56 protein-coding genes and 1 tRNA gene (1 of these 57 only partly in view) are annotated in these 57123 nt (G+C 61.9%); 30 read left to right on the forward strand and 27 right to left on the reverse strand.

Annotated features, from left to right (window positions below; translation table 11 throughout):
• On the reverse strand, positions 1-491 hold a 491-nt coding region (pth, locus tag GOEFS_RS19610; RefSeq protein WP_007319696.1), incomplete at its 3' end, for an aminoacyl-tRNA hydrolase.
• Between the two features lie 14 nt (positions 492-505).
• The gene (locus GOEFS_RS19615) at positions 506-1117 is read right to left on the reverse strand and encodes a 50S ribosomal protein L25/general stress protein Ctc (protein WP_007319697.1); all 612 of its coding nucleotides are present in this window, start codon (positions 1115-1117) and stop codon (positions 506-508) included.
• Between the two features lie 214 nt (positions 1118-1331).
• Between GOEFS_RS19615 and GOEFS_RS19620 the strand changes: the two genes are divergently transcribed.
• Complete coding sequence (locus GOEFS_RS19620) at positions 1332-1760, forward strand: limonene-1,2-epoxide hydrolase family protein (protein ID WP_040525686.1); 429 nt, start codon at positions 1332-1334, stop codon at positions 1758-1760.
• A 13-nt stretch (positions 1761-1773) separates the two neighbouring features.
• On the opposite strand, the gene arsC is transcribed toward GOEFS_RS19620, so the two are convergent.
• Positions 1774-2115 carry an arsenate reductase (glutaredoxin) gene (gene arsC, locus GOEFS_RS19625; RefSeq protein WP_007319699.1) on the reverse strand — a complete coding sequence of 114 codons (342 nt, stop codon included), beginning with the start codon at positions 2113-2115 and terminating at the stop codon, positions 1774-1776.
• Positions 2116-2155: 40 nt separating this feature from the next.
• Between arsC and GOEFS_RS19630 the strand changes: the two genes are divergently transcribed.
• Complete coding sequence (locus tag GOEFS_RS19630; protein WP_040525688.1) at positions 2156-2725, forward strand: hypothetical protein; 570 nt, start codon at positions 2156-2158, stop codon at positions 2723-2725.
• A gap of 49 nt (positions 2726-2774) precedes the next feature.
• Here the strand turns inward: GOEFS_RS19630 and GOEFS_RS19635 are convergent, their stop codons facing one another.
• Complete coding sequence (locus GOEFS_RS19635) at positions 2775-3752, reverse strand: ribose-phosphate diphosphokinase (RefSeq protein WP_007319701.1); 978 nt, start codon at positions 3750-3752, stop codon at positions 2775-2777.
• Positions 3753-3795: 43 nt separating this feature from the next.
• Positions 3796-5280 carry a bifunctional UDP-N-acetylglucosamine diphosphorylase/glucosamine-1-phosphate N-acetyltransferase GlmU gene (gene glmU, locus GOEFS_RS19640; RefSeq protein WP_007319702.1) on the reverse strand — a complete coding sequence of 495 codons (1485 nt, stop codon included), beginning with the start codon at positions 5278-5280 and terminating at the stop codon, positions 3796-3798.
• A gap of 210 nt (positions 5281-5490) precedes the next feature.
• Between glmU and GOEFS_RS19645 the strand changes: the two genes are divergently transcribed.
• Positions 5491-6246 carry an SDR family oxidoreductase gene (locus tag GOEFS_RS19645; RefSeq protein WP_007319703.1) on the forward strand — a complete coding sequence of 252 codons (756 nt, stop codon included), beginning with the start codon at positions 5491-5493 and terminating at the stop codon, positions 6244-6246.
• A 66-nt stretch (positions 6247-6312) separates the two neighbouring features.
• On the opposite strand, the gene GOEFS_RS19650 is transcribed toward GOEFS_RS19645, so the two are convergent.
• The gene (locus GOEFS_RS19650) at positions 6313-7857 is read right to left on the reverse strand and encodes an HNH endonuclease signature motif containing protein (protein ID WP_007319704.1); all 1545 of its coding nucleotides are present in this window, start codon (positions 7855-7857) and stop codon (positions 6313-6315) included.
• Positions 7858-8007: 150 nt separating this feature from the next.
• Between GOEFS_RS19650 and GOEFS_RS19655 the strand changes: the two genes are divergently transcribed.
• Positions 8008-8079, forward strand: a tRNA-Gln gene (locus tag GOEFS_RS19655).
• Between the two features lie 403 nt (positions 8080-8482).
• A complete protein-coding gene (murJ, locus tag GOEFS_RS19660; protein ID WP_040525690.1) occupies positions 8483-10084 on the forward strand; it encodes a murein biosynthesis integral membrane protein MurJ in 1602 nt (533 codons plus the stop codon).
• 39 nt (positions 10085-10123) lie between these two features.
• On the opposite strand, the gene GOEFS_RS19665 is transcribed toward murJ, so the two are convergent.
• On the reverse strand, positions 10124-10762 hold the full coding sequence (locus tag GOEFS_RS19665; RefSeq protein ID WP_007319706.1) for a TetR/AcrR family transcriptional regulator: 639 nt from the start codon (positions 10760-10762) through the stop codon (positions 10124-10126).
• A 338-nt stretch (positions 10763-11100) separates the two neighbouring features.
• On the opposite strand from GOEFS_RS19665, the gene GOEFS_RS19670 reads away from it, so the two are divergent.
• The 10 genes from GOEFS_RS19670 (at position 11101) to GOEFS_RS23695 (ending at position 20347) form a co-directional block, all read left to right on the forward strand.
• A complete protein-coding gene (locus GOEFS_RS19670; RefSeq protein ID WP_007319707.1) occupies positions 11101-11958 on the forward strand; it encodes an MlaE family ABC transporter permease in 858 nt (285 codons plus the stop codon).
• Positions 11959-11962: 4 nt separating this feature from the next.
• Positions 11963-13000 (forward strand): MlaD family protein, encoded by a 1038-nt coding sequence (locus GOEFS_RS19675; RefSeq protein ID WP_007319708.1) that lies wholly within the window; start codon positions 11963-11965, stop codon positions 12998-13000.
• Positions 13000-14022 carry an MlaD family protein gene (locus GOEFS_RS19680; protein WP_007319709.1) on the forward strand — a complete coding sequence of 341 codons (1023 nt, stop codon included), beginning with the start codon at positions 13000-13002 and terminating at the stop codon, positions 14020-14022. Before GOEFS_RS19675 ends, GOEFS_RS19680 begins: the two co-directional genes overlap by 1 nt.
• Positions 14010-15062 (forward strand): MCE family protein, encoded by a 1053-nt coding sequence (locus GOEFS_RS19685; RefSeq protein ID WP_007319710.1) that lies wholly within the window; start codon positions 14010-14012, stop codon positions 15060-15062. The genes GOEFS_RS19680 and GOEFS_RS19685 overlap by 13 nt, the downstream gene beginning before the upstream one ends.
• Position 15063: 1 nt before the next feature.
• Positions 15064-16179 (forward strand): MlaD family protein, encoded by a 1116-nt coding sequence (locus GOEFS_RS19690; RefSeq protein ID WP_007319711.1) that lies wholly within the window; start codon positions 15064-15066, stop codon positions 16177-16179.
• A complete protein-coding gene (locus GOEFS_RS19695; protein WP_007319712.1) occupies positions 16176-17231 on the forward strand; it encodes an MlaD family protein in 1056 nt (351 codons plus the stop codon). Before GOEFS_RS19690 ends, GOEFS_RS19695 begins: the two co-directional genes overlap by 4 nt.
• Positions 17231-18199, forward strand: a complete 969-nt coding sequence (locus GOEFS_RS19700; RefSeq protein WP_007319713.1) for an MlaD family protein — start codon at positions 17231-17233, stop codon at positions 18197-18199. The genes GOEFS_RS19695 and GOEFS_RS19700 overlap by 1 nt, the downstream gene beginning before the upstream one ends.
• 71 nt (positions 18200-18270) lie before the next feature.
• The gene (locus GOEFS_RS23690) at positions 18271-19113 is read left to right on the forward strand and encodes a hypothetical protein (protein WP_007319714.1); all 843 of its coding nucleotides are present in this window, start codon (positions 18271-18273) and stop codon (positions 19111-19113) included.
• 3 nt (positions 19114-19116) lie between these two features.
• Positions 19117-19959: an MlaE family ABC transporter permease gene (locus GOEFS_RS19710; RefSeq protein WP_007319715.1), complete on the forward strand. Its 843-nt coding sequence runs from the start codon at positions 19117-19119 to the stop codon at positions 19957-19959.
• 40 nt (positions 19960-19999) lie between these two features.
• Positions 20000-20347, forward strand: coding sequence for a DoxX-related protein (locus tag GOEFS_RS23695; protein WP_007319716.1), 348 nt, complete (start codon positions 20000-20002; stop codon positions 20345-20347).
• A 20-nt stretch (positions 20348-20367) separates the two neighbouring features.
• Here GOEFS_RS23695 and GOEFS_RS19720 read toward each other — a convergent pair whose 3' ends face one another.
• The 6 genes from GOEFS_RS19720 to GOEFS_RS19745 form a co-directional block, all read right to left on the reverse strand.
• Positions 20368-21792 (reverse strand): ABC1 kinase family protein, encoded by a 1425-nt coding sequence (locus tag GOEFS_RS19720; RefSeq protein WP_007319717.1) that lies wholly within the window; start codon positions 21790-21792, stop codon positions 20368-20370.
• A 29-nt stretch (positions 21793-21821) separates the two neighbouring features.
• On the reverse strand, positions 21822-23384 hold the full coding sequence (locus GOEFS_RS19725) for a flavin-containing monooxygenase (protein ID WP_007319718.1): 1563 nt from the start codon (positions 23382-23384) through the stop codon (positions 21822-21824).
• A complete protein-coding gene (locus tag GOEFS_RS19730; protein ID WP_007319719.1) occupies positions 23381-24262 on the reverse strand; it encodes an SDR family NAD(P)-dependent oxidoreductase in 882 nt (293 codons plus the stop codon). The genes GOEFS_RS19725 and GOEFS_RS19730 overlap by 4 nt, the downstream gene beginning before the upstream one ends.
• A complete protein-coding gene (locus GOEFS_RS19735; RefSeq protein ID WP_007319720.1) occupies positions 24259-25125 on the reverse strand; it encodes an SDR family NAD(P)-dependent oxidoreductase in 867 nt (288 codons plus the stop codon). The genes GOEFS_RS19730 and GOEFS_RS19735 overlap by 4 nt, the downstream gene beginning before the upstream one ends.
• A 269-nt stretch (positions 25126-25394) precedes the next feature.
• Positions 25395-26729 (reverse strand): NtaA/DmoA family FMN-dependent monooxygenase, encoded by a 1335-nt coding sequence (locus GOEFS_RS19740; protein ID WP_007319721.1) that lies wholly within the window; start codon positions 26727-26729, stop codon positions 25395-25397.
• On the reverse strand, positions 26726-27913 hold the full coding sequence (locus GOEFS_RS19745; protein ID WP_007319722.1) for an LLM class flavin-dependent oxidoreductase: 1188 nt from the start codon (positions 27911-27913) through the stop codon (positions 26726-26728). The genes GOEFS_RS19740 and GOEFS_RS19745 overlap by 4 nt, the downstream gene beginning before the upstream one ends.
• Positions 27914-28094: 181 nt before the next feature.
• Here GOEFS_RS19745 and GOEFS_RS19750 point away from each other — a divergent pair, with 181 nt between their 5' ends.
• Positions 28095-28277 (forward strand): hypothetical protein, encoded by a 183-nt coding sequence (locus tag GOEFS_RS19750; protein ID WP_007319723.1) that lies wholly within the window; start codon positions 28095-28097, stop codon positions 28275-28277.
• Positions 28278-28290: 13 nt separating this feature from the next.
• Here the strand turns inward: GOEFS_RS19750 and GOEFS_RS19755 are convergent, their stop codons facing one another.
• Entirely contained in the window at positions 28291-28770 is a 480-nt protein-coding gene (locus GOEFS_RS19755; protein ID WP_245549915.1) for a hypothetical protein, read from the reverse strand.
• Between the two features lie 89 nt (positions 28771-28859).
• Positions 28860-29276, reverse strand: a complete 417-nt coding sequence (locus tag GOEFS_RS19760; protein ID WP_007319725.1) for a nuclear transport factor 2 family protein — start codon at positions 29274-29276, stop codon at positions 28860-28862.
• 148 nt (positions 29277-29424) lie between these two features.
• On the opposite strand from GOEFS_RS19760, the gene GOEFS_RS22655 reads away from it, so the two are divergent.
• Entirely contained in the window at positions 29425-29961 is a 537-nt protein-coding gene (locus GOEFS_RS22655; protein ID WP_007319726.1) for a hypothetical protein, read from the forward strand.
• 42 nt (positions 29962-30003) lie between these two features.
• Complete coding sequence (locus GOEFS_RS19770; protein WP_050949978.1) at positions 30004-30759, forward strand: TetR/AcrR family transcriptional regulator; 756 nt, start codon at positions 30004-30006, stop codon at positions 30757-30759.
• 9 nt (positions 30760-30768) lie between these two features.
• Here GOEFS_RS19770 and GOEFS_RS19775 read toward each other — a convergent pair whose 3' ends face one another.
• Positions 30769-31551 carry a dioxygenase family protein gene (locus GOEFS_RS19775; RefSeq protein ID WP_040525696.1) on the reverse strand — a complete coding sequence of 261 codons (783 nt, stop codon included), beginning with the start codon at positions 31549-31551 and terminating at the stop codon, positions 30769-30771.
• A 40-nt stretch (positions 31552-31591) separates the two neighbouring features.
• Positions 31592-32113, reverse strand: coding sequence for a GNAT family N-acetyltransferase (locus GOEFS_RS19780; RefSeq protein ID WP_007319729.1), 522 nt, complete (start codon positions 32111-32113; stop codon positions 31592-31594).
• Positions 32114-32205: 92 nt separating this feature from the next.
• Between GOEFS_RS19780 and mfd the strand changes: the two genes are divergently transcribed.
• Positions 32206-35931, forward strand: coding sequence for a transcription-repair coupling factor (gene mfd / locus GOEFS_RS19785; protein WP_007319730.1), 3726 nt, complete (start codon positions 32206-32208; stop codon positions 35929-35931).
• A 125-nt stretch (positions 35932-36056) separates the two neighbouring features.
• Entirely contained in the window at positions 36057-37373 is a 1317-nt protein-coding gene (locus tag GOEFS_RS19790) for a nucleoside triphosphate pyrophosphohydrolase (RefSeq protein WP_007319731.1), read from the forward strand.
• A 35-nt stretch (positions 37374-37408) separates the two neighbouring features.
• Here the strand turns inward: GOEFS_RS19790 and GOEFS_RS19795 are convergent, their stop codons facing one another.
• The 4 genes from GOEFS_RS19795 to efeU all read right to left on the reverse strand — a co-directional run bounded on the left by GOEFS_RS19795 (position 37409) and on the right by efeU (position 41726).
• Entirely contained in the window at positions 37409-38044 is a 636-nt protein-coding gene (locus tag GOEFS_RS19795) for a LysE/ArgO family amino acid transporter (RefSeq protein WP_007319732.1), read from the reverse strand.
• 173 nt (positions 38045-38217) lie between these two features.
• Positions 38218-39528 carry an iron uptake transporter deferrochelatase/peroxidase subunit gene (gene efeB, locus GOEFS_RS19800; RefSeq protein ID WP_007319733.1) on the reverse strand — a complete coding sequence of 437 codons (1311 nt, stop codon included), beginning with the start codon at positions 39526-39528 and terminating at the stop codon, positions 38218-38220.
• A gap of 36 nt (positions 39529-39564) precedes the next feature.
• A complete protein-coding gene (gene efeO, locus GOEFS_RS19805; RefSeq protein WP_007319734.1) occupies positions 39565-40773 on the reverse strand; it encodes an iron uptake system protein EfeO in 1209 nt (402 codons plus the stop codon).
• Positions 40770-41726: an iron uptake transporter permease EfeU gene (gene efeU / locus GOEFS_RS19810; RefSeq protein ID WP_007319735.1), complete on the reverse strand. Its 957-nt coding sequence runs from the start codon at positions 41724-41726 to the stop codon at positions 40770-40772. Before efeU ends, efeO begins: the two co-directional genes overlap by 4 nt.
• Positions 41727-41978: 252 nt before the next feature.
• Here efeU and GOEFS_RS19815 point away from each other — a divergent pair, with 252 nt between their 5' ends.
• From GOEFS_RS19815 to GOEFS_RS19835, 5 genes are all read left to right on the forward strand, one after another.
• A complete protein-coding gene (locus tag GOEFS_RS19815) occupies positions 41979-42680 on the forward strand; it encodes a lytic transglycosylase domain-containing protein (RefSeq protein ID WP_050949980.1) in 702 nt (233 codons plus the stop codon).
• Positions 42681-42774: 94 nt separating this feature from the next.
• Positions 42775-44061, forward strand: a complete 1287-nt coding sequence (gene eno, locus GOEFS_RS19820) for a phosphopyruvate hydratase (protein WP_040525732.1) — start codon at positions 42775-42777, stop codon at positions 44059-44061.
• A gap of 13 nt (positions 44062-44074) precedes the next feature.
• Complete coding sequence (locus GOEFS_RS19825; protein ID WP_083837378.1) at positions 44075-44773, forward strand: FtsB family cell division protein; 699 nt, start codon at positions 44075-44077, stop codon at positions 44771-44773.
• Positions 44774-44806: 33 nt separating this feature from the next.
• Entirely contained in the window at positions 44807-45328 is a 522-nt protein-coding gene (locus GOEFS_RS19830) for a DUF501 domain-containing protein (RefSeq protein WP_007319739.1), read from the forward strand.
• Positions 45325-46290, forward strand: coding sequence for a Ppx/GppA phosphatase family protein (locus GOEFS_RS19835; RefSeq protein ID WP_007319740.1), 966 nt, complete (start codon positions 45325-45327; stop codon positions 46288-46290). Before GOEFS_RS19830 ends, GOEFS_RS19835 begins: the two co-directional genes overlap by 4 nt.
• Positions 46291-46362: 72 nt before the next feature.
• Here GOEFS_RS19835 and GOEFS_RS19840 read toward each other — a convergent pair whose 3' ends face one another.
• From GOEFS_RS19840 to GOEFS_RS19855, 4 genes are all read right to left on the reverse strand, one after another.
• Entirely contained in the window at positions 46363-46869 is a 507-nt protein-coding gene (locus GOEFS_RS19840; protein ID WP_007319741.1) for a DUF4395 domain-containing protein, read from the reverse strand.
• A gap of 94 nt (positions 46870-46963) precedes the next feature.
• Complete coding sequence (locus GOEFS_RS19845; protein WP_007319742.1) at positions 46964-47299, reverse strand: hypothetical protein; 336 nt, start codon at positions 47297-47299, stop codon at positions 46964-46966.
• Positions 47300-47384: 85 nt separating this feature from the next.
• Positions 47385-48566: a fatty acid desaturase family protein gene (locus GOEFS_RS19850; protein ID WP_007319743.1), complete on the reverse strand. Its 1182-nt coding sequence runs from the start codon at positions 48564-48566 to the stop codon at positions 47385-47387.
• Positions 48567-48571: 5 nt separating this feature from the next.
• Complete coding sequence (locus GOEFS_RS19855) at positions 48572-49672, reverse strand: ferredoxin reductase (RefSeq protein ID WP_007319744.1); 1101 nt, start codon at positions 49670-49672, stop codon at positions 48572-48574.
• 134 nt (positions 49673-49806) lie between these two features.
• Here GOEFS_RS19855 and GOEFS_RS19860 point away from each other — a divergent pair, with 134 nt between their 5' ends.
• The 5 genes from GOEFS_RS19860 to GOEFS_RS19880 all read left to right on the forward strand — a co-directional run bounded on the left by GOEFS_RS19860 (position 49807) and on the right by GOEFS_RS19880 (position 55528).
• A complete protein-coding gene (locus tag GOEFS_RS19860; RefSeq protein WP_040525697.1) occupies positions 49807-50499 on the forward strand; it encodes a TetR family transcriptional regulator in 693 nt (230 codons plus the stop codon).
• Positions 50500-51076: 577 nt separating this feature from the next.
• Positions 51077-52648, forward strand: coding sequence for a serine/threonine-protein kinase (locus tag GOEFS_RS19865; protein WP_007319746.1), 1572 nt, complete (start codon positions 51077-51079; stop codon positions 52646-52648).
• 32 nt (positions 52649-52680) lie between these two features.
• Positions 52681-53571: a serine hydrolase gene (locus GOEFS_RS19870; protein ID WP_007319747.1), complete on the forward strand. Its 891-nt coding sequence runs from the start codon at positions 52681-52683 to the stop codon at positions 53569-53571.
• Between the two features lie 73 nt (positions 53572-53644).
• The gene (locus GOEFS_RS19875) at positions 53645-54466 is read left to right on the forward strand and encodes an N-acetylmuramoyl-L-alanine amidase (RefSeq protein WP_007319748.1); all 822 of its coding nucleotides are present in this window, start codon (positions 53645-53647) and stop codon (positions 54464-54466) included.
• Between the two features lie 186 nt (positions 54467-54652).
• Positions 54653-55528 (forward strand): hypothetical protein, encoded by an 876-nt coding sequence (locus tag GOEFS_RS19880; RefSeq protein ID WP_040525698.1) that lies wholly within the window; start codon positions 54653-54655, stop codon positions 55526-55528.
• On the opposite strand, the gene GOEFS_RS19885 is transcribed toward GOEFS_RS19880, so the two are convergent.
• Both GOEFS_RS19885 and GOEFS_RS19890 read right to left on the reverse strand, forming a co-directional pair.
• Complete coding sequence (locus GOEFS_RS19885) at positions 55458-56855, reverse strand: YibE/F family protein (protein ID WP_007319750.1); 1398 nt, start codon at positions 56853-56855, stop codon at positions 55458-55460. The genes GOEFS_RS19880 and GOEFS_RS19885 overlap by 71 nt on opposite strands.
• A 118-nt stretch (positions 56856-56973) precedes the next feature.
• A protein-coding gene (locus GOEFS_RS19890) for a MetQ/NlpA family ABC transporter substrate-binding protein (protein WP_007319751.1) crosses the window boundary here: on the reverse strand, positions 56974-57123 show its end. 774 nt of this gene lie beyond the right edge of the window; 150 of the gene's 924 nt are visible here — the last part of the coding sequence; its start codon lies off the right edge, out of view; it ends in the stop codon at positions 56974-56976.

Consider the following 57123-nt stretch of genomic DNA (forward strand, 5'->3'; position numbering starts at 1 on the left):
GCGATCAGCAGTTCGACCTCGGCTTTTGCCGCTGGCGGGAAGGGTTTCAACACAAAGTCGGCTGGATCTTGTCGGCCGGGAGGGCGGCCGATACCCAACCGGATCCGCTGATAGTCGCGGGTGCCCAGGACGGTTGATATCGAGCGAAGACCGTTATGGCCGCCTTCGCCGCCACCCTGTTTGAGCCGCACGAGGCCAAAGTCGATGTCGAGTTCGTCATGCACGACGATCACGTCAACGGGCGCGATGGAATAGAACTTGGCCAGCGGGCCGATCTGGTTGCCGGCCTCGTTCATATAGGTACGGTTGCGGGCGACTAGAACCGATTGCCCGGCGATGGTCACCGTGGCGACGTCGGCGCCAGATTTCTTGTGCACCTTGTATTTCTGGGCCGCCGAGCGGACCAGGGCGTCGGCGACCATCGCGCCGACGTTATGCCTGGTCCGCTCGTAGCGTGAACCTGGATTGCCAAGTCCGACAATCAGTTTCATAAGTTGCGAGTCGACTACTCTGCGGCGTCGCCCTCGGCCTCGGCTTCGTCAGCTTCGGCTTCTTCGGTGTCGCCTTCGTCAGCGGCCTGGGCCTCGTTGACAGCGACGATCAGGGTCTCCGGATCGGCGATCAGCGAGACGCCCTCGGGCAGGGTCAGTTCAGCGGCGTGGATCGAGGTGCCGGCCGCGGCGCCCTCAACCGACACGGTGACCTGCTCGGGGATCGACAGTGCGTCGGCCTCGATCTCGATGTAGCTGGCATCCTGGGTGACCAGCGTGCCGCTCAGAGGTTCGCCCTCGACGACGACCGGGATCTCGACGGTGATCTTCTCGCCGCGCTTAACGATCAGCAGGTCGGCGTGCTGGATGAAGTTGCGGATTGGGTGAACGTCGATCTGCTTGGTGAGCGCAAGCTGGCTGCGACCCTCGATCGAGAGCTCGATGACGACGTTGGTGCCGCTGTTACGCAGGATCGCCGCGAAGTCGTGGTTGGGGAGGTAGAGGTGCTCGGGTTCGGTGCCGTGGCCGTAGAGGACGGCGGGGACATTGCCGGCGCGACGTGCGCGGCGGGCAGCACCCTTACCGGTTTCGGTGCGGGTGGTGACGGCGAGCTGGGGGGTTGCCATGATGTGTTCTCCTCGTGTGACTGGTGGTCGGTCCACAGCGAGGGAGGCAGATCAGTAGGCGTTCACGCGCGACGTGCGTGTCGAATTCTGAGCCGCGCCGATAACGGTGACCTGGTGGTTCACCCTCGCCGAGACAACGCAGGCCAGAATAGTCGATGAGCCGGTGTGCGGGCAATTCGCGCTCTCCTGGTGACGAGGAGCTAGCGTGAAGTCTATGACTTCAATCGCACCCCTCGAACTTGTCACCAAACATTTTCTGGATCGGCTCGCCGGCCTCGACGTCAATGACGCCTTGGGCGCCGTTGACGACGGCATCGTTTACACCAATGTCGGGTTCCCGACCGTTCGGGGAAAGAAGCGGTTCAGCGCGGTTATGCGCAACCTGAACACGAGTTGGCTGCATTTCGACTATCGGATGCTCAACTCGGCAGCCGACGATGATGTCGTTCTGACCGAGCGGATCGACGAACTCACGATCGGCCGATTGCGCCTGCAATTCTGGGTCTGCGGTCGGTTCGAGGTTCGGGAGGGACGAATTGTGGTGTGGCGGGACTACTTCGACATTTTCGATTGCACTAAGGCGCTGGTGCGCGGCGTCGTCGCGCTCGCGGTGCCAAAGGTGTTGCCGCCGCTACATCCCTGACAGTTCCAGCGAGCTATAGGACTTCGTCGACGGTGTCGATGGGACGAGCCAGCCGGGCACCCTTCGTGGTTACCACGAACGGGCGTTCTACGAGGACCGGGTTGGCCACCATTGCGTCGATGATCTCGTCCTCCGACGCCTCGGAGAGATTCAATTCCTTGTAGAGCGGTTCGCGCTTGCGCGCTGCTTGCGCCGCGGTCAGTCCGGCGTCGGCGAATAGCCGCACGAGTTGGTCGCGGGTCCAACCCTCGTCGAGGTATTTGACGACCGTCGGCTCGATGCCGGCGTCGCGCAGGTGATCAAGAGTCTTACGCGACGTTGAGCAGCGGGGATTGTGATAAATGGTTGCGTCCACGATCGGAGAGTTTACGTGCCGGGCGCGGTAGGGTCGGGGGATGGCGAGGTGGGTGGCGTTTCTCGGGGCGGTAATCGTTGTCTTCGTCGGCGCGAGTGGCGTGGGCGCCGGAACCGCGTGCGCGTGCAGTTGTGTCGGGAGGTCGGCGGCAGAGGTGGTGAGCGGTGCCGGCGCGATCGTAGTGGGTACGCCAGTCGAGGAAACCGAGACTGACGACAACGAGACGTACTACACCATCAACGTCGCGTACAGCTATAAGCAAGCGGTCGGTAATCGAATCACAATCGCGACCGCACCGGAGAGTGCCTCATGTGGTCTGCCGATGAAGTTGGGGAGTGAGCGGATCATCGTCGTGGACAACGACGATGATCGAGGGACCGACGAGCACCCTTTTTGGGAGGCCAGTTTGTGCGACAACATCAGTCGGGAACCGATTCTCGCGTTGGCCGGCAAACGTTTCGAGCCGCTGCCGCAGACACAGGTACATGAGCTGCCAGGTATCCCCGAATCGAAAGGTAAAACCATCGCGTTGGCCAGCGTCGGGGCGCTGGCCCTGGTGACGCTGGCGATCATTGGCACAGTGCTCATTCGCTCTCGCCGGAGAACATAAAACAAAAGCGGCCCGCACCAAAGGTGCGGGCCGCTCGCGTAGCGATGAGTTAGGCGTTGCCGTCGAAAAGGCTTGTGACCGAACCGTTTTCGAATACCTCGCGGATGGTCTGCGCGAGCAGTGGGGCGATGGACAGGACCGTCAGGTTCGAGAAGCGCTTCTCGGTCGGAATCGGCAGGGTGTCGGTCGCGATGACTTCCTTCGCGCCGCTGTTGGCGAGCCGTTCGGCAGCCGGGTCGGAGAACACGCCGTGTGTGGTGGCGATGATGACCTCGCCAGCGCCGGCATCTTTGAGGACTTTCACCGCGCCGGCGATGGTGCCGCCGGTGTCGATCATGTCGTCGATGAGGACACAGGTGAGACCTTCGACTTCACCGACCACGCGGTTGGACTTGACCTGGTTGGGAACCAGCGGATCGCGGGTCTTGTGGATGAATGCCAGCGGAGCGCCGTTGAGGGCGTCGGCCCATTTCTCGGCGACGCGGACGCGGCCGGAGTCGGGGGAGACCACGCAGATGTTGTCGGTGCCGTAGTGCTCACGGACATAGTCGGCGAGCTGGCCCTGCGCGTGCATGTGGTCGACCGGTCCGTCGAAGAAGCCCTGGATCTGGTCGGTGTGCAAGTCGACGGTGATGATGCGGTCGGCACCCGCGGTCTTGAGGAGGTCGGCGACGAGGCGAGCCGAGATGGGCTCGCGGCCACGGTGCTTCTTGTCCTGGCGGGCATAGGGGTAGAACGGCAGGATCGCCGTGATGCGCTTGGCGGAACCGCGTTTGAGCGCATCGATCATGATGAGCTGTTCCATCAGCCACTTGTTGAGCGGCGCTGGATGGCTCTGCAGAACGAACGCGTCCGAGCCGCGAACCGACTCCTCGAACCGGACGAAGATCTCGCCGTTGGCGAAGTCACGCGCTGTCTGCGGGGTGACCTTGACGCCCAGTTGGTCGGCGACGGCGTCGGCCAACTCGGGATGTGCGCGGCCAGAGAACAGCATCAGGTTCTTCTGGTTGTCGGTGGTCCAGGTCATCTTTCCTCAATCTGGTGTCGAGCGGGCTGAGATTTTCGAGCGGTTAATTCTGTTCTTGCTGAGCGGCTTTGGCCGCTGCCGCGGCTGCCGTGTCGGGCCGCTTGCGCGTCACCCAATCTTCGATATTGCGTTGTGGTCCGCCCGAGACTGCCAGGGCGCCCGGTGGGACATCCTGCCGCACGACGGTCCCGGCGCCGGTGTAGGCACCGTCGCCGATGGTTACCGGCGCGACGAACATATTGTCCGAGCCGGTCCGGCAATGCGAGCCGATCACGGTTTGATGCTTGTGCACGCCGTCGTAGTTGACGAACACGCTCGACGCCCCGACGTTGCTGTGCTCGCCGATGATCGCGTCCCCGACGTAGGTCAGGTGCGGAATCTTGGTCGAAGCCCCGATCTGCGCGTTCTTCGTCTCGACGAACGTGCCGATCTTACCGCCTGCGCCCAGGTCGGTCCCCGGGCGGAGGTAGGCGAACGGACCGACGGTCGCGCCATCGCCGATGATCGCGGAACTGCCGTGGGTACGGATGACCGACGCGCCTTCACCAATCGTGACGTCGGTGAGTGTGGTGTCGGGGCCGACTGTCGCGTCCGTCGCGATGGCTGTGCGGCCATAGAGTTGGGTGCCGGGTTCGATGCGGACGTCCTCGGCAATCGTGACGTCGACGTCGATCCAGGTTGACGTCGGATCGACGATGGTGACTCCGGCGAGTTGGTGACGTCGGATGATGCGCCGGTTGAGTTCGGCGCCGAGGTCGGCGAGTTGAGCGCGATCGTTGCACCCGGCGACAACGGCCGGGTCGGCGACGCTGAAGGCCCGCACCGGACGGTTGGCTTTGCGCGCGATCTCCACGACGTCGGTGAGATAGAACTCGCCCTGCACGTTGTCGGTGGAGATCTGGGTGAGCGCATCGCGCAGCAGCGCGGCGTCGAAGGCGTAAATACCGGCGTTGACCTCGGTAATCGCACGTTGCAGTTCGGTGGCGTCCTTATGCTCGACGATCGCTTGCACGTCTGCGGTGTCGTCGTCGCGGACGATGCGGCCATAGCCGGTCGGGTCGTCGGCGGTGAAACTGGTGAGCGTGACGGCGGCGGTCGGAGCGGTGGTGTGGGCGGCGAGCAGTGCGGTCAGCGTTGGGCCGTCGAGTAGAGGGGCGTCGGCGACCGTGACGAGGACCGTGCCGTCGAAGTCGTCGGGGAGTGCGGTGAGGCCGACGCGTGCCGCGTCGCCCGTGCCGCGAGGAAGGTCCTGATCGGCGATGAGAATGTCGCGGCCGAGTTCGGTCGCGATGTCGCCGATGGCCGCGGTAACTCGTTCACGTTCGTGACTGACCACTGCGACCAGATGTGCGGGCGAGATGCCGTTCGCGCCGTGCAGAGAATGGCCGACGAGCGAGCGACCAGCGATTTCGTGCAGGATTTTGGGTGTCTTCGATTTCATTCGGGTACCCGCGCCGGCGGCAAGCACGATCACGGCGGTTGCCGATGGTGTGGAGCGGTCGTCGTGGTTGCCCTGCCCCGTCGTCATCAATGACCTCCGCGGAAAGTTGTGGTTGCGCTGGGTGGCGTGCGGCCTTGTGGGCACATGCGCCGGTGGCGATCCTACGCAGGTCGTCGGGCACAACCCAACTTGCGAGTAACCCGACCTGCCGATACCGAGTGATCTGAGCGAGTGCTAAGAACGACTGGGGACTTAATCACTCATCGTGACCGAACTCGAAACGAGGATTTGAACGAGATGACCGCACAGAAAGTTGCCATCGTCACCGGCGCCGCGCGAGGAATCGGCGCAGCCGTGGCCAAGCGTCTCTCCGCCGACGGTTTGGCTGTCGCCGTGTTGGACCTGAGCGCCGAATCATGCGCAGACACCGTCGCCGCGATTACCGGCGCGGGCGGCAAGGCGATCGCCGTCGGAGCCGACGTGTCTGACGAAGCGTCCGTCGCCGCAGCGGTGGAGAAGGTCGCCGCTGAACTCGGTGGGCCGACCGTCCTGATCAACAACGCGGGGATCATCCGCGACAACATGCTGTTCAAGATGAGCGTCGACGACTGGGACGCGGTCATGGGTGTGCATCTGCGCGGTGCGTTCTTGATGAGCAAGGCGTGTCAGAAGCATATGGTCGATGCCGGCTGGGGTCGTATCGTCAACCTCTCGTCGACGTCGGCGTTGGGTAACCGCGGCCAGGCCAATTACTCGGCAGCCAAGGCCGGCATGCAGGGATTCACCAAGACACTCGCGATCGAGCTGGGCAAGTTCGGTGTGACCGCGAATGCGATCGCTCCCGGCTTCATCGAGACCGAGATGACCGCCGCGACGGCGGCTCGGATGGGCGTGGAGTTCGAGGAGTTCAAGAAGTTCAGCGCCGCGCAGATTCCGGTGAATCGTGTTGGGGCGCCGGAAGATATCGCGCACACCGCGTCGTTCTTCGCGAGCGAGGGGGCCGGATTCGTGTCGGGTCAGGTGGTCTATGTGGCCGGTGGCCCGAAGGACTAGTCGAGGGTTTGATTCCAGAAAGGCCCGGCCACGCGTCATCGCATGGCCGGGCCTTTCTATTTTCTGTCACGGCACCAATTGCCTCCCGATGATGATGTCGGTAATTGGTTGCAAGCGTGAAATATCGGCGACGGTCAGGCGCGCTTCGACGACGGAATGATGTTTGGCCCGCGCCGTAGGTCTGTCAGGTTTATCGGGCTTGGGTGGCCGGGTGATGTTGAGGTACGCGTGATGCGCGGAGTTGACGCGATACGGCTGATCAGGCTTGCCGTTGGGGCGCCAGCCGACGCGTCCGTTCGCCGTGATTGTGGTGGTCCACCGTCCGGGCTGGTTTCCGACGCTGCGGTTGTGTTTCCCGCAGGCGGCGCCGAGGTGGTCGATATCGGTAGGGCCGCCGTCGGCCCAGTCGGGCATGTGGTGGGCCTCGGTACGAGCGAAGGGGACGTCGCAACCGGGAGCGGTGCAGCCACGGTCGCGGGCGAAGAGTGCCAGGCGTTGGGCTTTGTTGGCGAAGCGTTTGCCACGGGCAAGGTAGAGGATTTCGGCGGTGTGATCCTTGAATACGGCCAGGTGCGTCGAGGCATCGGCGGCGAGATTGAGCAGATCGCCGATCGGGAGGTGGGTGCCGGTGCTGGTGAACCCGAAGCCGGCGTGAGTCGCGAGCTCACTCAGGGTGGTGGTGATGACGATTTCCGCTGGCAGTCGGTCGGGCTGGCCTAGCCCCCTGTTGCCAATGACAAAGTCGCACAGGGCGACGAGTGCGTCGTGGTTGCGCTGGGACTGCGAGCGGAGGTCGCGATCGCGTGCGTCATCGAGTTGGGCGGCGTCGACGGTGTCGCCCGATCCCGACGGCGAGTTCGGATCGTCAGGGTTATTCATGCCGGGCGCGGCCCAGCGAGTCAAGATCGCGTCGAGTTTGGCACGCAGTTCGGGCGTCAGAGTGCCGCGCAGCGACGACATCAACTGTGTGTCCTGTTGCGCGAGAGTGAGCCCGCGTCGGCGTCGACGGTCGGCATCGTCGGTGGCCTGACCATCGGGGTCGAGGTGTGCGACGATGCGGTCACCGGCGCGGGCTGTGTCATGCGGGGTCAGCTCGCGTGCCACTTCGGCCAGGGTTTCCTCGGCGCGAGCCACGACGTCGGGTGTGATGGCGCTGGGAATTTTGGTCATCACCGTGGCGATTACCGCGACGTGGTCGGCGGTGAGTGCGCCGTCGGTGACCGCGGCTGCGGTAGAGGGCAGCTTTGGCGCGAGTTGTTCACCCTGCGCGCTGGTCAATGAGGCCAACGATCGGAGCTGCGTCATCCGCCGTCGTGTTTCGGCGGTGCCTAGCCGCAATCCTTGACACAAGAATGGGTACAGGTTGTAGAAGCCGTCGGCACGAAAGGCGTCGCGGTCGGATACTTCCAACGCGGTTCGTGCCGATACGACGATGCTCTTGTTGCGGGCTCGCTCAACGATTTTGACTACTTCGACGCTTGCTTCGTCGGTCATTTCTGTCAGACATACGGTGGACAATTGATCCGTGACCGCTTCGAGGAGTCGGGCCAGGCCTATCGGTGATTCGGGGAGATTCGATGCCCCTACCGCCCGTTCCGACGTCGACTCCATCACCCCTCCTTCGATCGAAGATATATTCGATTATACACGATAATGACTGATCTGCAAGCAAATTCGAACGCTGATTCCGCTCTGCGACGGTGGGTCGGAAGTTGGTATGCGTTCGATGGTCAGCGTGTGGCACAATCATCTGCGCAGTAATCCGCCATGGTGTAATCGGCAACACTCCTGATTTTGGTTCAGGCATTCTAGGTTCGAGTCCTGGTGGCGGAGCAGTGGTGGGGCTTGCGGGGCTACGTGATCCCAACTCATCAATGCCGATGCCCTGCCGGAAACGCCCGACGACAAAGCAACACAACCGTTCCCGCCGCCATCGTGAGACCAAACGCGGCCCACGCCAACGCTGACGCACCGACTTCGTGGCGAGGATGGCGCCGCCGGCGATACTGCCGCCCGCAACGGCCGCGTTGAAGACTGTGACGAACACCGATTGTGCGGCGTCGGTGTGCTCACCGGCCCGGTCGGCCAACGATGTCTGCAATAGGGCGGGCGCACCGCCGAAACTGAATCCCCACACGGCGACCGCGACTGCGATTAACGCGGTCCCTGCGCCTCCTCGCTCCGAACCTCCCCGCGAGCTAAGCGTTCCATCAGCCTCGGGTGTCACACTCGTCGAGTGACTGCTACGAACGCTCTAGCCGCATCCGGTGGGCGCGTGGCGGTCGCCACTCTGGTGTCGCGGGTGACGGGCTTTGTGCGTACAGCGCTGCTCGCGGCGGTTCTCGGCGTCACCGCCGTAGCCGACGCCTACAACGGCGCCAACGTCTTTCCGAATATGGTCTACTCGCTACTCCTTGGCGGCGTGCTTTCCAGCGTCGTAGTCCCGGTTCTAGCCAGGTCCAGACTGCGTAGGCGGGCGGTCGACGACGAGTTCGTGCAGCGATTCCTCACCGCGTCCGTAGTCGTATCCGCCGTTGTGACCGCGGCTGTCGTTGGCGCCGCTCCCTGGCTGGCCAGATTCTTCGTTGAGTCTGGCGCACAACAGGATTTGACGCGGCTGTGGGCGTATTGCTTTCTGCCGCAGGTGTTCTTCTACGCGGTAGCGGCGTTGGTCACCGCCGTTCTCAACGTTCGGGGACGTTTTGGCGCACCGTCCTGGGCGCCAGTGGTCAACAATATGATTGTCATCGTCACTCTTGGCATGTTTGTCACTCTTCCCGGGCCAGCCGCAATCTCGCCAACGAATATCTCGCTGGCGCAGGTCATTGTGCTCGGAGCGGGAACCACCCTGGGTATCATCGGGCAGGCCGCGTGGTGCGTAATTATCCTGCGGCGCACCGGGTTTCGATGGCGTTGGCGCGTTCGTCTACTGCCGTACACCATGCGTCCGATTCGTGTCGGCGTGGGTTTGATGGGCTGGCTAATGGTGTACGTGGTCGCCTCCCAAGTGGGTGTCGCTATGGTCACTCACGCCGCCTTCGACCACGGGAGCGTTTCTACTTACACCTACGCCGACCTCTTGATCCAGCTTCCCTACGGCGTTGTCGCAGTGTCCATCCTGACCGTCCTCACGCCGCGAATGGCGTATGCGATCTCGGCGGCTGATCTGGGCCGCGTTCGCGCCGAACTTCGCCTCGGAGGGCGTTATCTGGTAGCTCTCTTGATTCCGGCGGCTGGCGCTTTCGCGGTGTTCGCGCCTGTCGCGTCAGTGTTGATTTTCGGTGGCCGAGTAGATGTGCACGACGCCGACCTAATTGGACAAGCGGTGGCTGCGAGCGTATTTGGGCTACCCGCGCTCGCGCTGGTAATGCTTCAGATGCGCGCGTGCTATTGCGCGGACGACACGCGAAGCCCCGCGCTGATCAACATTCTGATGGTGGCGATCAAGGTCGCGGTGATCTACATCGGCACCACGGTAACTCCGGCGATACCGACGGTAGTTGTTCTGTGCGTTAGTGGTTCGGTGTCGTACGTGGTGGGAGCGGCCGTCGGTCACGTCGTTTTACGGCGACGGTACGGCCTACTGGGATATCGAAGTGTCGTCGGAACCGCTTGGCGCGCAATGCTAGTCACTGCGATAGCCGCGAGCGTAGCGGTTGGAGCTATGGCAGCGGTCAGTCAATCATCCATCGGTACAACAGGATTCGCCGGTCGAACTGCTCTATTCGTCGTAGGCTCTGCGGTGGGCGTATTGGTGTTCGGCTGCTCGCTACGAATTATTCGCGTTCCAGAGATCTCGCGAGCACTTTGTCTGTGTCGGTCTGTCCTCAGGCGATAGCGCACGGTTCTCGACGTCGCCAGAGTCGACAGCCCGACGTCACACGGCTTGGCGTGTGACGTCGACGACGCGATGCATCCACATCTTCATGGTGTCGATCAAGATGTTCGCCGAGTCATCCTCGCCGACGGTGCCCATCACTCGCATCACCGCGAGGCCGGTGCCGGTCGCGGTGATGGCGCGCGCCGCTCGGTCGAGGGTTGCGATATTCGCTCGCGCCGCTTCGGGCGGCAAGTGGTCTTCTACTAACACGCGAACCGAGGCCAGCGTGTTGTTAACCAGTTCGACAGTTTTCATGCGTTGGTCGGGGTCGCGGAGGACAGTCAGCCCGTACTCGGCCGCCAGCAGTAGCAACGGAGTGTCCCGTGACAGCTGGCGCCACCAGAGGGATACGGCCTCGAATCGCGCATCAACGTCGTCGTCGGCAGCGGCGAGCGCGACCAGGGCATGGGTAATCTCGTCGGAGGTGCGGCGGCGGAGGACTTCGAGGCAAAGCTCTTCTTTACTCGAGTAGTTGCTATAGACAGCGCCGATCGTGCGTCCGGCCTCGTTCGCGATCGCGGCGATCGAGGTGGCGTGGTAGCCGTTGAGGAGCAACAGAGACTCCGCCGCGTCGACCAGAGTCTCGCGCGTGATGGCCTGACTCTCGGCGCGAGTCAACACTTTTCGACGTGCCATCGAACCCTCCTCCGAGCCTTAGTCTGGCGATGCCTCAACAGGCGCATGACGTTAGTACGTGGATGCTACCGTGTGTCGGTTTGGTCCTCGCGGTGAGTGTGACGTGGTGAATACCGCTCCGATCGGGTCTCTGCGTCGGCCAGTGTGACCTTGCTTGGTCCTCAGTTGACGTTTCATGCGCGGGGGCATCGTAGGACGGCCTAACATCTATCCAGGTGTAACTTGCATCACTCTATCGCAACTCATATGATGCTGCTACGCGGATAGTGGCGCTCTGTGAATTGGAAGCTCGATGACTCGAGTGCGGATCTCGGGGCTCGAGGAGGTGTGAAAGGCAAGTGGGTGTTCCTGCTGGATACGCCCCGCGCGGCTTTGCGTGGGTAGTCCGCGGATGGCGCGGTACGGAGCGATCATTTGCCTACCTCGGGCACTTTCTCTCATTTGTCTATCTCAGTTTCCGTTACGCCCCGCAGGCCATCTGGCGATTTCGGGGCCAGACGATACGCACGGTCACCGATCTGACATGGGGACGTGGTGCGGTCATCGTCGGCGGCGGAACGGCACTGGTAATGGCGGTCCTCGGCTTGGCGGCGGGCGCCACCGTCGCGATCGTCGCGCACGGGACCCTGAACATGCTCGGGCTGGGATCAGTGGCCGGCTCTGTCTCATCATTCGCCATCACCCGTGAATTCGCGCCGCTTCTGGCGGCACTTGGATTCGCGGTGCAGGCCGGCTGCCGGATGACGGCGGAGATCGGCTCGATGCGTATCAGCGAGGAGATCGACGCGCTCGAAGTCGTTGGCGTGCACTCGATTTCGTTCGTGGTCTCCACTCGTGTCGTCGCCGGCATTTTGACGACTATCCCGACCTTCCTGATCGCGATTATCGCCAGCTACCTCAGTAGTTCAATAGTGGTTCGGGTTCGGGGTGAATCGGCTGGCGCATACCAACACTATTTCCAGCAGTTCGTCAACTTCCCCGACCTTGTTTTCGCGACGCTGAAAGTGGTCATCTTCGTTGTGGCGGTGATCATCATTCATTGCTACAAGGGCTTTTTCGCCCACGGTGGCCCCGAGGGAGTCGGCGTCGCATCCGGCCGTGCGATTCGCGCCAGTCTCGTGGCGGTGGTTGGCCTGGACCTGATCCTCACTGTTGCGTTCTGGGGCATCAATTCACCGTTTGTCTTCCGGGGGTGATCGAATGACCGACTTTCGAACCCCGGGTATGTCCGCGTCCCCTCGCACCTTTGCGATTCGAGCGGTAGTCGCCGTGGTCGCGGCTGTTGTCGTCATCGTCTCGGCGATATTCATCTCAGCGGCGCTTCCCGACGACGCTATGCGTATTTCGATGCATACCGATGTCCTCGCCGGTGGTATCGATACCGGGACCAGCGTGGTTCTCCATGGCGACGAGATCGGATCGGTGTCGTCGGTACGTGCGGATGGCAATAGTTTTGTCGTCGGACTGACACTCTTACCCAGCTATCGTGACCGACCGGACGTCCTTACGACCGCGCTACAAGTCGCGTATGCGCCCAAAAATCTGTTTGGAATCAGCGCCGTAATACTCACCGCGCAACCCGGCGGTGATCCGTTATCAAACAATTCTGATTTTTACCCCGACACACCGGTCGACTCCACCCTGACGACACTGTTGCGCAGCCTGAGCGACCTGAATACGAAGGCGTTGACTCCCTATGTCGGCGACATTCTCGCGACCGCCAATAAGGCGACGTTGGGTTTACTACCCGTCATGGGTACGGTCAGTCGACTGGCGACCGATATCGCCGACACCCAGAAATTATCGACAGCTGCCACATTGCCGCGGCTAGCGAACGTGCTGCGCGAATTGAACACCACCGTCACCGGACTAATTCCCGGCCTCAAGAAGTTGATGGATTGGCGAGGTCCACAGCGCCCCGGCTATGTCGACAACGCGAATAACGCATTCGGTCTGGCGGGTGCGGTGACCCTGCCACAGATCGACGATCTTCTGGGCGAGAATTTCGGTCAGGTCATGCCGTTGGTGCCTGCCCTCCGACAGATTGTCACGAGAATTCAGCAGACCTTTCCCGACTCACATCGCAACGGGTTGGAGATTGCGATGCTCATCGAACGGATACGCGGGGCATTGCCGGCCGGGCCCGGGGGCACGCCGGTGCTGAACGTCGACGTCGTGCTCAAAGGAATCCCGGGGATCAGCGCGGCGCTCCAGTCACTTACGGCCGGGGGACGCTGATGAATACACTGTTGCGCTCGAGTATCTATCTGTTGATATTCGCGCTCGTCGCCGTGGGCGGGGGAGCCTTCATCGCCAATGCGATTAACCGGCCAACCGACGGTGATTCGGTCACCTATCGTGCCGAATTCAGCAATGTGTCCGGGTTGCGGGTGGGCAATGATGTTCGGTCGCTCGGCGTTCGCGTCGGGAAGGTGACGGCAGTTGACCCAATTCGCCGTGATGGCACAAGCCTGGCGGCGGTTACTTTCTCCGTCACCACTGATCAGCACCTATATGGCGACTCTAAAATCGCGATCCGCTACCTGAACCTCACTGGTATTCGTTATCTCGACCTGCAACAGAAGGCGTCCACCGGACGACCGCTCGCGGCTGGCTCGACGTTCGGCGTCGCATCGACGATTCCGTCCTTCGACATCACCGAGATATTCCACGGCCTCGCACCGATCTTCGCTGTCATGAGTCCAGACGACATCAATCACTTTTCGCAGAGCATGCTCGCGCTAGTCGAAGGTGACGGGTCTGGTTTCGGGCGGGTGCTCAATTCGTTGAACAAGGTACTCAGTGTCGTCGATGATCGATCCGCCGTCGTCAATGTTTTGGTCAACAATCTGCAGAGGTTGTCGACATCTCTGACCGGCCGCTCGGGCGTGGTGACACCCATCGTCGGCTATCTGTCCGATTTGGCGACGGTACTGGCCGAACGCTTACCCGAACTACGACATATCGCCGATTTTTCCGGTGCGACGCTTATTAGTGTCGACCGATTCCTCGGTTCACTCGGATTCCGCGACAATCGCACGCCGGATCTCGACGCGATAATCGGGCAGATCATGCCGTTCGCGAGGACGGCTGTCGGAATCCTCGCGCTGACACCGGGGATACTCTCCGCGCTCAACGGAATTCTTCCCACGGCGGGTACTCAACCGAGTTCGTTTACCTGTTCCCGAGGTCGTGCGACCATCCCGCCGAAGGTCGCGATCTTCGTTCGTGAAACGCAGGTGACATTGTGCAAGCGTTAGCTCGACGAATGCTCGCGATGCCGCGGACAGTCTTGACCAGACTGGTCGATCCGCCAGCTCAGACCGCTGCCCAGCGCAAGCGAGTCGACGCGAGGTGGGGCATCTCAGCGGTGATAGTGCTCGCCGTTCTCGGCTTACTCACCGCGGGTCTCTATTTCCTGACACCGGGAAAGGGTGAGGTCAAGGCCAACTTCGCCGAAGCGGGCCAGATTCGGACCGGCGATAACGTACGCGTTGCCGGAATCCCCGTCGGCGCGGTTTCGGGTGTGAAACTGGCCGGCGATCATGTCGAAGTCACCATGTCCGTTGATCGCGGGACGTTCATCGGCAGTGAATCGTCGGCGGATGTCAAGATGCTGACGGTCGTGGGTGGCAACTATATCGACATAACCTCCGTTGGCGACCAAGAGCTCGGGGACAGGTCGATCCCGGTAACGCGGACATCGGTGCCCTACTCCCTAACCGAGGTTTTCCAGTTGGCGCAGCCGAAAATCAGCAAAATCGACGCGTCACCGCTGCGCGAGACGCTGGTTCAACTCAATGACGGGTTCGCGTCTAATCCGGGTGCGCTGCGTAAGAATCTGACCCAGGTGTCGTCGATGCTGACGAACCTGAACAAGAAGCAGGACGAGTTTGGCGCCATGCTGAACTTGGCGGCGGACTATTCCAAGACTGTCAATGCCAACGGCGATGTTCTAACCGCCACAGCACGCAATCTCAGCCTCTTCATCAGCGAATATGACAACTTCGGTCGTCGCTTGAATGCAGCCGTCTTTGGCCTGGACGGGATTCTGGCAAAAGTGCAGGGTCTGTTTCTCTCGTACCGAGATGGCATCGATCCACTCGTTCGTCAGATCGATTCGATCGGGCGGGAGTTCGGGCCGTTGCTCACGCGATTCACGCCGATGATCAATCAGGGACGAGATCTGATTAAGAAGCTCGAAGGCATGGTGGCTCCGGACGGCTCGATCAAGATCGATCAGGGAAATCTAGTGTTGGCTTCGGACTTCTGTGTACCGATGGCCGGGGCGGGGTGCTGACGTGTTACGTCGAATCGCAGGTTCGCCATGGCTGGTTTCGGTTGGCTCGGTCATGGTGGTCCTAGTGCTCGGTGCCGCATATTTTTTCATTCCCAAAGCGGTCACGTCGCGAACCACCTATTGCGCCCAAATGAATGATGCCGTCGGAATCTTCGAGGGAAATACCGTGACCCGTCGCGGGGTCGGCATCGGCACGGTGACCGACGTCGAGACCGGCAATGGATCCGCGCGGATAACCTTCAGCGTCGACAGCGATCAAGTTCTCCCCGCCAACGTTCGGGCGGCGTCGGTGTCACCGTCCATCATCGCTGTCCGGCAACTCGCATTACTCGGCGACTATACGAATGGCGCTCGGCTGATGCCCGGACAATGCATCGGTATCGACTCGACGAGTACGCCCGTATCGATCAGCAAATCTCTGGAGAGTCTCGCGGTGGTGGGGAAACAGCTCACCGTCGATGCCGGACCAGAGCAATTCGCCGCGGTGATGTCGAGCGTCCGCAACATCAGCGGTGGTCTGGCGGGGACTGGACCGGTCCTCAATGCGGTCATCAAGAAACTTGCGATCGCGCCTCATACGCCGATCGCCGGTGGTCTGGCCGATATGGCCACCGTGATCGACAACGTCAGCGCGATGACCACCGGCTTGGCGACAAATTGGGGAATGCTCAAAGACCTATTTACGACGATTTCGCCGCTGATCGGCAGTACGATAGTGCCATTGATCGACGGTGCGACCGGTATCGCGGACTCAGTCCCGGACATCTTGCTGGTACTGCGGAAATTGGTAGACAAGTACTCACATTTCGCGTGGCCGGTGCTCGACGCGGTGGTGCCGATAGCGCGCGTGGTGGGCGCGGGAATGCGTAACTTTGGCGACCTACTCGGCATAGTTCCGGTGTTGATCCGCGCATTCGACATATCCTTCGATCAGAGATCGCTCGGCCTGCGTATTCGATACACGCCGCCCAAGACGCGTATCCCCGCGAAGAATCCGGCGTTGACCTGCCAGAATATCAATCGAATCTTCCCCGGACAGTGCCATATTTCCGGCCCGGACGGTATGGAAGTCGACGCCGTTCGGATGGCCTTGCTGCTGACCGGAGCGGCCCGATGAATCGACGTATTGTGTTGCATACCTGGATGATTCGCCGGTTGATCACTGTCGGACTCGCCACGCTGACACTGTTGGTCGCATCAGGTTGTTCAAGCGCGTTCAGCCCAGAACGGCTGCCGACGCCGCAGTCGGTCCATGACGGGTGGCCGCTGACTATCGAGTTCACCACCGTGGTGAATCTGCCGGTGTCGTCGAAGGTGACTATTAATGGAATTCGTGCCGGCGTCGTCGATTCGATTCGATCAGAGGGTTCTGTCGCGGTTGTCCGACTATCGGTCAACGACGGTTATGTTGTCGGAAAAGACGCGCAGGTCGAGTTACGCCAAGACACTTTGCTGGGCGATACCTACGTATCGATTTCAAATCCGGCCAACGCGTGGTCGAACCGGCTGGCGCCTGGACAGAAGCTGACCAAGGATCACGTCAAACCGCCGGTTCAGGTCGAGGATCTCATGGTCAGCCTGGCGAATTTCCTGGGCAGCGGAAGCTTGCCGCAGTTGGGCAACACGTTCAGAAAGGTCAATGCGCAATTCCCGGACAGGCCCGCTGAGGTCACGCGAGTAATGGGGCCATTGGTGGAAACGCTGAACGCGTATGCGAACAACACGACCGCCCTCACTTCGATGCTGAACTCCGTCGCGGGGCTAACTACTCAGTTGAACGAGCAGCGTCCCATGCTGGAGACCTTTATGAGTCCGGCCGGCGTGATGCAGGTCCGTGGAGCGATGCTCGGAATCAAGGTCATCGAATTATTCTCGATGCTTGATCGGGGCCTGACACCGCTGGTCCCCGCCGTGCCACTGATCGACGGCCTGTCCGGCGTTGTAAACACGGTAATCAAACCGCTGCTGATACCGGGCTGGCCCAATTATCATGGCCAGCCAGCTAATGCGACGGCGTTGTTCAACTTGTTGAACGACAAATTGATCCCATTCTTCAAGAACACGCCGCGCCTGAATATTCGCCAGTTGGCAATCGATAACGGTGTCAGCAACGCCGAACTCGCGGGCCAGATGGTCAAGGCATTCCGCACCATCGGGATGGTGCCCTGATGATGTCGGTGAAGAAGGAACTGTCGATCAACGTCGTGACCTTCGCGGTCGTGATCCTGGTGTGCGGCATCTACCTGGCGAGCCAGGTTTACCGGTGGAATCCGGTCCAGGAGTATTCGACCGTATCGATGGAAGTCCGCAACACCGACCTTGTGCTGCGCGGAACGGGTGTTTTCGTCGACGGCGTCCGTACCGGGGAGGTCAGTGATGTACGCGTCACCCCCACCGGAGCGACACTTACGTTGCGATATCCGCGTGACCAGCGGATAGCGCGGGATACCAATGTCGAAATAAGTATGCAGTCCGCACTAGGCGAGCCATATATCAATTTCGAGTCGGCAGCGTCGGCTGGGCCGTATTTGCGCGATGGCGATCGGATCGCAGCCGAGCGGATTGAGCAGCCGGAGTCGATACCTGCGATCTTCGATCTCATCACCAATCTGACCTCGGTGATCGCCGCGGATCCGATGGCCTCGCTACTGCATACGGCCTGGGAGGCGCTGGAAGGTACCGACCAGGCGTGGGATGACATTAGCCACGGAAGTCAGTTGATCGCCCGAATGCTGCTTTCGCACTCGCCGCAGTTGCGCACGATGTTCGTCAATACCCAACGCTATTCCGGTGATTTGGGGTGGCTGGTTAGCGCGCTTCCAGAATTCGGCAGCGGTCTGGGCGTAGCCCTGGACCACTACACCATCGCTTTGCGGAAGGTCGAGCGCCTGATTGTCGTCACCGATCTGCACACGACGCTGCAGCAGACGCTCAATCCCTTCCTCATCCGGCTGAACGGTTATCTGGCGAAGATCCTGCCGCCGACGATGGATGCGATCGGGCCGTTGATGCCGATCGCCACCGCGCTGAATCAAACACTGCCGCAGATCAATGTGAGTGAACTGTTGTCGAACGCACTGCAGCTGTTCGGCTCTGGCAAGGCAGCACGCTTGGTAGTGACGGTGCCGCCGCGGTGACGACTACGAGCGATAACGACTACAAGCGACGATTACGCAAGGCGACGACGATTACACAAGGAGACGATTCGATGTCTGACAAGACTCCTGAACAGACCGACCACACCGCGCAGGACCCTACAGCGGTGGACACACCAGAGGACATCTCTGTCGAGACCGACCCGGTTCTCGGCGCCGACGAGCAATCGGCGGGTGTCACCAAATCAGCCGCCGTCGGATCGAAAAGGAGTTCCGGCGCTGCGCGAAAGGCACCTAACCGCCCATCGCCCCGTCCGGTCGTGTCAAAGGCACCGCGTCAGGTCTCCCTGTCGATTCGGTCCATCGTCGTGACCGCGGTAATCGTGTTGCTGGTAGCAGCACTCGGACTTTTCGTTTATCGCGATCTGTCTGCCCGGGATGACCTGAACGATCTGCGCGCCAGCGTCGCCGACCGTGAGCACGCGGAGGATGTGGCGGGCCAGTACGCGGTGAACGCCGCGACATTGGATTATCGCGACCTCACCCCATGGATCGCCAATATGAAAAAGGGCGTCAGCCCGGACCTACAGAAGCAGTACGACCTCATCGGTCAGACGATGGAGCAGGTACTGACACCCCTTCGTATGCAGACATCGGCAAACCTCATCGTGGCGAAGACGGTCAACGTCGCCAAGGACGTTTTCCGGGTTCAGGCGGTCGTTGACGTGAATACCAAAACCATTCAGACGCCCAACGGCGGCAACACGACGGCGACGTACACGTTGACCCTGGATCGGTCGAAGGACTGGATGATTACCTCGGTCGGTGATCCGACGTCGGCGATTCCGCAGGCTCTCGGCGGCGCGACCCCGACACCGTCGGCGACCCCGACCCAACCACCGACCACGCCGACGACTCCCACCACACCTCCTCCATCCGCGCCGGCGGGAGGCTAACCAATGGCTACCGCAGCCCTCACGCGTAGTCCGTCGACCACGGCTGTATTGCGGGATAACCTGCGCGACAACGCTTTAGGTCCGGTCGAAACACTGGGGAGGACATTTCGACTAGGTGCTACCTCGGTCGCGATGTTAATCGTCGATACCTTCCGGTGGCGGGTAAAGATGCGCGAAGCGGTCCTACAGGCCTGGTACATGATTAGCGTGACGGCCATTCCAGCGTTCCTGATGGCCATTCCGTTCGGTGTCATCGTTACCGTTCAGATCGGCAATATCATCAATCAGCTGGGCGCTCAGTCGTTGCTTGGTGCCGGGTCCGGGTTCGCGGTTATCCAGCAGGCTGCGCCGCTCGCTTCGGGTATGTTGCTCGGCGGCGCTGGCGCTTCGGCGATCGCGGCCGACCTCGGTGCCCGCAGCGTCCGCGAAGAGATCGATGCGTTACGCGTTATGGGTATCGACCCAGTCCAACGACTCGTGGTGCCACGCATCATCGCCGCCGTAGTGGTCGCACCTCTGCTGGCACTCTTTATCGTGCTGGTTGGCGTGATCTCCGCGTTCTATCTATCAGTCACGCTGCAAGGTGTCGGCCCGGGAAGTTATTGGCAGTCGTTCGGCGCGTTCGCTTCAATCCGTGACTTGGCGATGGCGATGATCAAGGCAATCATCTTCGGATTCATGATCGCGGTTATCGGATGCCAACGCGGGCTGGAAGCACGCGGCGGACCACGCGGGGTCGCCGACGGTGTGAACGCGACGGTAGTCATATCCACGGTTGCGATCATCGTCGTCAATATGGTGCTGACTCTCGTTTACACCATCTATTTTCCGTTGCAGCTTGGATGACCGTACACATCACATCGTAGGTAAGAAGAATGGAGAGAATATGGCACACGCACTGAGGACACTGGTCAAGTTCGCTGGCCGATCCACCGACGTCGCGTTTCGGCTGGGAGGTCTGGGCATCGCGGGAACTGGAGTCGCGCATTTTACGAGCCCGGGGCTCTTTCGTGGGGTGACGGCAGTGGCATTTCCGGAGGACCCGGAACGCTCGGTCAAGATAAACGGCGCCACCGAGGCCGCGATTGGTTCGGCCATCGCGTTTCGGCCGACGCGAATGGCCGGATGCGTCGCTCTCGGGGTGTACGGAACCTACTTGGCCGGCAATACGTGGTCCGCCTTGAAACCGGCGGCCAGTGCCGACTCGGGTTCCCGGAGCGTCGAGGAGCTCTGAGGACCACTTCGCCTCTGGGGCTAGTCGACCTTTTCGGTCATCGCTGATCGAGACGCTCGCCAGCGGGCGATATCGCGGCCAATTTCAGTAGTTGGTGCTTCGTCGAATAGCCATTCTCGGGCGATTCGATGCCAATTGTTCGTGACTCGAAGTTGGCCGAGTACGCCAAAGGTCAGAAAATCTGTGCGGCGCGAAAACATATGTTCGGGCGGCAGATTCTGACGCCGAAGATTCGCGTGTTCGCGGGAGCGAGGGTCTAGCGCGAGTAGTACCGTCCCGGTGGCCACAGCTGGATCGATGGCAATCTCGTCATCGACGAGGTGCCACTCCGCAGCATCCCAAACATAGGCGAGGCATTCGTCGGCGGTGACCGGTGCCGACTCGGCAAACACGCCAGCGGCCACCATCATCCCGCGTAGTCCATCAGCGTCGTTTTCGGCTGCCGCGCACAGCATTCGACGTTCCTCTTCGACACCGGCCGGGGACATCCGGTGATAGAGGCCGAAGTCGAGGAAGCAAATCTTGCCGTTGTCCCCGAGTAAGATATTTCCGGGGTGCGGGTCGCCGCAGAATTCGTGACGCTCGAACAGGGAACCGACGTAGAAACGATAGATCAGTTCGCCATAGTGGTTGCGCTCGTCCGGCGGCAGCCGACGTATCGATTCGAAGGATTCTCCGTCGAACAGCTCAGTCACCAGGACGTGATCGGTACACATTTCCTCGACGACGTCGGGTATGACGATGTACGGATGATCGACGAATTCACGTGCTACTGCCTGTTGAGTTTTACTCTCACCGATGTAGTCGAGTTCCCGTTCCAAATTGGAGGTGAACTCTTCAACTAGTGCGCCATTTTGCAACGTCGGCCATTGAGCTGTGAACAGTTTGCCGAATAGGACCAGATTTCGCATGTCGGAGCGCACCGCGCGATCGACACCGGGGTATTTGACCTTTACCGCGACATTTCGTCCGTCGTGTAGGCGAGCTCGATACACCTGACCGATCGACGCCGCGCCGATCGGAGTCGCATCGAATTCGGCGAATGCGGAGTTCAACGGCCCGAGGTCGGCCTCGATTACCTGACGCATGTCGTCGAAACCGACTTGCGGCGCGTTATCGAACAGAGCGGCCAATTTCGCTTGAAAGTCGGCCCGATGAGACTCGGGTATTAGGTCCAGATCGATCAGTGCGAACATCTGGCCGGCCTTCATCGCGGCACCCTTGAGGTTGCCCAGGACGGTCACGAGTTGTTCCGCCGCGCGCAGCGTCGAGCGTTCGGCGAGTACCGCACGCGCATCGTCGGATCGACCAATCATCGATAGGCGCGTACCGGCACCGAGGGCCGCTTGCCGAGCGGCGAGCTTGCCGAGCTTGGCGCCGCGGCGCACTCGTCCGCTAGCCATTCGAGAGCCGCTGGACCGGGGAGTCGTCGAATCCTTCGCCATGCCGCGCTTCCTCTCGAGCCAATGAGGTCCTACGACACGCCGCTGACCTTCGGTGTCCGTGATGTATCAACATCCGACTGTTCGGCGTCGACGTGAACCAACGTTGTGTAACTGTAGTCGTCCAGCGGGAAATGCTTATTGCCCCACCACATTTCGATATGCGTGCTCGGCCGGATGGCGGCGGGGTCGCCCTGATAGTTGACGTAGTAGGTGTTGGATCCCTCGCATGCGTCCGAGAGCCACATCGTCTTCTGTGCACGTGCCCGATACTTGCGGTAGTAGGCGTCGTGCGGTTCCTGCCGAATCTCGACGCGGGTCGCGCCACGTCGCCGCGATTCGGCGATTGCGCGAGCGGCATGGCGGCTGGTGCACTCGATCATCGCGATATACGAACCGGCCGCGAATCCGTAGGGCCCGGTAATCAGGAACGAGTTGGGGAATTTCGGAACTGACACGCCTTGGTATGCCTGGAATCGGTTCTCATCCCAGAACTGGTTGAGGTCGAGGCCGCCAACTCCCTGCAGCGGGAATGGGGGAGTCGCGCCTTTGGCCATGACCTTGAATCCGGTCGCGCACACCAGGACGTCGATCTCGTGATCTCGACCATCGGCGGTGCGGACGCCGGTCTCGGTTATTTCGGTGATAGCGGAGGTAACCAGGTCGACGTGCGGAAGCGTGAAAGTCTTCAAATATCGGTTGGACACCGAGGGCCGTTTACAGCCGGGTGCATAGTCAGGTGTCAGTTGCGCGGCCAGATCCGGCTCGCCGCGCAGCCACGCCCGATATCCGAGTGCGCCGCCTTTGGCGAGCCCGGAAACCAGAAATGGCACACGGTCGTGGAATAGGCCGATGCCGGTAATGCCGAAGTCGATCCCGACGGTGACGGCCGCGCGAATTGATCGCCGAATGACCGGGACCCGCAGGAGTGTGCCGGCCACGGCACCCGGAATACGCGCGTCGGGCTTCGGGGCGACCCAGATCGGCGTGCGCTGGAACACCGTGAGATGTGCGGCGACGTCGGATAGTTCCGGGATCAACTGCAATGCCGTTGCGCCGGTACCGATTACCGCGATGCGCTTGCTGGAGTAGTCGAAGTCGTGGTCCCACCGAGAGGTGTGTACCACCTTGCCCGCATATTTCTCTATACCGGCGATGTCAGGCATCTGAGGCTGTTCGAGGGCGCCGACCGCGCCGATCGCATAGCGACAGGTGAGTGTGCTGCCGTCGGCAAGCTGTACATGCCACAAGTGATTGTCTTCGTCCCAGTTTCCGGCTACCGCGCCGACGCCGAGGCGAATACGGTCACGGAGCCCAAAGGTGTCGACCACCTGCTCGGCGTACCGCTGCACCTCGGCACCGGGCGCGAAGACTCGGCTCCACTTCTTGGGTGGAGCGTAGGAGAAGCTGTAGTAGATCGACGGAATATCAACGGCCACACCGGGATAGGTGTTCGCCCACCATGTCCCACCGATCCCCTCGTTCTTGTCGATGATGATGTAGTCGGAGATGCCCGCGCGGTCGAGTTCTATCGCGGCGCCGATGCCGCCGAATCCCGCGCCGATGATAAGTACCTCGTGATCGGGGACGATCATTTGATGGACTCCTGACGTTCGGCGAGACGGTTGATAAGCGGTGTGGCGGCGCGTAACAGGCCCTCCATCAGCCCGAACCCGCCGAGCGACGTCGCGGCGCGGACGGCTCCGGGGGAGACTCGGGAGGCATAGTAGGCGAGCCATGCTTCGGGGTTCACCGGCACGACCGCCCAGTTCTTGTCGACGGCTTTGACGATGCGCCGCGCGACTTTATCCGGGCCGCTGATACCCAATTGTGTCTGCGCCGCACCGGCACCGGCGTTCCACGACGCGAGTTCGTCGTCGGACAGGCCATTGCGTCGGCCATTGCGCAGCAGGTTCGTTCGGATGATTCCCGGGCAGATCGTCGTGACGCCGATCCCGTGTTGTCTGAGTTCGATGCGCAATGACTGGCTGGCCATGAATACCGCGGACTTCGCGACGCCGTATGCCGCGTCGAGTTCGGACGGCAGGAACGCCGCGGCGGACGAAACATTGACTATGTGGCCGTTGACGCGGCCGTCGATCATCTGCTGGCCAAAGACCTTGGAGCCGTAGACGATACTCATCAGGCAGATATCAATCATTCGCTGCCAGCCAGCGGGGTCGGTCTCGACGAAGCCGCCGAGGTCCATGACGCCGGCATTGTTGACCAGTATGTCCGCGTGGCCGAACTCCGCGGCGATATGTTTGCCGAAGATATTCCACTCGTCCTCGCTGCGGACATCGAGCCGGTAGGGCAGCACTTGGCCACCATCAAGTGCGATCTCGGTTGCGGTGGCCGCCGCGGCAGGCTCATCGATATCGGCGATGATTACCCGGTTTCCTTGTCGGGCAAAGGCTTTGGCGGTTTCCTTGCCGATGCCAGCGGCTCCTCCGGTGACGATTACAGTCTTCATCGCGTTCCCCCAAAAATCTTTCCGCCGAACACCTTGCCGGTGAGTTCGACCCCTCGATCTATCCACGGCATCCGGATCGCTGAACTGATCCCGCGCACCGCGCCCGGCGAAGCGCGATAGAGGAACCAGGACAACCACGCTTCGGTCCCGACCGGTACCGTGCCGAGATTCCAGCGAATAGCTCGATCGATCGCGCCCGCGACTCGATTGGGGGAGCGGCCGAAATACTTATGTCCCGCACCAAGTTTGGTCGCCCACGCTTCGTTCTCGTCGTCGCCCGCGCGATGGCCGTTGGCGGCGAGTTCGGTGCGGATGAGGCCCGGGCAGATGGCGCTGACGCCGATTCCCCGCTTGCCGAATTCGGACCGTAAGGATTGGGTGCCGAGCCAGATGCCGGCTTTGGCTGTCACATATGACGGTGCGATCGCGTTGGGCATGAAGGCGCCACAGGACGCGATATTCACGATATGTCCGTGGTTCTCGGCCTGGGCCATTCGTTCGACGAAGGCGCGCGAACCGAATATCGGTCCGAGCATGTTGACGGCGATCATCTTGCGCCAGTCGTCGCCAGTCTGCTCCAAGAAACCGCCGCCGATCAGGATGCCGGCGTTGTTTACCACGACGTCGGGGACACCGTATTCGGTGCAAACCCAATCCGCGAACTGCTCCCACTGGTCGGGGTCGGCGACGTTGAGGCGGCGAAATACTGCGATGCCCCCGGTGTCGACGATCCGAGCGACAGTCGCGCGCCCGGTGTCCTCGTTGATATCGCTGACAATGACTCGATTGCCTTTTCGTGCGAACCGTTCGGCGCTTGCGCGCCCAATTCCACTGCCCGCCCCGGTGATGACGACTGTCCGCATCCGTTCCCCTCTCGTCGCTGTCGCGCAATGGTGCTGGACCGCCGCGCGCCGCCTTCTTGGATAGTAGGCATATCTGAATAACGAGTCAATCTATTCGCGTTAGTCGCGTTGGGTCGGAGCCTGTCGTTTCAGCCGCGCCGGGGTGACTGCTCCCTCGGCGTCGATGTCGGCGCAAGTTTCAGCCCGGCTCGAAACTGCGGTCTGAGGTGTGCTGAGGGGAATGCCCCCTCGGGCTCGATGTCGGGCGCAGGTTTCAGCCCGACGCTCGACTAGACCCGCGCCAGCCCTAGATTCTCGCGAAGCGTGGTCCCCGGGTATTCCGTCCGGTACACACCCAACTCTTGGAGCAGAGGCACCACGTCATCGACGAATCGGTCCAAACCGCCCGGGGTGATATGCGGTACGAGGATGAAACCGTCTGCGACGTCGGCCTGAACAAAGTCGTTGATCGCGCCGGCGACTGTCGCGGGTGAACCGATGAAGGACTGGCGTCCGGTCACCTCGACGATCAGTTCGCGCGTGGTGAGTTTGCGCGCCGACGCGAGTTCGCGCCATTCTCGAGCGACGTCGCGCGGGTCGCGGTGGATTCGTACGCTGGCTCGGCCCTTCGCGACGGTGTTCTCTCCGGGGATCGGATCTACTTGCGGTAGGGGGCCGTCGGGATCGTGGTCGGATAGGTCCCGGTTCCACAATTGCTCGAGGAATTTGATCGCAGTTTGCCCGCTGACCTGCTGGAGCCGGACGTCGCGCGCGATCTCGGCAGCATCGGCATCGGTGTCGCCCAACACGAATGTGGCTGCGGGCAGTACCAGGAGATCGTCTCGACGTCGCCCGTAGGCCGGTAGACGCCGCTTAACGTCGGCATAGAATGCGCGGCCATCGGCATATTTGGCGTGCCGGGAGAAGATCGCATCTGCCGTGGCGGCGGCGAACTCTCGACCTTCGTCTGAATCGCCGGCCTGAAAAATCACCGGACGCCCTTGCGGTGATCGGGGCACATTGAACTGACCACGAATATCGAATTGCGAGTCGCGGTGTTCGAAAGATCCGACGTCGGGCCGCGCTAAATACTGTCCTACCGCGACGTCGGCAAGGACATCGCCATCACGCCACGAATCCCACAATGTGGTTGCGGCATCGAGGAATTGCTTGGCTCGCGCGTACCGCTGATCCTGTGGGAGGTACCCTCCGCGGCGAAAGTTCTCCCCGGTGAACTCATCCCACGACGTCACGACATTCCAGGCCGACCGTCCGTCGGACAGGTGGTCCAGTGACGCGAATTGCCTTGCCACTTCATAGGGTTCGTTAAAAGTCGAGTTGATGGTGCCGGTCAATCCGAGGTGTGTGGTTACCGCCGCGAGCGCCGAGAGCACGGTGAACGTGTCGGGTCGGCCGACGACGTCGAGATCGTAGATCAGCCCGTTCTGTTCCCTTAGCCGCAGTCCTTCGGCGAGGAAGAAGAAGTCGAATAGACCTCGTTCTGCCGTCTGGGCAAGGCGCACAAAGGAACTGAACTCGATATGACTACCGGCGGCGGGGTCACTCCACACCGTCGTATTGTTCACACCTGGGAAGTGGGCGGCTAAGTGAACTTGTTTGGTCATGCCAGCGTCAACTTCTGTCGAGCCGTGAAACGATTCTCCGGGCGTAACAATCCGAGCCGATCGCGGAGCGTCGAGTCATCGTACGATGTGCGAAATAGATTGTGGCGCTGCAGTTCTGGGACGAGTTGTGCCCCGATCCGAGGTAGGTCGAAAGCGTGGGTTGCCGGATGCAGGCGCACGCCACTTATCCCCGGGACCGCCGTCCACTCCGCGATCACTTCTGCGAGGTCATCAGCGGAGCCGGCGAAAAGTGGCAGCGCACTGGAATACTCAGCACCGTCGAGTTCGTCCAGTTGATGCTTTCGATGTATGGCATGGCTTGTCGACTCACCAAGCACAGCCGTGAGATCGACGAAGACATGCACCCGATCCTCTTCGGGGCGTCCGGCGGCATCGTGGAAATGCCGGATCGAGGCGATTGCCGTTGTGGCATCGGTAATTTCGTCGGGCGCGATGAATGCCACGTCCCCGACTTCACCGGCAAGTCGCAGCGATGCCTGGTCGTAGGCCGCGATGGCCACTAGCGGTTGTCCTTGCGGCGGTCGGGGAGTGATGGAGGGACCGCGAATGGAGAAGTATTCGCCGGCGAAGTCGACATAGTGCAGCTTGTCCCGGTCGATGAACCGGCCAGTCGCCGTATCGCGTATCTCGGCACCGTCTTCCCACGAATCCCAGAGCAGCCGAAGAACATTCGCGTAGTCGGCAGCTTCGTCGGCAGCCGTATCCGGGGTAAGTGTTGTCACATCCCGTCTGCCGAATAGCGCCGCTTCCCCGACATCGGGTGACGTCGACAGCCCGATGCCCGCACGGCCGCCGCTCACATAGTCAAGTGTGGCAACAGCTTTCGACAGGTGGAATGGCTCGGTGTGTGGGACGTTCGCTGTCGGAATGAGTCCGACATTTTTGGTCAACGGCGCGACTCGGGCGGCGATCAGTAGTGCGTCGAGTCGTCCGCCGAGCCGGTCGGTGCGTATCGGCGTCGACGACGAATCTTGCAGCAGAAAGGAGTCGCCGAGAGTGACGAAGTCGAGAAATCCTGCCTCGGCTTGGCCGACGACGTCAGCCCAGTACCGGGCGGTCAAGAGTTCATTCGCACGAGCGTCGTCGACGCGCCATGCCGCCGGATGCGCTCCCGCGCCATCGAGAGCGATTGCCAAGTGGACCTGGTCGGGTCGATCAGACATAGCTTCCTCCGCGCAGCAGCGACAAACTCGGTGACTGTTCTTTTGAACAATGCCGCCGTCGTCGCCAATCCGCTTCGGGCACTTCCGATCACGCTGACCGCAATCCTGGCGTCCGGTGGATCGTTGGCGCTAACTAGCAGGCGGTTATGTCTTGACGTCGGCGCGGCCGTGAGGAGGTTCGATGTCCGAAGATTGGCCAGCACTGGTCTGGCTGGCACATAGGGCACGCAGCTTGGCAGAGGCGGTCGTGGGGCATCTGGATTTGTCTCCGCAGATGCTCGCAGTTGCCGCGGGGGCGCACCCGGAGGCACCTCGGCATTACGATACGGCGATCGACGCTGGCCCGCGCGCCAGCGGCATCTAACAGAACCGGACAGCTAAGCCAGCGGTCCCGGGCCATTCGGGACATAAAACGGTTCGCCGGGCAGGGGCCGCGCTCCGATGGATTCGTCGATGGAGTCGGGTCCGAAGTGCTTGCGGTGCCAGTCATCGGACGCCTCGTCGAACTCAGCCACGGCGGTGACGAGGAACTCGCCAAGGTAATCGAAGAACCAACTTACGAATATCCCGTCACGTTCGCGATCGTAGCCGCGAGCCATGGCGGCGGCGACCAGCTCGTACCCGCTATTGGGATCGCAGTTGCCAAACGCTTCGACAAAATCGAGTCCGTCGGCTTCATTCCCATACCAGAATGCCCGTCTATATTCGATGGTGCCCGGCGTAAGTGAATCCAGCCAGGCATCCGACTCCACCTCCGACATTCGAAATGCGGGATCAATTGTCGGCGTCGTCCGCCAGCGGAATGTCGGGTCGTTCTGCGTTAACAACCCCCACTCGCCTTTGCGCCAATCAGCCACATCGCTGTCGTATCGAGCGCGCGCGAGCGTCCAGCCATCCAGTGGTTGGCCGAAGTAGACCGGCGCTACAAGGCATTGTTCGCACATGGCTACAGCTGCGAGTGAAACTTACTGACCAGTGTCCGCGACGTGATCCGCCATCCGTCGACGGTGCGCACCCACTCGTCGTCGTAGTAGATGCCGAGCAGAAACGCCGATTTGTCCGGCGTTTGCATGGGATTGAGGCAGAGGGTGCGCGACGTCGCGGTTCCTCCGTTGAGGTGGATCTCGACGTTACCGAGGAAGTGGCAATACGCGCTAAAAGCGGGCAGAACCTCGCCCAGCCAGACGATGCACTCATCGAGTGACCCGGTGATACCGCCGGTAGCTGAGTAGTCGATCGTGGCATCAGCGGTGAATACCGCGCGAAGGTCGTCGAATTGTCCGCTGTCGACCGCCGTCGAGTACGCGGTAAGGGTGTCCTGGATTTCTAGCCGGTCCGAGATATCCCGCAAAGAAAGTGTCACGTGTTGAGTCTGACATTGATGCGGCGACCCGTGGGAAAGCGGATCGGTCCTCTCACAGCAGATTCACAAGGCGATTGGCTCTATATGTCAGTTTAGGTGCATATACTCGCGGCTACTTACGTGGTCACAACCAGGAAATGAGCGATTGATGAGTGACGATAAGCCGAGCCAGCCTACGACGCCCGACGAGGGCGCAGATGTGTCGCCGGTAGATACGCCCGATCAGACCCCGACGAGGCCGATCACCGAGCCGGCAGTCGCCACCGAGCCTGCCGCCACAGCCACCACCGAGCCTGCCGCCACCACTGCGTCCAGCAGTATCGCGAAGACCTGGTCGACCACTCCCGCGCTGCGTGTCCTGGTCTACGTCGTCGGAATACTGTTCATCTTCGGCCTGGGGTTCGGCGCTGGCATCGCGACGGTCGGCAGCCTTGATCGGCATGACGGCCATCACCGTCACCACCATTTCAACCGCGGTGGCGACGACTTCGGCCCCGGTTTCGGCCGCAATCAGCAGGGACCGGGCGGATTCTCCGGCGGCCCGGGCAATTGGCAGCGCGGAGTCCCCGGTCAACGGCAAATGCCCGGTGGTCAACAGCAGGCCCCCGGCCAGCAGCAGGCTCCCGGACAACCGCAGACGACGGAGACAACTCTTCCGCCTACGCCCGCGGCCCCTACGTCGTAGCGGCCTCCCAACGCGCACGTATCCGGCGGATAAACTCGCCGCATGGCAGTTACTCGGCCGACAGATAAATCGGATAAAGCACGTAGTGCGCCGCGCTCGCGGATGACGGGTCCGCAGCGTCGTGCCCAGCTCATCGAAGTTGCCCGCGGACTGTTCGCCGAACGTGGATATGAGGGCACGTCGATAGAGGAAGTCGCGCAGCGCGCAGGCGTCTCGAAACCCATTGTGTACGAACACTTCGGCGGCAAAGAGGGCCTTTATGCCGTGATCGTCGACCGCGAGATGGAGACCTTGCTGTCGATGGTCACATCGTCGTTATCGGACAATCGATCTCGTTACCGGGTCCAGCAGGTCGCGTTGGCGCTGCTGACTTATATGGAGGAGCGCACCGACGGCTTCCGCATCTTGGTGCGTGGCGACCGGACGTCGAATAGCGAAACCGCCACATTCTCCAGCCTTCTCAACGACGCGATCAGCCAGGTGGAACATATCCTGGCTGGCGACTTCGAACGTCGTGGATTCGATCCGAACCTCGCGCCGCTCTACGCGCAGGCACTTGTCGGGATGGTCTCGGTAACCGCGCAATGGTGGCTCGATGTCCGCGAACCTCCCAAAGAAGTCGTCGCGGCGCATCTGGTCAACCTGTGCTGGAATGGCTTGACTCGACTAGAGCCCGAGCCGGTTCTCGTGAGTGCCGACTATCAGGAGACGATGCCGTCGACGGTGCATCCTCAACTGCGCCAACAGGTTTCGGGCGATGCCGCTCCGGACGACGATCTTTCCGACGATGCCCATTAGACGGTTTCGCTAGTTCAACACCAGGCTGCGCTTCGCCAGTCCCATCCAGAATCCGTCGATCACCTGATCTGGCTTCTGCTCGGGATCGCCACTGGCGCCCAGTGTTACGAACAGCGGTGCGAAATGTTCGATCGTCGGATGCGCGTAGGGCATTCCGGGCGCGCGGTGACGGAAATCGATCAGTGCTTCCACGTCGCCCGCCGCGAAACGTTCCTGCGCCCACGCGTCGAATTCCATCGACCAGGTTGGCGGCGTGGCGTCGGGGCGGGGGTCGGTCAGAAACTGCAGGCCGTGAGTGGTGAACCCGGAGCCGATAATCAGCACGCCCTCCGCGCGCAGCGGGGCGAGTCGTGCGCCCAGATCGAGGAGCCGCTGCGGATCCAGCGTTGGCAACGAGATCTGCAGGACGGGGATGTCGGCGTCGGGGTACATCACCGTCAGTGGCACGTAGGCGCCGTGATCGAGACGTCGGGTCTGATCACGGGCAACGGGCTCGCCGTCGGGCATTAATGCTTCGACGCGTGCGGCCAGATCGGTCGCGCCGGGGGACCAGTACGTCGTTCGGTAATACCGCTCCGGGAAGCCCCAAAAGTCATACGTCAGTTCGACGGTCGGATCAGTCGAGCCGATGGTGAGGGGCGCCTCCTCCCAGTGAGCGGAGACGACCAGGATCGCGGTCGGTCGAGTTAGATCATCCGACAGCGCTCGTAGCTGTGACACCCAGAGTTCACTGTCGACGAGTGGCGGCGCTCCATGTGAGAGAAAGAGAGCGGGAGGAGACTTGGTTGTCATGGATACCAAATGTAGCACGGGCTCTTAACGTCGCAGGTGATCAGCCGATTTCGCGTTGCATATAGACGACGTCGATCCAGCGATCGAATTTCCTGCCGACCTTCGTCAGTCGTCCCACCTCGTCGAAGCCGAATCGGCGGTGCAGCGCGATGGATCCGTCGCCGCCCTCTGCCGCGATGACTGCCACGATTTGCGTCACATTGTCCGGATCGGCCTGCTCGACGACGGCGCTCAGTAATGCACTGCCGAGCCCACGTCCGCCAAATCCCTGGCGCACGTAGATCGTGTCTTCGGTGGTCTTGGCGTATGCGGCTTTGGACCGGAATTCTCCCAGATAGGCGAACCCGACGACGCCAGCATCGGCGCTGTCGGCGACCAGGAATGGGCGCCCAGCATCGGCAATCGCTTCCAGTTTCGCCTGCCAATCGTCGAGTGTCGGGCTCTCGTAGTCGAAGGTCGCGACGGTGTTTTCAACGTAATGTCGATAGATTTCGCTGACGGCTGCCAAATCGTCGGCGATCGCCGGGCGGATCGCGACTGAGGCGGAAATCGATGCGGTCATGGAGGTGACAGTAGAACACCGCCTCCGCTGGCGGCATCGATGGGTTCACGGCGAATAATTGGTTGTCGCACTCGGAGCATAGAATTCTCCAAGTGGTCCCACCGCTTGATTCCCCGCCGCTCGATTCAACCCCGCTCGATTCCCGGCCGTCGCACCCGGCCTTATCCGGCCTGTCCCGTATCGCGTGTGCCGATCCCGCGTTCGCGCCGATCGCCGCTCGCCGCGAGTCCAGCCTCTTGACGATCACCGCTCCCGACGCGGCCCGACCGTTCGTTGTCGCGGCGATCGACGGTATCGACGACGCCCCGCTGTTGGTGGTCTCGGCCAACGGGCGAGAAGCCGACGACCTCGCCGCCGAACTCGCGGAGATGCTCGACGATCCGGCGGCGGTTGCTCAGTTCCCCTCCTGGGAGACACTTCCGCACGAGCGGTTGTCGCCGAGCGCCGACACCGTCGGGCAGCGGTTGCAGGTGCTGCATCGCCTCACCGACCCGGCGGCAAGCGGCCTGCGCGTCATCGTGACCACGGTCCGGTCGTTGGTGCAGCCGATGGCACCGGGTCTCGGGGCACTGCGTACGGTCACCCTCGCCGAAGGTGCCGAGGTCGACTTCGACGACCTCATCGTAGATTTGGTGGCGATGGCGTACGAGCGGGTCGACATGGTGGGCCGGCGCGGCGAATTCGCGGTCCGCGGCGGCATCCTCGACGTATTTCCGACGACTGCGGAATTCCCTGTGCGCGTGGAGTTTTGGGGTGACGAGATCACCGATTTGCGCGCGTTCTCGGTGGCCGATCAGCGCACTCAGGAAGAAATCGACGTCGACGCGGTGCAGATTTTCCCGTGTCGCGAACTCATCCTCGACGAATCTGTTCGCGCCCGGTCCGGCAATCTCGCTGAAGAGCATGCCGACGATCCAGCACTCGCGGAGATGTTCACCAAAATCTCCGAGGGCATTCCGGTGGAAGGGATGGAGGCGCTGATCCCCGCGTTGGTCGACGGCCGGATGGAGTTGCTGACCGAGGTAGTTCCCAGCGGCACCCGGGTTCTCTTGCTCGATCCGGAGAAGATTCGTACCCGCGCCGCGGATCTGTCCAAGACCGGTGCGGAATTTCTCGAAGCGGCGTGGTCGGCGGCCGCATTGGGCGCGCAGGCGCCGCTGTCGTCGGGCAGCGGCGTCGGAATTGACTTGCAGGCCAGCGCATATCGCGCGATGGGTGAGGTTGAGGCCGCGACTTTGCAGGCGGGCCGCGCCTGGTGGACGATCAGTCCGCTGTCGGCCGGCGATGCCGACGAACTGGCCGTCGATCTGATCTCGGGCCCCGCGCCGCGCGGTGACGAAGCGGAGATCGCCTCGACTTTCACCATGTTGCGGGCACATGCGGCGGCAGGGGGCCGCGCGGCAATTGTGGTGGCGGGCAAGGGAACTGCGCAGCGGTACCACGAACGCCTCGCCGAAGCCGGTGTCCCGTCGGTGGTGGCGGACGCCGGAGCCGAACCGGCGCCGGGAACGGTGTCGGTGTATCACGGCACGTTGCGGCACGGTCTGGTGTTGCCGAATGGTCACGGCGCCGGGAGCGGAGCGAGCGGGCCGAATCCGACCGGCGGGCCGAATCCGACCGGCGCCGGGAGCGGAGCGAGCGGGCCGAATCCGACCAGCGCCGGTCTCGTAATCGTTTCTGAGGCCGATATCACCGGTACCCGGACGGTCGGCGCCAAAGAGGGCCGCAAGCTTCCGGCCAAGCGCCGCAATCAAGTTGACCCGCTGGCGCTGACCGCGGGCGACATGGTCGTGCACGATCAGCACGGAATCGGCAAGTTCGTGGAGATGATCGAGCGCACTATCTCCGGCGCGCGTCGTGAATACCTCGTCATCGAGTACGCCGCGAGTAAACGCGGCCAGCCCGGTGACCGTCTGTACGTGCCGATGGACGCGCTCGATCAGCTGAGCCGGTATGTCGGCGGCGAGCAGCCGTCGTTGTCGAAACTCGGTGGATCTGATTGGCAGAATACAAAACGCAAGGCGCGCAAGGCTGTTCGTGAGATCGCCGGAGAACTGGTGCAGCTATACGCGGCGCGGCACGCCGCGCCTGGTTTCGCGTTCAGCGCCGATACGCCGTGGCAGCGCGAAATGGAGGATGCCTTCGACTTCACCGAAACTGCCGACCAGCTGACGGTAATCTCCGAGGTGAAATCCGATATGGAGAGGCCCGTCCCGATGGACCGGGTTATCGTCGGCGATGTCGGTTACGGCAAAACCGAGATCGCCGTACGCGCGGCCTTCAAAGCGGTGCAGGACGGTAAGCAGGTCACCGTGTTGGTGCCGACAACCATTCTGGCGCAACAACATTTGCAAACTTTTACCGAGCGCATGGCTGGCTTTCCGGTGCGAATCAAGGGTCTGTCGCGTTTCACCGACGCGGCCGAGTCCCGCGCCACCATCGAGGCGATGCGCACCGGCGAGGTCGACGTTGTGATCGGCACGCATCGGCTCTTACAAACCGGGGTGTCGTGGAAGGACCTCGGTCTGGTCATCGTCGACGAAGAGCAGCGGTTCGGCGTCGAACATAAGGAGCACATCAAGTCGTTGCGCACGCATGTCGACGTGTTGACCATGTCGGCGACGCCGATCCCGCGCACGCTGGAGATGTCGATGGCCGGTATCCGGGAGATGTCAACCATCCTCACGCCGCCGGAGGAGCGGCATCCGGTGCTCACCTATGTGGGCGGGTATAGCGGCAAGCAGGTCGCCGCGGCTATTCGACGCGAACTGCTGCGCGATGGTCAGGTCTTCTTCGTGCACAATCGGGTGTCGAGTATCGACAAGGCGGCGCGGGAGATCTCCGCGATGGTTCCCGAGGCGCGCGTTGTCGTCGGACACGGGCAAATGGGGGAGGACCAGCTCGAACGCACCGTCAACGGCTTCTGGAATCGTGAATACGACGTCCTGGTCTGCACGACCATCATCGAGACCGGACTCGATATCTCCAACGCCAACACGCTCATCGTCGATCGCGCCGAGAACTTTGGCCTATCGCAGCTCCATCAGTTGCGCGGTCGGGTCGGCCGAAGCCGCGAACGTGGTTACGCGTACCTGCTCTACAGCCCGGAGAAACCGCTGACCGAGACCGCCTACGACCGCCTCGCCACCATCGCGCAGAACAACGAACTGGGTGCCGGTATGGCTGTTGCGTTGAAGGATCTGGAATTGCGTGGCGCCGGCAATGTGCTCGGTGCCGAACAGTCCGGCCATGTCGCCGGGGTTGGCTTCGATCTGTATGTGCGGCTGGTCGGTGAGGCAGTCGAAGCGTATCGGGCGGCCGCCGACGGCAAACCGGTTGAGTCGACCGAAACTGTCGAGGTCCGGATTGATCTGCCGGTCGATGCGCATATTCCGGTCGAGTACGTCGACTCCGATCGACTGCGATTGGAGGGGTATCGCAAGCTTGCCGCCGCGACTACTGACAACGACATCGCCGCGGTGCTCACCGAACTTACCGACCGCTATGGCGAGCCTCCGGTAGAAACGCGGCGCCTCGCCGCGATCGCCGGGTTGCGACTGCGTTGCCGCGAACGCGGAATCACCGAGGTAGGTGGTGCCGGTACACAGATCAAGATTTCGCCGCTGCCACTACTCGACTCCGAGCAGGTTCGTCTCAAGCGGCTGTACTCGTCCGCCGGGTATCGCGCGACGACTTCAGTGGTCACCCTGCCGATTCCGCGGACCGGCGGCGTGGGGTCTGCCCGGTTGCGCGACGAGGAATTGATCGACTATCTCATTACATTTCTTCTGCAGATCAAGCCGATTGACGCCGTCTAGGGTGTTTGGCCACGCCGAGGCGGTGGGCGGACCGCACAACGTCGACCTCAGGATGAGACTATTGTTTGAGATCGAAAAGTACTTGCTCCTCGCATAAAGACTAGAAGTCGGAGGTAGTCGTCGACATGACGGTGATCTTGCTTGATCCGTTACGTCCCGAGGTTCTGCCGCTGGCCGCGATGAAGTTCGTCGTCGGGCCGGTCTTGGTGACCGAGGATGTCCATCCGACGACGCTGTGGGCGTTACAGAATGCGGCGGCCGCTCCGGTCAACGATGACGGCGATCCGTTGACCGTGCTGATGAGTACCGACCGCTCGCATCCGCTGGTTCGTGCGCGCATCGATCGCGGTGAGGTAGTAATCGCGGTTCAGCGTCATTCCGGTGACGCGCTGGTTGAAGCGGTTGCGCTGATGGACACGCTGCGCCGTAACGGTCCGTGGGAATCGCAGCAGACGCACGATTCGTTGCGACGGTATCTCCTCGAGGAAGTGTACGAACTTCTCGATGCGATCGACGTCGGCACGCAGGACGATTTGCGTGAGGAGTTGGGTGATCTGCTGTTGCAGGTGCTTTTCCACGCCCGGATCGCGGCGGACGATCGGGTGGCGCCCTTCGACATCGACGATGTCGCAAGGTCTTTCGTGGCTAAAGTGTCACACCGCACCCCGGGCATCCTGTCTGGCGAGCACAGTGACCTGGAAACCCAAATCCGCGAATGGGAAGAGCGCAAAGCCGCGGAGAAGGCGCGGGGGTCGATTCTCGACGGCATCGCCACCACGGCGCCGGCGTTGGCGCTGGCGCAAAAGGTACTCGAACGGTTGGCGGCGGCGGGTTTCCCCAAACCTGAGGTCGATCCCGAATTGCTTTCGGTAACAGTCGATGTGGGCGGTCGGAGCACCGAAGACCTCACTCGTCAGCGCGTCCTGGATCTGATGGATCGGGTGTACGCGGCGGAGTCGTCGGCGCAGGCCGCTGGCGTCGCGCTGACCAATCCCACGCAGTGGCTCGAGCATCTCGGTGTGGCAGATGACTATGTGGCACAGGATGATTCGGCGCAGGAAGGCGCGGAACAAGAAGGCGCGGCACCGAACGTATCGTCTGAACCGGATGCCGCGCAGGAGCCTACCGAGCGGACCAACTCTGGCCCCGCCGATCCCCTCCCCGAGGACGCTCGCGAATCCACATCGACCGACGAGGTCGCGACAGCAGACGACGAGACGTCGACCGACGACTTCGTTCCGGTTCCCGACGACGGCGGCCTGCGCGACGATGATGAAAGTGCCACGGCCCAACCGGATCTCGACGACGACGTCAGCCTCGATGACTACTACGGTTCGGAGTCTATCGACGAGGTAGCGGCTGACAGCAACGATGCGGGGGACACGCAGACGCCCGAGCCGGGCGCGCCGAACGTCGTACCCAGGTCACCTCGCGAGGACTGAATACTCCCGGACAGGACGGTCGAGACCCGGGCACACTACGCCGCGGCCAGTCCTTCGGTGAACAGGAAGACCGCAAACCCAATGAGAATTACTCCGGATATCCGATCGATCCACATGCGGACCACTGGAGTGATCTTGTCCGCGAGCACTCCCGCTATAACAGAAATCGCGCCGAACCATGTTGCCGAAGCGCACAACGTTCCTAGCGCGAACCAGAGCGCGGCATCTCCGGGCTGAGAGGCGATGGCCAATCCGATCACACCCACGGTGTCCAATATGGCATGTGGATTGATCAATGACGCGCCGACAACTGCAATGACCGTACTCTTCAAGGGGCGGCTGCCGCCACGACCTTCAGGCAAATGAGGAGACTCGCCCATGCCGGCAGGAACCTTTGCCCTGATCGCCCGAACTCCGAGGTATAGCAAAAATGCTGCTCCCGCGAATAGGAGTGCGACGCGAACGGCCGGCATGGAGGCGAGCAATCGAGATGCTCCGACAGCGCCGAGGATAATCAATATCGAGTCGCATATCGCAGCGGTTGCGGCAACCACCAAACTCTTAGGAAGGCCTAGACGTATCGATTCCGTCAGCACCAATATGTTCTGAGAGCCGATAGGAATTATCAGGGCGTAGCCGAGAAGAAGCCCTGAGATTAGAGCATTCAACATGATTTACTTTTCTACCTTCAACGCTTACTATCCGGCTCTCACCATGCGGTGGTAGTCATATACCCATGCTTAGCGCCGCGTAGTAAATGCGATGCTAACGGATGGCGTCGCCTTTCTGTAGGTCCGCCAACTAATAGCTTGAGACTCGTCGCCGGGACATCGACGCGGGCTTGTTACCCCTCGAACAGGTGCTGGCCCCACCACTCGCCGTCGCGCAAACCCGGGGGGACGGCGAAGACGGCCGCGCCATTGGGGATGAGATATTCGGTCAACGCGTCCTGGGTGGACAGCGTGTTCTGCATCGGGACGAACTGCTTCCCGACATCGCGGCAGAACGCCAGAAAGAACAACCCGGCGTCGAGGTGGCCGAAACCGTCTGAGCCGTCGGTGAAGTTGTAGCCGCGACGCAGCAGTCGGACACCGTTGTTTTGATTGGGATGGGCGAGTCGCACGTGTGCGGTCAGTGGAATGAGTGGTGACCCCTTGGAGGTGATGTTGAAATCCGGTGTGTCGAACTCGTTTTCCTGCCCGATCGGTGCGCCGTTGCCTTTCATTCGGCCGATAATCTGTTCCTGCTCAAGAAGATTCGCGCGATCCCACGGCTCGATGTCCATCCGAATGCGACGCGCTACCAGATAGGTGCCGCCAGTCATCCACTGCGCGGCGGCCGGGTTGTCCTTGTCTCCCACCCACACCCAGTTGTTGAGGAGATCGGTGTCTTCGGCGCGGACGTTATTGGTTCCGTCCTTGAACCCGAACATATTTCGCGGAGTGTCTTGAGTTTTCGTGGTTGACGAAGTGCGTCCGAAACCGAGCTGAGACCAGCGCACGGCGACTACACCGAAGCCCATCCGAGCTAGGTTGCGAATCGCGTGTACCGCGACCTGTGGGTCGTCGGCACAGGCTTGCACACAGATGTCGCCGTAGCTCTTAGCGGGATCGAGACGTTCGGCGGGGAATGCCGGGAGCTGACTGAGTGCCGGCGGCCGACGGTCGCCGATGCCGAATCGGTCACGCGCGGTGGGGAATGCCGGTGTCGGACCGAATAGGCCGGGCCCGAAACCGATCGTCAGGGTGAGGTTTGACGCTGAAAGGCCAAGTGCCTCACCGGTGTCGGCTGGTGGAGTGTAGTCACCCAGGCCGATTGCCCCGTTCGGAGTGGTCTCCTGGCCGGTGGTCATCCGTTCTGCGGCGATGGTCCATCGCTTAAGCAAGGCGACCAGCGCCGCCTTGTCGTCGGTGATCACGTCGAACGAGCAGAAATGCAGCCGGTCCTGGGCCGCGGTGACGATGCCGGCCTGCTTCTCACCGCGAAAAGGCACCACCCCACTCGGCGCCGACGTATCGGCCGCCGTGGCGCGGCCGATCGCCGCGCCGCCGGCGGCCGCGGCGACGACGCCTACCCCGGTCGCGCCCAGGAGTGTGCGCCTGGACAGTCGCGAATCCGTTTGGGTCGACGCGTCGGGGGTCGGGTCGTCGGTCATGGCCATACCTTCTTCGTAATTCTTGCGGCCCGCGAATCAGCCCAGCACGACGCCGGGTACCTGCGACAGAACGGCCGAGAGGGCGTCGATCTGATTCGAGAGAGCTTTGCGTTGTTCGGCGGTCACCTTGTCGTAGGAGACGTAACCGTCGCCCTCGCGGTACTTGTCGATGCTGTTCTCGACCGTGGTGAATGCCGCGGTGATTTGGTTCATCAGCGTCTTGTTCTTGGCTTCGATGATCGGTTGCAGTTCACCGATTAGCTGTTGTGAGCCTTCGACATTGGCTGCGAAATCCCACAGGTCGGTATGCGAGTAACGGTCTTCTTCACCGTCCACTTTGGTCGCCGCGACCTCGTCGATTAGTGCTTTGGGACCCTGCACGAACGACTGTGTCTCGAAGACGAAGTCTTTCTTGTCGACCTCGGTCTTGAGTGAGTTGACGTCGGCGAGCAACTGATCGGCGACCTTGGCGATCGCGGCCGGAGTGTCGGCTGTCTTCGCGTTCGCGGCATCGGCCGGGGCGATCTGTCCCTGGGCGTCGCCGATCTCAGCGGCCTGTGGTGGCCACAGGAAACGTTCGATGCGGTGGAAGCCGGTGAATGGCTCTTTACCGTCGGCGGTGTCATCCCAGCGCATATCGACTTTGGGGTCGAGGTCCTGGAACGATTCGGCGACCGGCTCGATGCGCTCATACGAGGTGCGGACCTGACCGTATTGGCTTCGCGCGGCGTCGAGGTTGTTGCTCTTCACGTTGTTGACGAACGTGGCGACCTGCGAGCTCAGAGCGGCGGTCTGACCACGGACATAATCCAGGTACCGTGCCTTGGCGGCGTTGACGTCGGCGGGAGCTTCGGATTTTTCCTTCTTCTCGCCGGTCACCTTGATCTCTTTACGCAGGCCGAGACCCACCATGCCTGGTTTGCACGCCACGGCGTATGTGCCGGGCTCGGTGATCTCGACCTTCAGGTTCCCCGACAAGCCGGGCCCGATGTTTTCTACCTCACCGAGTACGCGGCTGTTGTTGCCATAGACGTAGAACTCGGTGACTTTGGAACCCGAGTTGGTGATCTTGAAGCTGACATCGCCGGTCTGGGCGTCGGAGGTCGATAGATCGCAGGCGTCGTTGGTCGAGGTCACCGCGATGGCATCGGTGGAGTCGGTCTTCGACGTACAGCCGGCCAGCGCGAGTGGAGCTCCGATCGCGATCGCTCCTAGCGCGACCGTCGTCTTAAGTGCGTGCTTCACGGTGTTGGGTTTTCCTTTCCGTATCCAGCATCGACGGTCGGCGTCGGAGCTGGTGATGAATTCGGTTGTGCGGGAGTCGATTCGCGCTTACTGACAGGCGGCGCCGGAGCGGGTTTGGTGCGCAGCAGAAACAGTGTCAGCACGACGATCAGGTAGGTCGCCCAGGCGGCGAGTTGGAGCCAGGTCGGATTGGGGCGGAGATTGAAGATGCCCCCGAACAACGTTCCGTACCAGGAGGAAAGGTCATACCAACTCGACCAGTCGAACGCTGCGTTGTTGATACCGGGTAGCCAACCATAGGTCTGCAGCGCTCGGACTCCGTATCCGAGGATGCCGGCCGCGACGAAAATTAAGAAGATTCCGGTGTACCGGAAGAATTTCGCGAAATTGATGCGTACCGCGCCGAAATAGAGAGCGATGGTCAGCGCGACTGCGATGAGAACGCCAAAGAGCAACCCGAGCAGCGGCCACAACCCACCGGAGACACTCTCGGCGTAACCGACCATCAACAACGCAGTCTCAAAACCCTCGCGCCCGACGGCGAGGAAGGACAGCGCCAGCACGGCTGGAGTTCCGGCGACGAGCGCCTTGGACATGCCTTCTTTGAGATCGGCGGAGATATGCGACGACGCCTTACCCATCCAGAGCACCATGAAGGTCACGATGACTACGGCGACGAGGGAGGCGATCCCGGCGATGAGTTCTGCGGTAAGTCCGTCAATGGTCGACGTGCCGTAGTGAATGATCGCGAACGTGGCGACCACCATCGCGACCGCCAGACTAACGCCGAGCCAGACCCATTTGAGCGCGTCGCGGCGTCCAGATTTGACGAGGAATGCGACCAGGATCATGACGACGATCCCCGTTTCGAGTCCTTCGCGGACTCCGATCAACGTACTGCCAAACATCTGCGCGAATACCGTTGGGCTTGTTGCCGCGGCCAACGTTTCCATCATCACCTTTCGATCAAGCAGCTCCAGCGTTGCAAGAGAGCTGCTTCGGCAAGGCTAACCAAGCGAGATTACAACGCGACTGGGCGAATCGTTGAATGCTGGGTAGATTGTCCGTTTCGGCGGGAACCGAACAACATTCTTGGAAGTTGCACACGGTAGATTGTGAATCCGGTCTGAATGTTTGCGAGGAAATAACTAGTGGTGCGGTACGGAAAAAAGTCGACTCGTCGTCGGGCTGGTCTGCTGTCGGCAATGGCGTTGACCGCCGCGGTAGCGACCGGGTGCCTCGACATACCGTCGGTCAACCGCCCCGACATTCCCCAGGGGATTCCGCCCGGCGCTGGTAAGGCGGTTCCCTACATAAACATCAACGCACCTGGCCGGACAGCATCAAAGTTGCGCGCGTGGGCAGAAACGTTGAGCGAATTGCGTATCCCCATGATCGCGCTCGAAGCGTATGGCAACGCTGCCGAGATTCAGCGCCAGCAACATCCCGAGTGCGGTATCGGGTGGACAACCATCGCGGGGATCGCCGGCACTGAGAGCAAACATGGCCAACATCGCGGCAGCAGTATCGCCGCGAACGGCGATACCTCGCCGAAGATCCGTGGTCCCGAACTCGACGGCACCAATGGCAATATGCGCATTGTCGATCACGAGGATCCGGGGACCGACGAGAATCCGAATTACGTGCGCGCGATGGGGCCCTTCCAATTCCTGCCCGAGACGTGGGCGCGGTACGGCGTCGACGCTAATGGCGATGGCAAAGCCGACCCGGACAACCTCGACGACGCGGCATTGTCGGCCGCCCGGTACCTATGTGTTTCGGCCGGCGGCGATATGACCGAGGCGCAGGGCTGGGAAAAGGCGGTTCTCACCTACAACAACTCGCGGAGTTACCTGCTCGAAGTGCGTGATCGGGCCAATGCCTACTCGATCGGCGTCAACTACTAGCCGACCAGTAGGCTCAGAGACGTAATTCTCACCGACTGATGTAGGCGGCGCGCCCTGGAGTCGCCGACTAGACCAAATGATTGGGGCTGTGGCCGTGGCAATTATCGAACAGGTTGGCGCACGCGAGATTCTCGACTCCCGAGGTAACCCGACCGTCGAGGTCGAGGTCGTACTCGACGACGGCACGTTCAGTCGGGCGGCCGTACCGTCGGGCGCATCGACCGGCGAGCATGAAGCCGTCGAACTCCGCGACGGCGATTCCCGCTACCTCGGCAAGGGCGTGACCAAAGCTGTCGAGGCTGTCCTCGACGAGATCGCCCCCGCAATCATCAGCATTGACGCCGACGACCAGCGAGTCGTCGACCAGGTTCTTCTCGACCTCGACGGCACCCCGGCCAAGTCGCGCCTAGGCGCCAACGCGCTGCTCGGTGTGTCGCTCGCGGTGGCCAAGGGCGCTGCCGAGTCGGCCGGCCTGCCGTTGTTCCGCTACATCGGTGGACCCAACGCCCACATCCTCCCGGTACCGATGATGAACATCATCAACGGCGGTGCCCACGCGGATTCGGGTGTCGACGTGCAGGAGTTCATGATCGCCCCGATCGGTGCGTCGACCTTCAAGGAGTCGCTGCGCTGGGGTGCCGAGGTGTACCACTCGCTCAAGTCGGTGCTCAAAGCCAAGGGCCTGTCGACCGGACTCGGCGACGAAGGCGGCTTCGCGCCCAACGTCGCCGGCACCAGCGAAGCTCTGAAGATCATCGAAGAAGCCATCGGTAAGGCCGGCTTCACGATGGGTGCGGATATCGCTCTCGCCCTCGACGTCGCGGCGACCGAGTTCTACACCGAGGGAACGGGATACGCCTTTGAAGGCGAGACCCGCAGTTCGGCCGATATGATCCCGTTCTACGAGAAGCTCGTCGCCGACTTCCCCCTCGTGTCGATCGAAGACCCACTGTCAGAAGATGATTGGGACGGGTGGGTCGCGTTGACCGAAGCCATCGGCGACAAGGTACAACTCGTCGGCGACGACTTGTTCGTCACCAACCCCGAGCGTCTTGAGCGCGGCATCAGCGAAGGTGCCGCAAATGCGTTGCTAGTCAAGGTCAATCAAATCGGTACGCTGACCGAGACTCTCGACGCCGTATCGCTCGCGCATAACAACGGCTACAAGTCGATGATGAGCCATCGCTCGGGCGAAACCGAGGACACCACCATCGCCGATCTGGCCGTTGCCTGTAGCAGCGGTCAGATCAAGTCCGGCGCGCCCGCTCGAAGCGAGCGAGTCGCCAAGTACAACCAGTTGCTCCGGATCGAAGAGGGTCTCGGCGACGCGGCACGCTATGCCGGCGACCTCGCCTTCCCACGCTTCGCCGTGGGTTCGTGATTAGCTAGAACCTATGGCTGAACGTCCGGGCGAGCGTGGCGACGGCTCCCGTCGGAGTCGCCGCGGGCGGGTCGATCGCATCCGATCGACCCGCCCGGGTGGACCCCGTCGGGTGACGAGCGGCAGCGGAGCGAATCCGGTAGTCGATGACGACGATGTGGTCGATTCCATCGACCACGCTGCTGATGAGGTCGATTCAGCCGCTGATGCGCTGCCGGACGAGGTCAACCCCGACGTCGAGGACGAAGCTGTTCCGGTTGTCCGGGTTCGGTCCGCCCGCGGTGCCCGCACCAACGTGTCCCGTCCGGGACTCGCGCAGAGTGCGCTGCATCGGATGCGTGGGGTCAATCCCCGACACGCGGTGATTATGGCGGTCGTATTGGCTTTCGTGGTGCTGACCCTTGCGATGCCGATGCGTACCTACTTCTCGCAGCAGGCGGAATTCGACCAGTTGCGCGACTCGAACGCTCAGTTGCACCGGGAAGTCGCCGACTATCAGCAAAAAGTCAACGAGCAGGGCGATCCCGCGTACACCGAGGCCAAGGCGCGGGCGCGCCTGCAATACGCCCGGCCGGGTGAGACCGTGCTCGTATTGACCTTCCCCGGGCAGGAGCAACGCAAGGCCGAAGAAGAGCGAGCCGCGGCGAAAGCACGTAATCCTTGGTACGGGAACCTATGGGATTCGGTTGCCACACCGGCAGCTGCCAAGTAAGTCCCCGAAAATCGATCAACGGGTAGTGGATTTGTGAGTGTTTCCGACGAAGACCGCAAAGCGGTAGCGGCACAACTGGGTAGAGAGCCGCGCGGTGTCATCGAGGTCAGCTATTACACCCCTGACGGGCGTCCGGCGGTCGTCAAAACCACCCCGCGGTTGCCCGACGGTACGCCGTTTCCGACGCTGTACTACCTGACCGACCCACGGTTGACCGCTGAAGCCAGTCGGCTCGAGTCGGCCGGTGTCATGCGAGAGATGACCGAACGCCTCGCGTCCGATCCTGAACTGGCACAAGGCTATCGGCGGGCGCATGAAAGTTTCCTCGCTGAGCGGGACGCCATTGAATCCCTCGGTACCGACTTTTCCGGTGGCGGAATGCCGGATCGGGTGAAATGCTTGCACGTGCTGATCGCCCACTCGCTCGCGAAGGGCCCCGGAGTTAATCCGCTCGGAGATGAAGCGGTCTCGTTGGCCGCGGCAAATGGCTTGCGCGGCACCGCGATTCCCGCAGATTGGCCGGAGTTGCCCACTGCTGAGGCGGCAGGCGAGTGACCCGCGTGGCCGCGGTCGACTGTGGCACCAACTCGATCCGGCTGTTAGTCGCCGAACCCGCCACCGATTCGGGTCTGGTTGATATCCATCGCGAAATGCGGGTGGTGCGGCTGGGGCAGGGCGTCGATGCGACCGGACTGTTCGCCGACGAAGCTATCGAGCGTACACGAAGTGCGCTGGCTGACTACGTCGAGACGATGAAATCGCTTGGCGTACAACGTGTGCGGATGGTGGCGACGTCGGCGACGCGCGACGCTGGTAATCGCGACGATTTTTTCACGATGACCGCCGAACTGCTTGGGCAGGTAGTGTCCGGCACCGTTGCCGAGGTTATCACCGGGGACGAGGAAGCTCGCCTGTCGTTCCTCGGTGCCGTCGGCGAGCTAGATCCGGCCGACGGACCATTTCTCGTAACTGATTTGGGTGGCGGCTCAACCGAATTGGTGCTCGGACACGGAGCCGGGGCGCGATCGGCCGCCGTCGTCGATGCCGCCTATTCGGCGAATATTGGCTGTGTCCGACTGACCGAACGGTGTTTGCATTCCGATCCGCCGACTGAGAGTGAGATCTCCGCTGGCCGCGAGTTCATCGCCGAGCGGCTGGCGCCGGCATTGGCCGCGGTCGCGGTCGACCGGACTGCCACCTGGGTCGGGGTGGCCGGGACGATGACCACGCTGGCCGCGCTGGGACTCGGGATGGATACCTATGACGCACAGCGAATCCATCTGTCGCGCATAGGATTCGACCGTCTACGGGAGGTTTGCCACTCGTTGATCGAGATGACCAGAGTCGACCGTGCCGCGCTGGGACCCATGCACTCCGGCCGGGTCGATGTGATCGGTGGCGGGTCACTGGTGACGTTGGAGTTGGCGACGATCCTCGCCGAGCGCGCCGGCATCGATAGCCTGGTCGTCTCTGAACACGACATCCTCGATGGAATAGCACTGGGCCTGCTGGGCTAGCGTTTGATCCCCCCAAATATGGAGAAGCCCCCGTCACGACGGGGGCTTCTGACAGATTCGGTAGCGGAAAGGTCAGGCCGCGTTCGCCGACGTCGTGTCGCGTGCCCAAATGTTGTTGCATGCTTCGCAGACCGTATCGGGGATGACGCCGACGCGTTGCAAGAATCCGAAGATCGTGCAGCCGAGGCAGAAGCCGAGTACCGATTCCAATAGGGCGGCGATGATGAGAAACACGATCGCGATCTGCGCGGCCAGTCCGTAGCCCAGAAGACTCAGCACCAACGCGACCGTCGAAAGGGCAAAGCCGATGGTTTGGGCGAACCGCTTCGGCGGTCCGGGTACCAGCTTCTCCTTCTTCCAGATCTTCGGCACGATCACATGCACGGCGAGTCGGCCGAACGGGGAGTATTTCGGACCGCCGGCCACGCGGAGGGCGAAGCCGATGGCCAGGAGGGCGTACAGCCACCACTGATTGACCGCGACCGTGACGACTGCCAGCACAACGACCAGACCAGCCGTTGAACGTGCCGCGTAGTCGTTGACCGGGTTGGGAAAGGCGAACGCCTCAGGTACTGACACTTGTGACCTCCATGCGAGCACTTTGTTCTCCGAGGCTAGAGCAAGTGCTACCTAGGGCCAATATTTGCGCTCAGCGCGGGTGGAAAGTGGGTAGCTACTTCTCGTCCGTGTCGACTTCGGCGTCGATAATGTCGAAGTCTTGCTCTGCCTGCGCCGCTGGCAATGCCTGTTGATCGGCATCGTCGACAGCGGTCGAGTCCGTGTCGTCGAGGTCGCCGACCGACCGCCGGTCGCCGTCGGCCTTCGCCCGACGTGCCGCGTCGCGCATCTCGAATCCGTCGGTAACCAACTCGCCGATCTCGCGCGCGACGTCGGCGACCGCGCTGGTAATGATTGTGGCGATCCGGCCAACCCGATGCGCGGTGGTCTCGATGACCTCCTGGGCGACGTCTTTATTGCGTTCGAGTTTGCGTTCCAATTCGTCGCCCATGACCTACCCTCTCGACGGTCTCGTATGGCCGACCTTACCCGCCGAGGGCTTGCCTCGGCGGGTTGGTCGGTGCGTAACGCTAGCCTCAGCCGGCGACCTTGGCTGGTGTGCGCTCGATATTGACGACGATATTGTTGTCATCGCGTGTCCACGAGTTCGGCAACGAGAGCTTGGCGATCTTTTTCCAGGTCGAGCCAAGCTGACCGCGCAGGCTACCGGTGTTGTACGGCAGTCCGTAGCGCTCGCAGATCTCGCGGACCTCCGCCGACATCTCCGGGTAGCGGTTCGCGGGGATGTCGGGGAACAGGTGATGCTCGATCTGATGCGACAGATTTCCACTCATGATGTGGAACAGTTCGCTGCCCTCGATATTCGCCGAACCGAGCATCTGACGCAGGTACCACTGGCCCTTGGTCTCATCGGCGCACTCTTCGGCGGTGAAAGTCTGTGCGCCACTGGGGAAGTGGCCACAGAAAATAATTGAGTACGTCCACAGGTTACGCACGAAGTTCGCGGTCACGTTACCAGCCAGCGTCGAGAGGAACAGTGGGCCCGACAGTGCCGGGAACACCACGTAATCCTTGAGCACCTGCCTGCTGGCCTTGCGCCACATGCCTTTGACGAGGCCCTTGACATCGGACCATTTACGTTCGCCGGCGACGATGCGCTCGACCTCGAGATCGTGGAGCATGACGCCCCATTCGAAGAACACCATCAGCGCGGTCGCGTAGAAGAGGTTGCCCAGGTAGTAGGGGTTCCACTTCTGGTCGCGATCCATTCGCAGGATGCCGTAGCCGATGTCGCGATCCTCACCGAGCACGTTGGTGAACGTGTGGTGCATGTAATTGTGGCTGTGCTTCCATTGGTCGGCCGGGCACACGGTGTCCCACTCGAATTCGCGGGAGTTGTAGGTGTCCTCACGCATCCAGTCGTACTGGCCGTGCATTACGTTGTGGCCGATCTCCATATTGTCGAGGATCTTGGAGACACTCAACGCGCCGACTGCTGCGAGCCAGGCCGGCGGGAAGAAGCCCAGATACATCAACGCGCGCCCGGCCACTTCGAATCCGCGCTGCGCCTTGATGATTGAGTAGATGTACTCGCGATCGGAGTCGCCGAGGTCGGCGACCACACGAGCGCGCAGGGCGTCGAGGTCACGTCCGAGCTGTTCGACCTGCTCGTAGCTGAGATTGATCTCGACGGTGTCTGACTTACTGGAACTCTTCGCCTGGGCGGCGCGGTAAAAGTCGCTGATCTGGATAGCCATTGTTCTTACACCTCGATTTCTACGTCGCCGACCGGCTGATTGATGCACAGCTGGATATGTTTGTCGGCTTCGGTGTCGGTTTCGCCGGTCAGCACGTTGCGGGTGCAGCCGGATTTCTTGATTGCGGTGCAGGAGAAGCAGATCCCCATGCGGCATCCGCTCTCCGGAGACAAGCCGGCGGACTCGGCCTGCTCGAGGATGGTGCGGCCGTCATTGGCCGCGCCGGTCGATGACAGGGTGAACGTCAATTCGCCGGTGACCGGTTCATTGGGGTCGATGGTCGGGGTGGTCAAGGTGAACGCCTCGAAATGCAAGCGGTCGGAAATATCGCGCTGGGCGCAGTAGCCCTTGACGTCGTCCATCAGCGGTGCGGGACCGCAGAGGAAGATCTGCGCGTCACCGTCGGTGTCTAGCCCGGCGATGCCATCGAGATGGGCCGGGGAGAAGAATTCACCGCCCGGCACGTCGGTGTAACGCATACGAACGTCGAGGTTTTCGTACGCGGCCGCGAAAGTTTCGAGTTCAACGCCGTAGGGCACGTCGTCGGGGGTGCGGGCGTAGTGCACGAACGTAATGGTTCCGGTGTACCCGTTCGCGATGAGTGTACGCATCATTGAGAGTACGGGTGTAACGCCGCTGCCGCCACTGATGAAGACCGCGTGCGGGCCGAGGTCGTCGGGCAATGTGAAGTCGCCGTCCGCCGCTGACAAGCCGAGTACGTCACCGATGGCGGTGTGCTCGCGCAGATGCCGCGACACGAAGCCGTCGGGATGGGCGGTCACGGTCAGCTCGATCGGTCCGGCTCCGCCGTCGGCGGCGTTGGCCGGCGAGAAGCAGCGGCTCTGTCGAACGCCGTCGATTACGGTGCTGAGCTGGATAAACTGACCTGCTTTGTGGCCGCCCCACTGGCGCGTCGGCTGCAAGGTGAGGGTGACGGTGCGATCGGTGCGACGCTCGATACCGACGACCTTCGCGCGCATGTCGCGCCAGGTCATCATCGGGTCGACAAGCTCGAGGTACCGGTCGACGGGGTGCGGGGCGAGGGCTGCCTCGATAATTCCGGCGAGGAATCCAGAACGCGGTGCGGAGGGAAGTCTCAGACTCATGGGCTGGGTATCCGTTCCTGGGTGGGCTGGAAATTTGAGTGTACATATGTACACAAACAAGTGTGACACATCAGCGGCGGTGCGCGTCAAGCGAATGTTCGTGTGACGGTCGGCACGCTCTAAGCTGGACAACTGTGAGCCGATCGGAGAACGCGCGTACTACGCGCCGCGCGCGGACGAGCGCTCCGACTGGCGCAACCGAGTCGGAGAGTCGTGCGGAGAAGAAGGAACGCACGCGCCAGGCCCTCCTCGATACGACGATGGCGCTGGTGGACGAGCGGAGTTTCGGCGGGTTGAGTCTGCGTGAAGTCGCCCGGGGAGCAGGCATTGTGCCGACCGCGTTTTATCGACACTTCGCGTCGATGGAAGACCTGGGCGTGACCCTGGTCGAGGATTCGATGCGAGTGCTGCGGCGGACCTTACGTGCGGGCCGTCGCGACCTCGCGGCACGCCAGGCAATGCCGACCGCGAAGAATTCGCTGGCCATTTTGCTCGAGCATGTTCGTAACAACGAATCCCAATTCCGGTTCCTGATCCGTGAGCGACACGGCGGCGTCGTTGAGGTTCGGCGAGCAATCGACATGGAATTGCGGTTATTCGCAAAGGAACTCGCGATTGACCTGTCGCGGCTGCCGGATCTCGCGGCGTGGTCGCCGGAAGATCTGGAACTGGCAGCCGAACTCATCGTCACGATCATGATGACCGCGGTGGCCGATCTCCTCGACGGAGACTATCGCGGCGCCGCGGCGGAGCGGGAGATCGTGAATCGCACCGAGCGGCAATTGGTGATGGTCTTCCTGGGGATGGCGCAGTGGCGCAGTAGTTGAACCGCGTCGTTGGTTGTGCGCCGTCGTGCGAGCGTGCGAGGTCTCGATACACCTGCGGAAGGGCTGACTTGGGGCTGGTTGGGTCGCGGGACACCGGTGGCGCGGGTCCAACCCTCTTGTTGGTCGAGTGCCGGCGTGCGAGCTTGCGAGCCCGGCGGTGTATCGAGACCGGGCGAGCTTGCGTCGAAAGGTATTGTGCGGCAACGTTTGTGGTCTCGATACACCCGCCTCGGCTAGCGCCTCGCCGGGCACTCGACCAGCGGTATGTTTCGCCGGTGCGCTAAGCCGGTGACCGGCCCAGGTCGTCGAGGTAAGCACGGCGCGGTGTGAATTATCGTCCCCGTGGGTGTGGTCGGAGGGCAATATGCCCTCCGATGCCCTTGAGGGGGATGGAAATTACGATTTGCCCCATATGCAGGCAGACCCGCTCGTTGGTTAAATGGGCACCACTCGTTGGCCGGTGTATCGAGACCACACAACCCGACGTCTCGGCCGCCATTACGCGGGCCCACCGGTTTGTCAGTCGAACAGCAGGGGATTCCCGCAAGCTCGCCCCGCACACGCATAGACTTCGTCCATGTCGGAAAGTCGTGTCGGCACCCAGTTTGGCCCCTATCGTCTCGACGAACTCCTCGGTCGTGGCGGGATGGGGGAGGTTTATCGCGCCTACGATACGGAGAAGGGCCGCGTAGTAGCCCTTAAACTACTCAATCCGTCGCTTGCCAATGATCAGGTCTACCAGGAACGATTCCGCCGCGAATCGCGTATGGTCGCTCGACTAGGCGAACCGCATATCATCCCCATCCACGACTTCGGCGATCTCGAGGGTGTTCTCTACCTCGACATGCGACTGGTTTCCGGGCGCGATTTGCGCAAGGTCCTTACCGACGCCGGAAAACTGACGCCGGAACGTGCCGTCGCGATCGTCGGGCAGATTGCCCAGGCTCTCGACGCCGCACATGCCGACGGACTGGTCCACCGCGACGTGAAGCCGGAAAATATCCTCGTCACCGAAAGCGACTTCGCGTATCTCGTGGATTTTGGTATCGCACAATCGGATTCGTCGACCCACCTAACTCAGGCCGGGTCGACAATCGGTTCCTTCGCATATATGGCGCCCGAGCAGTTCGACAATGAGACGGCGTCGTCGGCGAGCGATATCTACGCCTTGGCCGCGGTTTTCTTCGAATGCCTCACCGGCCAGGTGCCGCACCCGGCGGCTACGGTGTCGAAAGCCATTAAGGCGGCCGTGCTCGACCCGACGCCGACGCTACGATCGCTCGATTCGCATTTGCCGGCGGCGCTAGAGCCGGTAATCGCTCGAGCGCTCGCGAAAGCGCCGGAGCAGCGCTACCCCTCGGCCGCGGAATTCGCGACCGAAGCCCACGCCGCGATCGACATCGATTCCGCCGAGGCCTCCACGTCGGAACACACCATCTCATTGCTCAAACCCGACCACTCGCCCGTTCCATCGGCCGGTGCCACCACCGAGGTCATCGAATCTGCTGCACCCGGTGCCTACGACGAGACGCAGTATCGTGTGCCCGCGTATTCGCCGACGGTCATTCGGCCGTCCGGTCCGGTCCAGTTGGGGCCGGGGAATGTCTCGGCCCCGCAACCCGGATCCGTTTCCCAGCCGCACGCCGGGTATCTATCCCAACCGCAGCCGGCCTATGTCCCGCAGCCAGTCAGCGTTCCTAGTGCATACGTCACAGGCCCGCCCTACCCGCCGCCGCCGCAGCAGCGCTCGTTGATTCCAATCCTGGCCGGAATCGCAGTGGTCTTACTGATTCTGCTGGGCGCTGCCATTTTCATCGTGGCGACCTCTCAGGGAGATAGCACCCCGGTCAGCGATGACTCGATCGTGACGCAGACGGTGACGTCCACCCAAGATGCTCCTTCGGCGACGGTGCCGGCGCCGGAGTCCACCCAATGTGACACGACGGTTGGCGTCGGAACCAGCGTGACCAGTTGCGCGTTCGCGTTTGCGGTTCGCGACGAATATTTGCGGACCGGAGCGAAGGGGCAGTCCCGGCAAGTCATTGCCTATAGTCCGAAGACTTTCCAGAGTTACGTGATGAATTGCAACCCGGAAGGCGACGTCGTGGCGTGTCGCGGTGGAAATAATGCAGTCGTGGTCATCTATTGAAAGCTCGCAGACGAATGAGGGGACAATACCCGGTGGCCAGTAGATGGGCAGGGACGGTTGCGATTGCCGCTGTAGCCGTGGTGCTGAGTGCATGCGGTCCGGCAGCCACTGAGACCCGCACGACGGTAACCAAAACCGTTGTGGCACCGGCCAGTTCGACGTCGACATCGAGTATGTCCGCACGTTCGGTCGCCGGCGCCGCTGAACTGCGCAGGGGCTGGAAGGCGTTGTCGCGCAGCCTATCTCAACCGGTCTCGGTCTCAATTGTTGGAGTCGGCGCTTCGTCGTGGCAGCGGATCAATCTGGGAACGCTAGGCACTCAGGTCGCATGGTCGACGATCAAGGTGCCGCTCGCAATCGCCGCCGAACGGAAGGATGGTCCGATGACCGCTACCTCAGCGGCGATCACTCAGTCCGACAACGCTTCTGCCGAGGCATTGTGGGCGTCGCTGGGAGGTGGTTCCCGCGCGTCGGAAGCGGTGATGGCGGTACTTCGGCAGGCGGGGTCGAACGCTCAAGTGCCGAGCAGGCGCCTTCTCGCGGGTTTCACCGTCTTCGGTCAGACGCCGTGGCCGACATCCGATGCCGCGATCTTCGCAGCGAATCTGCCATGCCTACCCGACGCCAACCGCGTGCTCGGCTATATGGGGAATGTCGCGGGCAATCAACAGTGGGGTGCGCAGATCATGGCCGCCCCGACGTCGACGGCGGTCAAAGGTGGCTGGGGGCCCAGTCCGGCGTCGGGATATGTGGTGCGGCAGATCGCAATCCTTACGTTCGGCGGAGGCGTAAAAACGGCGATCGCAATGACAACGGCAGCATCCGGCGGTTCGCTGGAAAGCGGTATCTCGACCCTCAATCAGGTTGCGCGGTGGCTGAATACGAAGGTCGAACAGCTTCCGGGCGGCACATGCAGCAGGTAGGTACCCACGACATGCCGATCGTCCCGATGCGAGCGAGTGCGCGGGAAGTTTTCTTTCATCAAGTGGGTGGGCAATGCGAGGGCTAGTCGCCGCAGTTGCGGCGATTTTGGCGCTCAGCGGTTGCGCTTCGCCCGCTGACCCGCAGAATTCGACGACGGCCGTGCCCGGCACAGCGAGTGTCACCGAGAGTCGAGCGCCGCTCACGTCGTCGGCAGTCGCGTCCCCGGCGGCTATCTGTGCTGCTCCGGTCGTCGCACTCGATCCCGGACACAATCCGGTGCGCATCGAGTCTTTCGATCCGAAAACCGGTGTGGCGCAGATTGATTATCCAAATGGTGCCGAAGACGCGGATGCGTACTCGGTCGCGAGCCAGGTCGCGACGATCCTGCGGGCCCGCGGCTATCGGGTTGTTCTGCTGAAGCGGTCGCTGAGCGAGAGTGTGAGCTATCGCCAGCGGGTGGACCGTGCCGAGAAAGCGCGAGCCGCGATCGGAATCAGCATCCACACCAGCCCCGGTGTCAATGCGGTGTTCCCGCAACGGATTGGGCTATACCGCGAAGGGACTGGTGCCGGTGGCACCACCCGGCGCGTAACTTTCCGCACCACAGGCACCGCTGCGTCCAGTCAGCGCTTCGCCGTGATCATCGCCGGGGCCCGAAGTCGCGCAGAAGGCCACCGGGTCCCCGTGCAGGACAACGACTTCGGCGGGCGATCGCCGCTATGGTCCGGCAATATTCCGATCATCTCGCTGCTCGCGCAGAACACGCCGTGGGTTTACAACGAATTCAGCCCCGGGGAGGCTGGCGGCTCGGTCGCGGTGGCGGCCACTGCATTGCGCACTTACGCCCGGGGTATCGCCGAGGGAATCTCAGCAGCGCTGCCCCGTCATTGCTAGCTCGCGCACCAGGGGGAATGCGAGTATTGACCGAATTTTGTGGCGTGTATGCAGCGGATCGATAACGTCCCGCTCACGTGACCGTTGCGGTTGGTGTCCGGACTGGCCGACTTGGTCGAGCGAACATAGGCTCCTGTTACTTGTGTGACTAAAGGGGCAGTTGTGGCTAAGAATATTCGGACGGCGATGATCGTAGTGCTCGCCGTGATCAGCATCATCGGTGCCGGCGGCGCCGTCGCATCGGCGCGGCCACTGCTGCCGTCGTTGGAGCAGGTCTTTCCGGCTCTCAAACTACCGCCAACATCGCAGCAGAAGCTCACGTCGAGCTTCGCCGCCCTGCGTAAGTCGATGGCGAAGCGTAAGTCGACGGCCGGTCCGATCGGGGTGGCTCTAGTTCCGATCGGCGGCGATAACGGATTGTCCTTCGGTCCGCTCAAGGTCGGACGAGCTTGGTCGACCTTCAAGGTGCCGGTGTCGCTCGCATCGCAACGCCGCAATGGTGTTGCGGTCGCGGGTGCGGAGGCAAAGGCGATCATGCTCTCGGACAACGACGCAGCAGCGGACCTGTGGGGTTCGCTCGGCGGCAGTCGGCAAGCGGTCGACGCCGTGACCGGGATCTTGCGGGAAGGCCACGACGCGGTGACCCGAGTATCGTCCGAACTCGACCTCCCCAAGTCGTATCCGGGCTACACCCAATGGGCATTGATCGACCAGGCCCGATTTGGTGCGCACCTGCCCTGCATGGCCGGTGCCGAACACATCGTTCGGTTAATGAGTTCTGTTGCGGCCAACCAGCAGTGGGGCGTCGCCAAGGTCGGACGTTCGCAGGGTGCCACCACTGCGGTCAAGGGCGGCTGGGGGCCGGTCAGCGATACGCGACAGGGCTACATCGTGCGTCAGATCGCTCTCATCAACACCACAGCGGGGCAAGTCGCCGTATCAATGGCGGCAATTCCGCGCAGCGGATCGTTCGACGACGGAAAGCAGATGCTCAATAAGATTGGTGGCTGGTTGTCGAAGAATATGGCGTCGCTGCCGTTCGGTCAGTGCCCGCCGGTCTAGACGCGGCCGGAAGTCGCACCAGCGCAACCGCTATCGCAGTAGTAAGCGGGACCGATAGCGCGATGGCGATTCCTCCGACGAAGGCGCGCACCAACTCGATGGCTACCTGATCGGTTGTGAGTAGGGAGCCGAATGGTTGCGACGCGACGGAGAACAGCAGTAGCAACGGCAATGCGCTACCGGCATAGGCGAATACGAGCGTGTATACCGTGCTGGCGATATGGTCGCGGCCGATCCGCATCGCCGCCCGGAAGGTAGCTAAGCGCGAATGTTCGCCTGCGGCAGCAAGTTCGAAGGCTGCGGACGCCTGCGTAATGGTCACGTCGTTGAGTACGCCGAGGGTGCCGATGATGAAGCCGGCCAGAAGCAGCCCCGACACTGAGATGGACCCTTGGTAGAGCTGAAGATTCATCGCTTGATCACCGGAGAGGCCGGTGATCTTCGTGGTCTTGATGGCCAGCCAACTGAGTATCCCGGCAAGCCCCAACGAGAACAACGTACCCAATAGTGCCGAACTGGTGCGCATGCTAATCCCGTGCGCTAAATAGAGCACCACGAACAGGATCAGCGCCGACGACACCACCGCGACACCAACCGGCGAGCTGCCCGCGAGAATGGCTGGCAAGGTGAAGATGCCAAGGACCGCGAATGCGAAGGCGAGTCCGATTACTGAGCGGAGCCCGCGCCACGCCGCGACGAGAACGATCGCGAGCACGAAGAGTATGGCCCACACCAGGATTGAGGGGCCGCGCGCGAAGTCGTAGAAACCGTATCGAGCTGTCCCGTCGTAACCGGGGCTTATGCTGAGCCGAATCGAATCATCGACGTGCAATGTCGGCTGGCCGGCCTGCGGTTCGTCCGCGGTGGCCGGGTTGGGTTTCGGAGTGTCCGGGCCGCTACCCGACTGCGCTTTGTTCGTCGGAATCTGAATCAGCACCAGCTTGCCGGCGTCGTCGCCGGTATCGAGGCGAACTGTTGAGTCGATGCACGGACCACTCGCGACCGGCGTGACCGGAATGGAGACGTCGTCGATGGCGACCCCGACGAGCTGATTTTGGCATGCGGCGCGGGTCTGCGACACGACCGTTGCGTTGACCGTGCGAATCGGACCGCCGTCAGCCGAACGGAATTGCATCGGGATCGGGTGATCCGCCGAAGACGGCCACAGCGCCACTATCCCGGCGACGACCGCTACCGCGATGAGTCCGAGCAGGATCATCACAGTCAGGCGGGCCGCCCCGGATAGTGGCGCGGGGCCCGATCCCAGGCCGTGGCTGTGTGAATGAGCGGGCGGATCGGTAACAGGTGCGGTTCTTGCTGAATCCACCGGCGATCGTTCTGCGCCTGATCGCTCGGCAGGCGGGTCGGCGTGCGCGCGGTGTCGGCCAAAACCTGGTTGAGTCACGCCCGCCAGCCTAACCGCGCGTCGCCGCCCGATCTGGGACCTAAAGCGGCAGCAGGATGTTCCTCGCCGAAGGGTCGGTACGCAGGAAGTTCTGTACCGCCGGATCCTTGAACGCCGCAACGAGTTTGCGAATATTGTCGGTGTTCTGCCATTTGGTGCCAATTGTCAGTTGGCCGGCAAACTCATCGGG

Source organism: Gordonia effusa NBRC 100432 (assembly GCF_000241305.1).
GTDB classification, from domain to species: domain Bacteria; phylum Actinomycetota; class Actinomycetes; order Mycobacteriales; family Mycobacteriaceae; genus Gordonia; species Gordonia effusa.

What these genes read in the sequence shown, in the direction of transcription:
- GOEFS_RS19615 (WP_007319697.1), bottom strand. Translation starts at nt 1,117, where the DNA reads ATGGCAACCCCCCAGCTCGCCGTCACCACCCGCACCGAAACCGGTAAG.
- GOEFS_RS19620 (WP_040525686.1), top strand. Translation starts at nt 1,332, where the DNA reads ATGACTTCAATCGCACCCCTCGAACTTGTCACCAAACATTTTCTGGAT.
- GOEFS_RS19630 (WP_040525688.1), top strand. Translation starts at nt 2,156, where the DNA reads ATGGCGAGGTGGGTGGCGTTTCTCGGGGCGGTAATCGTTGTCTTCGTC.
- GOEFS_RS19635 (WP_007319701.1), bottom strand. Translation starts at nt 3,752, where the DNA reads ATGACCTGGACCACCGACAACCAGAAGAACCTGATGCTGTTCTCTGGC.
- glmU (WP_007319702.1), bottom strand. Translation starts at nt 5,280, where the DNA reads ATGACGACGGGGCAGGGCAACCACGACGACCGCTCCACACCATCGGCA.
- GOEFS_RS19645 (WP_007319703.1), top strand. Translation starts at nt 5,491, where the DNA reads ATGACCGCACAGAAAGTTGCCATCGTCACCGGCGCCGCGCGAGGAATC.
- GOEFS_RS19650 (WP_007319704.1), bottom strand. Translation starts at nt 7,857, where the DNA reads ATGGAGTCGACGTCGGAACGGGCGGTAGGGGCATCGAATCTCCCCGAA.
- GOEFS_RS19665 (WP_007319706.1), bottom strand. Translation starts at nt 10,762, where the DNA reads ATGGCACGTCGAAAAGTGTTGACTCGCGCCGAGAGTCAGGCCATCACG.
- GOEFS_RS19675 (WP_007319708.1), top strand. Translation starts at nt 11,963, where the DNA reads ATGACCGACTTTCGAACCCCGGGTATGTCCGCGTCCCCTCGCACCTTT.
- GOEFS_RS19680 (WP_007319709.1), top strand. Translation starts at nt 13,000, where the DNA reads ATGAATACACTGTTGCGCTCGAGTATCTATCTGTTGATATTCGCGCTC.
- GOEFS_RS19695 (WP_007319712.1), top strand. Translation starts at nt 16,176, where the DNA reads ATGAATCGACGTATTGTGTTGCATACCTGGATGATTCGCCGGTTGATC.
- GOEFS_RS19700 (WP_007319713.1), top strand. Translation starts at nt 17,231, where the DNA reads ATGATGTCGGTGAAGAAGGAACTGTCGATCAACGTCGTGACCTTCGCG.
- GOEFS_RS23690 (WP_007319714.1), top strand. Translation starts at nt 18,271, where the DNA reads ATGTCTGACAAGACTCCTGAACAGACCGACCACACCGCGCAGGACCCT.
- GOEFS_RS19710 (WP_007319715.1), top strand. Translation starts at nt 19,117, where the DNA reads ATGGCTACCGCAGCCCTCACGCGTAGTCCGTCGACCACGGCTGTATTG.
- GOEFS_RS23695 (WP_007319716.1), top strand. Translation starts at nt 20,000, where the DNA reads ATGGCACACGCACTGAGGACACTGGTCAAGTTCGCTGGCCGATCCACC.
- GOEFS_RS19720 (WP_007319717.1), bottom strand. Translation starts at nt 21,792, where the DNA reads ATGGCGAAGGATTCGACGACTCCCCGGTCCAGCGGCTCTCGAATGGCT.
- GOEFS_RS19725 (WP_007319718.1), bottom strand. Translation starts at nt 23,384, where the DNA reads ATGATCGTCCCCGATCACGAGGTACTTATCATCGGCGCGGGATTCGGC.
- GOEFS_RS19730 (WP_007319719.1), bottom strand. Translation starts at nt 24,262, where the DNA reads ATGAAGACTGTAATCGTCACCGGAGGAGCCGCTGGCATCGGCAAGGAA.
- GOEFS_RS19735 (WP_007319720.1), bottom strand. Translation starts at nt 25,125, where the DNA reads ATGCGGACAGTCGTCATCACCGGGGCGGGCAGTGGAATTGGGCGCGCA.
- GOEFS_RS19740 (WP_007319721.1), bottom strand. Translation starts at nt 26,729, where the DNA reads ATGACCAAACAAGTTCACTTAGCCGCCCACTTCCCAGGTGTGAACAAT.
- GOEFS_RS19745 (WP_007319722.1), bottom strand. Translation starts at nt 27,913, where the DNA reads ATGTCTGATCGACCCGACCAGGTCCACTTGGCAATCGCTCTCGATGGC.
- GOEFS_RS19750 (WP_007319723.1), top strand. Translation starts at nt 28,095, where the DNA reads ATGTCCGAAGATTGGCCAGCACTGGTCTGGCTGGCACATAGGGCACGC.
- GOEFS_RS22655 (WP_007319726.1), top strand. Translation starts at nt 29,425, where the DNA reads ATGAGTGACGATAAGCCGAGCCAGCCTACGACGCCCGACGAGGGCGCA.
- GOEFS_RS19770 (WP_050949978.1), top strand. Translation starts at nt 30,004, where the DNA reads ATGGCAGTTACTCGGCCGACAGATAAATCGGATAAAGCACGTAGTGCG.
- GOEFS_RS19775 (WP_040525696.1), bottom strand. Translation starts at nt 31,551, where the DNA reads ATGACAACCAAGTCTCCTCCCGCTCTCTTTCTCTCACATGGAGCGCCG.
- GOEFS_RS19780 (WP_007319729.1), bottom strand. Translation starts at nt 32,113, where the DNA reads ATGACCGCATCGATTTCCGCCTCAGTCGCGATCCGCCCGGCGATCGCC.
- GOEFS_RS19790 (WP_007319731.1), top strand. Translation starts at nt 36,057, where the DNA reads ATGACGGTGATCTTGCTTGATCCGTTACGTCCCGAGGTTCTGCCGCTG.
- GOEFS_RS19795 (WP_007319732.1), bottom strand. Translation starts at nt 38,044, where the DNA reads ATGTTGAATGCTCTAATCTCAGGGCTTCTTCTCGGCTACGCCCTGATA.
- efeB (WP_007319733.1), bottom strand. Translation starts at nt 39,528, where the DNA reads ATGACCGACGACCCGACCCCCGACGCGTCGACCCAAACGGATTCGCGA.
- efeU (WP_007319735.1), bottom strand. Translation starts at nt 41,726, where the DNA reads ATGGAAACGTTGGCCGCGGCAACAAGCCCAACGGTATTCGCGCAGATG.
- GOEFS_RS19815 (WP_050949980.1), top strand. Translation starts at nt 41,979, where the DNA reads ATGGCGTTGACCGCCGCGGTAGCGACCGGGTGCCTCGACATACCGTCG.
- GOEFS_RS19825 (WP_083837378.1), top strand. Translation starts at nt 44,075, where the DNA reads ATGGCTGAACGTCCGGGCGAGCGTGGCGACGGCTCCCGTCGGAGTCGC.
- GOEFS_RS19845 (WP_007319742.1), bottom strand. Translation starts at nt 47,299, where the DNA reads ATGGGCGACGAATTGGAACGCAAACTCGAACGCAATAAAGACGTCGCC.
- GOEFS_RS19850 (WP_007319743.1), bottom strand. Translation starts at nt 48,566, where the DNA reads ATGGCTATCCAGATCAGCGACTTTTACCGCGCCGCCCAGGCGAAGAGT.
- GOEFS_RS19855 (WP_007319744.1), bottom strand. Translation starts at nt 49,672, where the DNA reads ATGAGTCTGAGACTTCCCTCCGCACCGCGTTCTGGATTCCTCGCCGGA.
- GOEFS_RS19865 (WP_007319746.1), top strand. Translation starts at nt 51,077, where the DNA reads ATGTCGGAAAGTCGTGTCGGCACCCAGTTTGGCCCCTATCGTCTCGAC.
- GOEFS_RS19875 (WP_007319748.1), top strand. Translation starts at nt 53,645, where the DNA reads ATGCGAGGGCTAGTCGCCGCAGTTGCGGCGATTTTGGCGCTCAGCGGT.
- GOEFS_RS19880 (WP_040525698.1), top strand. Translation starts at nt 54,653, where the DNA reads ATGATCGTAGTGCTCGCCGTGATCAGCATCATCGGTGCCGGCGGCGCC.